Annotated in this window: 50 protein-coding genes and 1 riboswitch (1 of these 51 running past the window's edge); of the genes, 10 read left to right on the top strand and 40 right to left on the bottom strand. The window is 45.2% G+C overall.

The features are described from left to right. Positions 1-2,172: the 5' portion of a preprotein translocase subunit SecA gene (gene secA, locus JJQ88_RS16925; protein ID WP_210367219.1), read on the bottom strand. The gene continues 339 nt to the left of window position 1, outside the view; only the first 2,172 of its 2,511 coding nucleotides appear in the window; it begins with the start codon at positions 2,170-2,172; its stop codon lies off the left edge, out of view. Between the two features lie 555 nt (positions 2,173-2,727). Between secA and JJQ88_RS16920 the strand changes: the two genes are divergently transcribed. From JJQ88_RS16920 to JJQ88_RS16895, 6 genes are all read left to right on the top strand, one after another. Next, positions 2,728-4,116: a cytochrome c3 family protein gene (locus tag JJQ88_RS16920; RefSeq protein WP_210367218.1), complete on the top strand. Its 1,389-nt coding sequence runs from the start codon at positions 2,728-2,730 to the stop codon at positions 4,114-4,116. Between the two features lie 33 nt (positions 4,117-4,149). Then, positions 4,150-5,325 (top strand): NapC/NirT family cytochrome c, encoded by a 1,176-nt coding sequence (locus JJQ88_RS16915; RefSeq protein ID WP_246861244.1) that lies wholly within the window; start codon positions 4,150-4,152, stop codon positions 5,323-5,325. A gap of 10 nt (positions 5,326-5,335) precedes the next feature. After that, a complete protein-coding gene (locus tag JJQ88_RS16910; protein WP_210367216.1) occupies positions 5,336-6,022 on the top strand; it encodes a tetratricopeptide repeat protein in 687 nt (228 codons plus the stop codon). A 25-nt stretch (positions 6,023-6,047) separates the two neighbouring features. Next, positions 6,048-7,016, top strand: a complete 969-nt coding sequence (locus JJQ88_RS16905; protein WP_210367215.1) for an NHL repeat-containing protein — start codon at positions 6,048-6,050, stop codon at positions 7,014-7,016. Between the two features lie 94 nt (positions 7,017-7,110). After that, on the top strand, positions 7,111-8,835 hold the full coding sequence (locus tag JJQ88_RS16900) for a cytochrome c3 family protein (protein WP_210367214.1): 1,725 nt from the start codon (positions 7,111-7,113) through the stop codon (positions 8,833-8,835). A gap of 232 nt (positions 8,836-9,067) precedes the next feature. Then, entirely contained in the window at positions 9,068-10,792 is a 1,725-nt protein-coding gene (locus tag JJQ88_RS16895) for an Ig-like domain-containing domain (RefSeq protein ID WP_210367213.1), read from the top strand. A 43-nt stretch (positions 10,793-10,835) separates the two neighbouring features. On the opposite strand, the gene JJQ88_RS16890 is transcribed toward JJQ88_RS16895, so the two are convergent. From JJQ88_RS16890 to JJQ88_RS16855, 8 genes are all read right to left on the bottom strand, one after another. Then, a complete protein-coding gene (locus tag JJQ88_RS16890) occupies positions 10,836-11,681 on the bottom strand; it encodes a DUF1028 domain-containing protein (RefSeq protein ID WP_210367212.1) in 846 nt (281 codons plus the stop codon). A 106-nt stretch (positions 11,682-11,787) separates the two neighbouring features. Continuing rightward, a complete protein-coding gene (gene hpf, locus JJQ88_RS16885; RefSeq protein WP_210367211.1) occupies positions 11,788-12,333 on the bottom strand; it encodes a ribosome hibernation-promoting factor, HPF/YfiA family in 546 nt (181 codons plus the stop codon). 174 nt (positions 12,334-12,507) lie between these two features. After that, positions 12,508-12,885, bottom strand: a complete 378-nt coding sequence (locus JJQ88_RS16880; protein WP_246861243.1) for a DUF8042 domain-containing protein — start codon at positions 12,883-12,885, stop codon at positions 12,508-12,510. Positions 12,886-12,894: 9 nt separating this feature from the next. Further along, on the bottom strand, positions 12,895-13,239 hold the full coding sequence (gene fliT / locus JJQ88_RS16875) for a flagellar protein FliT (protein ID WP_210367209.1): 345 nt from the start codon (positions 13,237-13,239) through the stop codon (positions 12,895-12,897). Then, the gene (gene fliS / locus JJQ88_RS16870; RefSeq protein ID WP_210367208.1) at positions 13,239-13,640 is read right to left on the bottom strand and encodes a flagellar export chaperone FliS; all 402 of its coding nucleotides are present in this window, start codon (positions 13,638-13,640) and stop codon (positions 13,239-13,241) included. Before fliS ends, fliT begins: the two co-directional genes overlap by 1 nt. Positions 13,641-13,672: 32 nt before the next feature. After that, on the bottom strand, positions 13,673-15,238 hold the full coding sequence (locus tag JJQ88_RS16865; RefSeq protein WP_210367207.1) for a flagellar hook-associated protein 2: 1,566 nt from the start codon (positions 15,236-15,238) through the stop codon (positions 13,673-13,675). 18 nt (positions 15,239-15,256) lie between these two features. After that, positions 15,257-15,628 (bottom strand): flagellar protein FlaG, encoded by a 372-nt coding sequence (gene flaG / locus JJQ88_RS16860; RefSeq protein ID WP_210367206.1) that lies wholly within the window; start codon positions 15,626-15,628, stop codon positions 15,257-15,259. Between the two features lie 116 nt (positions 15,629-15,744). Continuing rightward, positions 15,745-20,829, bottom strand: a complete 5,085-nt coding sequence (locus JJQ88_RS16855; protein ID WP_210367205.1) for an OmpL47-type beta-barrel domain-containing protein — start codon at positions 20,827-20,829, stop codon at positions 15,745-15,747. 75 nt (positions 20,830-20,904) lie between these two features. After that, positions 20,905-20,994: riboswitch (cyclic di-GMP riboswitch) on the bottom strand. Positions 20,995-21,137: 143 nt separating this feature from the next. Here JJQ88_RS16855 and JJQ88_RS16850 point away from each other — a divergent pair. Both JJQ88_RS16850 and JJQ88_RS21915 read left to right on the top strand, forming a co-directional pair. After that, a complete protein-coding gene (locus JJQ88_RS16850) occupies positions 21,138-21,461 on the top strand; it encodes a hypothetical protein (protein ID WP_210367204.1) in 324 nt (107 codons plus the stop codon). After that, on the top strand, positions 21,394-21,546 hold the full coding sequence (locus tag JJQ88_RS21915) for a hypothetical protein (protein WP_210367203.1): 153 nt from the start codon (positions 21,394-21,396) through the stop codon (positions 21,544-21,546). Before JJQ88_RS16850 ends, JJQ88_RS21915 begins: the two co-directional genes overlap by 68 nt. A 550-nt stretch (positions 21,547-22,096) precedes the next feature. Here the strand turns inward: JJQ88_RS21915 and JJQ88_RS21320 are convergent. The 16 genes from JJQ88_RS21320 to JJQ88_RS16765 form a co-directional block, all read right to left on the bottom strand. Then, positions 22,097-22,195: a flagellin gene (locus tag JJQ88_RS21320; RefSeq protein WP_481748311.1), complete on the bottom strand. Its 99-nt coding sequence runs from the start codon at positions 22,193-22,195 to the stop codon at positions 22,097-22,099. A gap of 360 nt (positions 22,196-22,555) precedes the next feature. After that, complete coding sequence (locus tag JJQ88_RS16835) at positions 22,556-23,293, bottom strand: flagellin N-terminal helical domain-containing protein (RefSeq protein ID WP_210367201.1); 738 nt, start codon at positions 23,291-23,293, stop codon at positions 22,556-22,558. A gap of 151 nt (positions 23,294-23,444) precedes the next feature. Then, complete coding sequence (gene csrA, locus JJQ88_RS16830) at positions 23,445-23,660, bottom strand: carbon storage regulator CsrA (RefSeq protein WP_210367200.1); 216 nt, start codon at positions 23,658-23,660, stop codon at positions 23,445-23,447. 6 nt (positions 23,661-23,666) lie between these two features. Then, positions 23,667-24,107, bottom strand: coding sequence for a flagellar assembly protein FliW (gene fliW, locus JJQ88_RS16825; RefSeq protein WP_210367199.1), 441 nt, complete (start codon positions 24,105-24,107; stop codon positions 23,667-23,669). A gap of 13 nt (positions 24,108-24,120) precedes the next feature. Next, the gene (locus JJQ88_RS16820; RefSeq protein WP_210367198.1) at positions 24,121-24,711 is read right to left on the bottom strand and encodes a DUF6470 family protein; all 591 of its coding nucleotides are present in this window, start codon (positions 24,709-24,711) and stop codon (positions 24,121-24,123) included. 46 nt (positions 24,712-24,757) lie between these two features. Beyond that, positions 24,758-25,651, bottom strand: a complete 894-nt coding sequence (flgL, locus tag JJQ88_RS16815) for a flagellar hook-associated protein FlgL (RefSeq protein WP_210367197.1) — start codon at positions 25,649-25,651, stop codon at positions 24,758-24,760. A gap of 10 nt (positions 25,652-25,661) precedes the next feature. Then, entirely contained in the window at positions 25,662-27,209 is a 1,548-nt protein-coding gene (gene flgK / locus JJQ88_RS16810; RefSeq protein WP_210367196.1) for a flagellar hook-associated protein FlgK, read from the bottom strand. An 18-nt stretch (positions 27,210-27,227) separates the two neighbouring features. Further along, entirely contained in the window at positions 27,228-27,710 is a 483-nt protein-coding gene (locus tag JJQ88_RS16805; RefSeq protein ID WP_210367195.1) for a flagellar protein FlgN, read from the bottom strand. A gap of 223 nt (positions 27,711-27,933) precedes the next feature. After that, entirely contained in the window at positions 27,934-28,203 is a 270-nt protein-coding gene (flgM, locus tag JJQ88_RS16800) for a flagellar biosynthesis anti-sigma factor FlgM (protein ID WP_210367194.1), read from the bottom strand. Between the two features lie 80 nt (positions 28,204-28,283). Further along, on the bottom strand, positions 28,284-28,688 hold the full coding sequence (locus JJQ88_RS16795; protein ID WP_210367193.1) for a TIGR03826 family flagellar region protein: 405 nt from the start codon (positions 28,686-28,688) through the stop codon (positions 28,284-28,286). Positions 28,689-28,722: 34 nt separating this feature from the next. After that, complete coding sequence (locus JJQ88_RS16790; protein WP_349237154.1) at positions 28,723-29,406, bottom strand: ComF family protein; 684 nt, start codon at positions 29,404-29,406, stop codon at positions 28,723-28,725. Positions 29,407-29,429: 23 nt separating this feature from the next. Next, positions 29,430-30,782 (bottom strand): ATP-dependent helicase ComFA, encoded by a 1,353-nt coding sequence (locus JJQ88_RS16785; RefSeq protein ID WP_210367230.1) that lies wholly within the window; start codon positions 30,780-30,782, stop codon positions 29,430-29,432. A gap of 351 nt (positions 30,783-31,133) precedes the next feature. Further along, positions 31,134-31,973, bottom strand: coding sequence for a DegV family protein (locus JJQ88_RS16780; RefSeq protein WP_210367191.1), 840 nt, complete (start codon positions 31,971-31,973; stop codon positions 31,134-31,136). A 624-nt stretch (positions 31,974-32,597) separates the two neighbouring features. Beyond that, positions 32,598-32,771, bottom strand: coding sequence for a sporulation histidine kinase inhibitor Sda (gene sda / locus JJQ88_RS16775; RefSeq protein ID WP_246861241.1), 174 nt, complete (start codon positions 32,769-32,771; stop codon positions 32,598-32,600). A gap of 162 nt (positions 32,772-32,933) precedes the next feature. Continuing rightward, positions 32,934-33,617, bottom strand: a complete 684-nt coding sequence (locus JJQ88_RS16770; protein WP_210367189.1) for a response regulator — start codon at positions 33,615-33,617, stop codon at positions 32,934-32,936. Positions 33,618-33,692: 75 nt separating this feature from the next. Beyond that, positions 33,693-34,832 (bottom strand): sensor histidine kinase, encoded by a 1,140-nt coding sequence (locus JJQ88_RS16765; RefSeq protein ID WP_210367188.1) that lies wholly within the window; start codon positions 34,830-34,832, stop codon positions 33,693-33,695. A gap of 385 nt (positions 34,833-35,217) precedes the next feature. On the opposite strand from JJQ88_RS16765, the gene JJQ88_RS16760 reads away from it, so the two are divergent. Then, a complete protein-coding gene (locus JJQ88_RS16760) occupies positions 35,218-35,853 on the top strand; it encodes a YigZ family protein (protein WP_210367187.1) in 636 nt (211 codons plus the stop codon). A 97-nt stretch (positions 35,854-35,950) separates the two neighbouring features. After that, positions 35,951-37,009: an LCP family protein gene (locus JJQ88_RS16755; RefSeq protein WP_210367186.1), complete on the top strand. Its 1,059-nt coding sequence runs from the start codon at positions 35,951-35,953 to the stop codon at positions 37,007-37,009. 18 nt (positions 37,010-37,027) lie between these two features. Here the strand turns inward: JJQ88_RS16755 and JJQ88_RS16750 are convergent, their stop codons facing one another. The 15 genes from JJQ88_RS16750 to JJQ88_RS16680 all read right to left on the bottom strand — a co-directional run bounded on the left by JJQ88_RS16750 (position 37,028) and on the right by JJQ88_RS16680 (position 57,413). Next, complete coding sequence (locus JJQ88_RS16750) at positions 37,028-37,702, bottom strand: hypothetical protein (protein ID WP_210367185.1); 675 nt, start codon at positions 37,700-37,702, stop codon at positions 37,028-37,030. Further along, positions 37,695-39,197, bottom strand: coding sequence for an O-antigen ligase family protein (locus JJQ88_RS16745; RefSeq protein WP_210367184.1), 1,503 nt, complete (start codon positions 39,195-39,197; stop codon positions 37,695-37,697). Before JJQ88_RS16745 ends, JJQ88_RS16750 begins: the two co-directional genes overlap by 8 nt. A gap of 84 nt (positions 39,198-39,281) precedes the next feature. Further along, on the bottom strand, positions 39,282-39,992 hold the full coding sequence (locus tag JJQ88_RS16740; protein WP_210367183.1) for an N-acetyltransferase: 711 nt from the start codon (positions 39,990-39,992) through the stop codon (positions 39,282-39,284). Positions 39,993-40,010: 18 nt separating this feature from the next. Then, positions 40,011-41,120 (bottom strand): DegT/DnrJ/EryC1/StrS family aminotransferase, encoded by a 1,110-nt coding sequence (locus JJQ88_RS16735; RefSeq protein ID WP_210367182.1) that lies wholly within the window; start codon positions 41,118-41,120, stop codon positions 40,011-40,013. Positions 41,121-41,141: 21 nt separating this feature from the next. Next, positions 41,142-42,281 carry a glycosyltransferase family 4 protein gene (locus JJQ88_RS16730; protein WP_210367181.1) on the bottom strand — a complete coding sequence of 380 codons (1,140 nt, stop codon included), beginning with the start codon at positions 42,279-42,281 and terminating at the stop codon, positions 41,142-41,144. Between the two features lie 7 nt (positions 42,282-42,288). Beyond that, positions 42,289-43,521, bottom strand: coding sequence for a glycosyltransferase family 4 protein (locus tag JJQ88_RS16725; protein WP_210367180.1), 1,233 nt, complete (start codon positions 43,519-43,521; stop codon positions 42,289-42,291). Positions 43,522-43,524: 3 nt separating this feature from the next. Further along, positions 43,525-44,586: a non-hydrolyzing UDP-N-acetylglucosamine 2-epimerase gene (gene wecB / locus JJQ88_RS16720; protein ID WP_210367179.1), complete on the bottom strand. Its 1,062-nt coding sequence runs from the start codon at positions 44,584-44,586 to the stop codon at positions 43,525-43,527. A 78-nt stretch (positions 44,587-44,664) separates the two neighbouring features. Then, positions 44,665-45,999 carry a nucleotide sugar dehydrogenase gene (locus JJQ88_RS16715; protein ID WP_210367178.1) on the bottom strand — a complete coding sequence of 445 codons (1,335 nt, stop codon included), beginning with the start codon at positions 45,997-45,999 and terminating at the stop codon, positions 44,665-44,667. 19 nt (positions 46,000-46,018) lie between these two features. Next, on the bottom strand, positions 46,019-47,035 hold the full coding sequence (locus JJQ88_RS16710) for a Gfo/Idh/MocA family protein (RefSeq protein WP_210367177.1): 1,017 nt from the start codon (positions 47,033-47,035) through the stop codon (positions 46,019-46,021). Between the two features lie 57 nt (positions 47,036-47,092). Further along, complete coding sequence (locus JJQ88_RS16705; protein ID WP_210367176.1) at positions 47,093-48,433, bottom strand: flippase; 1,341 nt, start codon at positions 48,431-48,433, stop codon at positions 47,093-47,095. Beyond that, positions 48,430-49,668, bottom strand: a complete 1,239-nt coding sequence (locus JJQ88_RS16700) for a glycosyltransferase (RefSeq protein ID WP_210367175.1) — start codon at positions 49,666-49,668, stop codon at positions 48,430-48,432. Before JJQ88_RS16700 ends, JJQ88_RS16705 begins: the two co-directional genes overlap by 4 nt. Before the next feature lie 68 nt (positions 49,669-49,736). Next, entirely contained in the window at positions 49,737-50,795 is a 1,059-nt protein-coding gene (locus tag JJQ88_RS16695) for a glycosyltransferase family 4 protein (protein ID WP_210367174.1), read from the bottom strand. 290 nt (positions 50,796-51,085) lie between these two features. Continuing rightward, positions 51,086-52,597: an N-acetylmuramoyl-L-alanine amidase gene (locus JJQ88_RS16690; protein WP_210367173.1), complete on the bottom strand. Its 1,512-nt coding sequence runs from the start codon at positions 52,595-52,597 to the stop codon at positions 51,086-51,088. A gap of 178 nt (positions 52,598-52,775) precedes the next feature. Beyond that, the gene (locus tag JJQ88_RS16685; RefSeq protein WP_210367172.1) at positions 52,776-54,977 is read right to left on the bottom strand and encodes a N,N-dimethylformamidase beta subunit family domain-containing protein; all 2,202 of its coding nucleotides are present in this window, start codon (positions 54,975-54,977) and stop codon (positions 52,776-52,778) included. 249 nt (positions 54,978-55,226) lie between these two features. Next, positions 55,227-57,413, bottom strand: a complete 2,187-nt coding sequence (locus JJQ88_RS16680) for a SpoIID/LytB domain-containing protein (protein ID WP_210367171.1) — start codon at positions 57,411-57,413, stop codon at positions 55,227-55,229. Between the last annotated feature and the right edge of the window lie 258 nt (positions 57,414-57,671).

Below are 57,671 nucleotides of genomic sequence, written 5' to 3'. Positions count from 1 at the left end.
CATCCACTTCGAGTCGACGGAACGAAGCACAATGACTTTTTCAAATTCGCGCATTTGCTCTTCTGTCAGCTGAGCTTCTTTCTCATCATATCGTTCTTTCACTTTCGCCATGATGAGATCGACGATTTCATCCTGCTCCTTGCCCCGGATGTCTTCAATTGTAACATCCCCTTCATGGAGCAGGTTGCCGTTCACGTAGTCGATGACGCCATCAAGCTTCCATTCCTCCATTTCCTCGCCTGCTGGTGTATGGGCTGCGACATTGCGCTCCAATGAGGACTTGATCATATTCTCTACAATGTCACGAAGATTTTCTCCTTCAAGCACTTCGTCACGCTGCTTGTAGATGATTTCGCGCTGCTGGCGAAGGACATCATCGTATTGCAGCAATTGCTTACGGGCATCGAAGTTATTGCCTTCCACACGTTTTTGCGCGGATTCCACGGCTTTCGAAACCATCTTGCTCTGGATTGGCTGGGTGTCATCCATGCCAAGACGCTCCATCATCGATTTCATATTATCTGAACCGAAGCGACGCATCAGTTCGTCTTCCATTGACAGATAGAACTGGGTGACACCAGGGTCTCCCTGACGCCCGGAACGTCCGCGCAGCTGGTTATCAATCCGTCGGCTTTCGTGGCGTTCAGTACCGATGACCGCAAGGCCGCCTAGTTCCTTGACGCCCTCGCCAAGCTTGATGTCCGTACCACGGCCGGCCATGTTCGTCGCGATCGTGACCGCGCCTTTTTGGCCTGCCTCGGCAATGATTTCCGCTTCACGCTCATGGTTCTTCGCATTCAGGATATTGTGCCTGATGCCTTTTTTCGTCAGGAACTGTGAAATCAATTCGGATGTTTCAATCGCGACCGTACCGACAAGCACTGGCTGTCCAGCTTCATTGCGGGCAGCGATATCCTCGGCAACAGCCCTGAACTTCCCTTCCATGCTCGCATAAATCAAATCAGGGCGGTCATCACGGGCAATCGGCCGGTTTGTCGGAATGACGACAACATTCATGTTATAAATGTTGCGGAATTCCTCTTCCTCTGTCTTTGCTGTACCCGTCATACCGGAAAGCTTCTCATACATACGGAAGTAGTTCTGGAATGTGATCGTCGCTAGCGTCATGCTTTCATTCTGAATATCAAGGCCTTCCTTCGCCTCGATTGCCTGGTGCAGACCCTCGCTGTAGCGGCGGCCCTTCATCAGACGTCCAGTGAATTGGTCAACAATGACAATCTCGCCGTCCTGGACGACGTAGTCGACATCGCGGTGCATGCTCGCATGCGCCTTCAATGCCTGGTTGATATGGTGAAGCAGGGTCACATGGCTGATGTCAAAAAGGTTCTCGATGCCGAAGGCTTTTTCCGACTTGGTGATTCCTTCCTCCGTCAGCTGGACTCCCTTCGTTTTTTCATCATAAGTATAATCCTCATCCTTATTCAATGTGCGGACGAAGGCATTGGCATGCATATATAACGATGCCGATTTTTGCGCTGAACCGGAAATGATCAACGGCGTGCGCGCTTCATCGATCAGGATGGAGTCAACCTCGTCAATGACGCAGAAATGAAGCTTGCGCTGTACCTTCTGGTGCGTGTACAGCACCATATTGTCACGCAAATAGTCAAAGCCGAATTCATTGTTCGTACCATATGTGATATCAGCACGATAAGCTTCCTGCTTCTCTTCCTTCGACATGCTGTTCAGGTTCAAACCGACAGTCAGGCCAAGGAACTCATACAGCTGCCCCATCTCGGTAGCGTCACGGCCAGCGAGGTATTCGTTGACTGTGATGACGTGAACCCCTTTGCCGGTGATCGCGTTCAAGTAAACAGGCATCGTCGCTGTCAGCGTTTTACCTTCACCCGTTTTCATCTCGGAGATGTTCCCTTCGTGAAGGGCGATGCCCCCCATCAGCTGCACTTTATATGGATAAAGGCCAAGGACACGTTTCGCGCCTTCACGGACAACCGCAAACGCTTCAACAAGCAGGTCATCGGTAGATTCCCCTTTTTGGTAACGCTCCTTGAATTCCTCTGTCTTTGCCCGCAGCTGTTCATCAGAAAGCTTTTCCATTTCGCCTGCAAGCGCATCGATTTGATCCGCCATCCTTGTCAGCCGTTTGATATCGCGTTTATTCTGGTCGAAAATTTTTGCTAAAATCCCCATACAGACGCTCCTTTTATCTATTGAATCTCGTCAAGTTGATTGCGTGTTTTTTTACTCCAAAGAAAAAAGATTCGCTACTTACACACCGAATCCTCTTCTGAAAAATTCGATTGATATACCTTCTATCTTACCACTTACACCCAGCAGTGACAACTAAGGCTGCATTGGCGCAGGTACGTCCCAACCCCCTTCCAGCCGCGAAAAAAATCGAATTTTGCCTTCTTGCATACCTCATACCAATATTTGCTGAAATCATGTTCTGATAATATCGCAAAAATGAGACCCAACCGCTGTTAGTCCGTTTTTAACATTATAAGATTAATTACATATTTATTCACTCTTTCATTATTCTAATTCTTACTATTTCAACAGTAAAAACTCTATTAAATCAGCAAAATCTCCAGATTATCGTCAGTTTTGTGAATAATTTATTAAATATAAAAATCTGGAATTTTATTCACAAAATGTACATTGGAAATGGATTAGGAATGTTAGATACTTTGTAATAGGGAAGATTACTCAAAACAAATTTAAAGCCTATCCAGGCAAAGGAGGATGAGCACGGTGGGCTTCTGGAAAAAGAAAAAGAAAAAAATCCAGACAGAGGAAATCGAGGAGACAGAGAAAAAGCCCGGTTGGTTCCGAAGGCTCTGGAGAAAATTCAGGAATATAGATTGGAAGAACCCGGTTAACCGCTGGCGGGCATTATTCATTGGCTTGTTTGCCAGCATTGCGATCGCAGGTACAGCGTATGGAGCCATCTCTGCGACGAACAATCCCCAATTTTGCTCCTTCTGCCATGAAATGGGCCCTGAATTCGTTACATTCAAGGAGAGTGCCCACAGCGAGATCCAATGCGTTGAATGCCACGTCGATCCTGGAATTGTCAATGAAGTTGTCCATAAAATGGAATCCATGAAGGAAGTTTATTACCACATCGTCGGCCCGCCAGACCCAATTGTCCAGACGGTTGCCGTGCCAAACAACAACTGTCTGCAATGCCACTCAGAAAACCGGCTTGTGACCGCCACCGGAGACTTGATCGTCAACCATGATGGCCATATCAAGGAAGACATCCCATGTATCACCTGCCACAGCGGCGTTGCCCATGCCAAAGTCGTCGAGCGCGGCTTGAACACCCAGAAAAACCTGGATTACTGGACAAAAGAAAACGCTGATAAACTCGTGAAAGCCGATTATATGAGGCCGAACATGGGAACATGCATCGACTGCCATGACAAAGTCAACAACGGCGAGCGGCCATGGACGGATATCCAATACAGCCTGCCGGAGAACAACCACGGCAAAAAGGAAGAAAATGATCAAGAAGCGGCCAAGGATGGCCACGCGGAAGCTTCGACCCTTGAAACAGCCAGCCTGACCGCCGAAGAACAGAAAGCGCATGACAATAAACTCAGCCAGGACATTATCCTCCAGGCAATTGGCAAGCAGAAAAAAGATGTCAAGATTTCCATGGATTGCTTTACTTGCCATAAGGAAGTCAGTGTTCCGAAAAACCATGACCTGAACCAATGGAACCAAAAGCACGGCGATTTCGCGGTAAAAGATTTGAACGAGTGCCTCGACTGCCATAATGATGCGAAGTGGATCAGGAAGGTCGAAAAACAAGACATCGTTACCTTGATTGAAGCTGGAGCAACGAAACCAAAGTATGTGCCGAACATCACCGTCGTCAAGGAAGACTCGCGCGAAAGCAACTTCTGCCGCACTTGCCACGGCGAGCGCCCGCCAGGACATATGGACAGTGATGCATGGCTGACTGCACACGCACCGAAAGCCAAGACAAACGAACAAAAAGCAGAATGCTATGTGTGCCACGACCGCACAAAACCTGAAGAAGGAGCCAAGATCACGGCACCGACGGACGTTTACTGTGAGTACTGCCACCGCACCGGCTTTAAAGACGAGAAGAAGAAAAAATAACAGCAGCGAAACACAGAAAAGGAGGGGAGCATGTTGGAACAGGAACATAGTGAAAAAGAGCAGGCCCCTCCTCGTTTTTATGAAAAAAATTGGAGCAAGGTCGCAGCCCTGACCCTGCTTTTCATCGTCATATTCTTTTCGGTTGGTTTTATCGGGCTCGAAGGGACATCGAGTTCTAAATTTTGCGCATCCTGCCATGAGATGAAGCCGGAGTACTATACGTGGAAGGCCTCTTCCCATAGCGAAGTCGATTGTGTCAGCTGCCACGTTGACCCCGGGCTCGAGAATCTTGCGAAAGCAAAGGCGAACGGAGCGAAACAAGCTTTCAAGAGCGTTACCAAAACGTACACCGCGCCGATCCAGATGCCAAAGAATATTCCAGACAGCGCATGTGAAACATGCCACAACATGAACAAGAGAGAAGCCACCCCAACTGGGGACCTGATCATTCCGCATACCAAACATAAAGAACAAAATATAACATGCACCGAATGCCATAGCGGTGTTGCACACGGAAAGATCGCGGAACGAAAGGTAACCTTCCAATCTGATTACAGCAAGTGGGATGAGGATCTGGGTCAGTCGATGATGAAGGACCCGACATTCATCCGCCCGAAAATGGAAACATGCATGGACTGCCATGCAGCGCGGAATGTTTCCACCGCCTGCGAAACATGCCACACCACCAAGATGTATCCCGACAGTCATAAAAAACCCGGCTTCAAAGACAGCACACACGGGACACAAGCAGCGAAGAATATGAAAGAATGCAATGATTGCCATAAATATATGTCCAAGGATGAAATCACCCTTTTCAACGATCGGCCTGCCCACTCCAAATACATCCAGGGTGAAAAAGTAGCCGGCAAAAAAGTGGATGTCAAAGATTACGCCAAGGAAAATACTTTTTGCGAGGCTTGCCATATGCAGCGGCCGCCAAGCCATGATAAGCAATTCATCGCAACCCATGGCGCCACGGCCAAGAAGAGTTCGGAAAGCTGCCTAGCCTGCCATGACTACCAAAAGACAGGAATTAACAAAACCAATAATGTGACATGCAGCAGCTGCCACCCAAGCAGCCATAATGGCAAACAGTGGAGATTGACACATCCTATTCGGGTCAATGAAGGGGCAAAGTTAACACAAACCTGTTATTCATGCCATTTTAAACCAAAGTGTTCCTCATGCCACAAAGAAACAATCGATTAGGAGGGTTTATATGAAGACGCAGGAACAGCTACACACACCAGAACCTGAAATTGACAAAAAAGCGCAGAAGAACGATCGGTTCAACTGGTGGCAGTCTACCCTGCTGCTGGTACTGACATTGGCCATTTGCCTTTCAGCAGGTTATTACATTAGCGATAAGTATCTTTGGGAGAAGACCGATGCCGGCCAGATAGAAGAACAATTGAAATACAATAAAAGCCAGGTCGACCATAGCCCTAACGATCCAAAGCTGCGAGTCGACCTTGGGTACAGCTACTTCTTGAAAAAGGATTATGATGAAGCGATCAAGCAGTTCGAAACAGCAAAAACGCTGGATAAGAATTATTTCGATGCCTATTTGAACCTAAGCATCGTTTACGACAGGCAAGATCGACTGAATGACTCACTTAAAAATGCCATTAAAGCGGCCGAGATCTCCCCAAGGGATTATAAAGGTCATTTAATGAAAGGAATCTCGTATAGAAAACTTAAGATGTATAAGGAATCAAATGAAGCTTTGGCTGAAGCGGATAAACTGAAACCGGGAAATACAGATATCATCTTCGAAATCGGGATGCTTGCAGAGGATCAGGGTAAGAAAGATGAAGCGCAAACCATTTACAAAGAAGCACTGGCATATGACCCCCTCTACAAACCCGCTTTAGAAGCATTAGACCGGCTCGGATCGAAAAACTAACGCTACTTAGAAAGGAGCAAATCCTGTGAAAAAGAAAACCGTTTATATATGGATGGTTGCAATCGCCGGTTTAACAACGATACTATTTGCCGTTATTTATTTCCTTAACCTCGGCCAGAAAGTGACCAGGGTGACGGATGTTGCAAAAGGGGATCAGCCATCCTTCAGTTATTTCATCCAAGGTGATTTTGATTCTCCCCTTGATAAGCCAATGGATGTTTCCAAAATTGGCGAATTCATTTATGTAACCGATACGAACCATAAGCAAGTCCAGGTATTCGATCTTTCCGGTACTTCTCTTTTCAAATTCGGAGAAGAAGGGGAAGGAAAAGGCCAGTTCAAATTCCCATACGGAATCACAGGGGACAAAGATGGAAATGTCTATGTGGCGGACTTATTCAACGGGAAAATATCAATTTTCAATGAAAAAGGAAAGTTTTTAAGATACTTTGAGGAAAAAGGCAGTCCCTCCCCTACGATCAAAGGGCCAGCTGGACTGAGGATTGTTGATGACAAACTATATTTGACCGATATAAAAGGTTCCAAAATCATGATTTTCAGCCTTGACGGCAAAAAAGAACTTGAAATTTCCACTGCTTCAGGCAAAGATGACCCGTTCAATGCTCCGAACGCCGTTGCCGTTGACCAGGATAAAAACCTTTATGTAGCCGATTCAGGGAACCAGCGTGTTGTAGTTCTGGACAATAAAGGGAAATTCAAACGGATCATAAATGGCTCCAAAGACGGTAAAGGGGAGTCCAAATTCATCAATCCACGCGGCCTTGCAGTCGATTCCAAGGGCATCCTTTTCATGGTCGATAACATGACACACTTTGTATATGGATTCGATGAAAAGGGAGAAAATATTTTCCAATTTGGCGGCATGGGTAGCGAAAATGAACAATTCTACCTCCCTAACGGATTGTTCCTTGATGAAAAGAGACAGCTTTACGTCACTGATACATTCAATCAGCGCGTAGCGATTTACTATTAAACTCATTTCCTTGAAGGAGGTGGTGCCTGGAATAAGCATAGAAGATTTTCGAGATTCAAAGAGTATTTAACAAGCAATAAGGGAGGTTTGCAAAATGAGTAAGTTTAAACTGAGCTTCTCACTGATCCTGGCATTTTTGATAGTGGGAATCTTCAGCACGGCTGCCCTCGCGAAAGATCCATTTGGCCTTAAGGCAGTCCGTGTAGCTGGAACAGATACTGTTCAAGTTGATTTTAACGGGATCACAGGAGAAGACACAGAAGGGTCCATCTTTACGGTTACGCTGAAGGAGGCTGAGTCTGGAGTCCTTGTAGAGACAAAGGATGCCGCATTGGATGTCGCATTAAAAGGGACTTACACCACTCCTGTCCTGACCCAGGGGAAGCCATACACAGTTGAATTGGCCCGTAAGGATGTTCCGGGTACTGTTTCCGGAGCGACAATCGTTGTAACCGATTCTGCCAACAAAGTGGCCAGTGACATAGTGGTTGACACGTTAACAAACTTTGTCAACGCGAACGAAACTGGCTTCAACGTCACAAAGAAAAATGTAGCTGGCCATAAAACACACGGCAGCTACCAAAACAACACGAACTCTTGCGCCAGCTGCCACCAGACACATACAGGCGAAGACCACTACCTGCTGTTCAAAGACGGCACTTATAGCACTTGTGCTGCCTGCCATGACGGCACAATGGGAGCTAAGGGCGTATTCGGCGATCCTACCAACGCTGGTACATTCGGCGGAACCCATGAAGGCAACATGTCCATCCACTTGTCAGACGGATCTGTATCCGTCAAAGCAGCGCCTGGCGGAAATCATGTGGATACCGGAAAATGGGCAGAGGAATTCACTTGTTCAAGCTGCCACAATCCACACGGATCTGACAGCGCACGTTTATTGAAACTTGACCCTGCCGGCTGGGTGAAAACTGAAAATAAAATCACAGACGGCAGAACGAATGGCGGAATGAAATTTTCAAACAAAAGCATCTATGATAAAGCGGCCGTTCCAGCAACAAATGTCGGTGATTACATCCTTGTAAGGCAGACAGTCGATGCCGCGGCGATCGCAGCCAACACGTTCTTCACGAAAGCGGCCGTTCCAGACGGTTCCACCGTCATTTCCACCTACAAATGGGACTATAAAGCGAAGAAATACATCACAGACTCTTCCATTTGGGTGCGTTCTGATGGCGGAAGGCCTGCTGTCATGACAGAACTTAAAGCAGCTGATGTTGCCCAGGCTCCATCCACAAACTTTGTCTTTGTCTGGAAGGACGGATTTGCGTATAGCAAACCTGGGGACGGTACTGCGGCCAGCATTGACAGTGCCACCTTCCTGATTGGTGCCAGCATCGAAAAGGTTACAACCAACCGTGACTATTTTGATAACACAGTTCCTACGTATATAAAAGACAATGGTGTCCAGATGAGCAAGTTCTGTGCTTCCTGCCACACAGACTATCTGTCTGCAACGTATGCGAATCAAACAGGCGTATTCACGACAGCACACCGCCACCAGACAGATACTGACAAGCTTACTTGCGTACGCTGCCACTATGCTCACGGAACAGACGCAACGATCATGAAGGACTCACTTGACCGTGGAGTAACTGAATTGACTGCGCCTGGAGGCAAATTTGAGGGCGACACAGCAGGCGCTCTTGGCTATCTGAAAGATCCAAACCCATCCTCTGCATTGAAGCGTTACACAGGTATGTCCGTATGCTTCGGATGCCATGATGGTTCCATCGCAAGCGATGAAAACACATGGAGCAATTACAGTCCTGCCCAGCCGGGTGTTCCTGCTCCTTAATAGGAAAAAAACTATCAAATAGTGGGGCTATTTGATAGTCAAAAAGAAAAACATCATTTTTCAAGGCAGCAAGATTCCATTTGCTGCCTTTTCTTTATATTCTTTCATTCTAATAAAAAAGTGTCAAAAAATATATATTTTCTTGAGTGTTTTCCTTATTTAATCCCAATTATAATGACTATATACGGACCTTTTAAAAAAACAGGAAAAGAGTTGACCGCAGGTGAACAGAATGGTTTTGAAATCATATTTTACATATTGCCTTGTTTTCTTTCTCTTTGCCGGATCGGTCATGCTTCCTTTTCCTAATCAAAAAGCTTTTTCAGAATTAACAGAAGGAGAAGCCCCTGCTGATTCGGAAGCAGCGACTCCCCCTTCAGATAGTCCTTCAACTACGGCACCTGAGGAACCTGCAAATGAGCTTTCGCCTGAAGAACCCCCCGTCACCCAAGAACCATCTGCAGGGGAAAGTGTTCCGGAGGAATCTACGCCCGAAGTGCCAGCCGAGGAGACTACAGAGCCTGACACCGGTTCCGGCACCTCTACGCTCACAATGACCGCAGCAAGTACGGCAAGACCTTTTGTCACGGATATTCAGATTGTTTCAAAGGATGACGCAATCTCTTACCCGGGTGCTGACATGACTCAGGTGCCCATAGACGCAAAAATACGGGTGACGATTCGAGACGATACGGATTTAGCTGACCATCCTCTTCCCTTTATCTTGAATGACAATGATCGTGAAAAAGTGGATATAAATGTTCAAAGAGTAATAAAGGAAAATGGCGACTACCTTTTTACCATTACTCCTTCCGCAGGATCTTTCAGTTACAGCGGAACCTATTATTTATATGTAGATCCTGCCCTGACTGATATAGACGGCAACAGGGTATTTCCGGCTTTTATTAAATTCACGACCCAGAGTAACCCGCATCGCGATGCATTCTATCGAACAGATCCGCACGGATTTTATATGACCAATACGAATATGTGCGCGAATTGCCATAGCACCCATATCGAGAACAAGCCAACCATCGGGGACAACAAATACCCGGTTAAGGAAAACACGGAAAACTACTGTATGGCATGCCATGACGGGACAATGGGAATTCCGATGCCCGACAAGTTAAAGAATACGAATAGCCACGATGAATACACAGATGGATCATCAGCACCTAAGGAGGTTCAGCATGCGCTGGTTTCATCCTGCACAAATTGCCATAACCCGCATCTTTCCTGGACGGCCGGGAATCCCAATTTGCTGAAGGATCATTTTGTCTATGACCATGACCAGTCAGCAAATCCTGCGGCAGCAGGGGTAGGGATACAGGATAGCGAAACCGTTCTTTGTGAAAACTGCCATGACGCCGAAACACCAATGAAAAAGAGAGCCTCAACCAACAAGGTATTCCATTACCGAAAGGATTTATGGACAGCAGCATCTTTGCAATCCGATACACCGCTATGCTTGAAATGCCATAATGCTGAGAATGAATCGAAAAACCCTAAGCTGGTGGATATCGAAAAGTACTATCAGGATATCAGCTCAGGCCACTACATTGCAACGACACTGCCGGACGGAACGGAGATGCAAGGCCAAATGCCGTGCTCGGATTGCCATGAGACACACGGGTCAATGGTATTGAAGCAGCTAAGGGAAAGCCTCGGCAATGCACCGGTAGCTGATGGAGATAAGTTCAAAGTGATTGGGGCTGACTGGACCGCAGCGGATGAACGGACATTTTGCTTGAAGTGCCATAATGGCCAAATGGACCTTTATAAAAAAACCCCTTCACTCCCTGAGACAAACGCATTGAACGAAGTGATTGAAGGACATACGGAAACCAGCACAGCAGCGTGTTCTTCTTGCCACAGCAATGAACCAGAAAGCTCGGGATTCCTGAAACAATCGATAAGCGGCGCCCATGCTCCAAAAAAACTGAAACCAGCCCAATGAGAAAAGCGCAGCCTCTCCTTAAAAAGAAGAGAGGCTGCGCTTTTTAAATGTGTTTTTTCATGAACGCCAAAACATCCAGATCAATCTTCCCTCTTTCCTGCTCCCGCTCTTCGAAGTTTTCTGTGTGGATAAAGGATGTGAGGGCTTTGAACAGCTCTTCTTCATTGGCAGGGCCTGACTTCAAGTAATCCAATCGCTTCAGCTGCTTAACAACTTCGTCTTTCACTTCTCCTTCTATTGCTGCCACATTCTCCGGCTTCGATTTGGAGAAATAGAGCTGATGCAGCCCATAAATGCGGATCAGTTCTTTGATTGGTTCAGGGTGATCGTCGACACGCAGGTCGATGTAGCGGTCGTTGTAGCCCCCGTAGCCACCCTTCTCCTTAACGATAAGCAGCGCGGCAGACTGCTGGCCCCTGCTGTCACCGCCTGCTTCCTGGCCGGCATCGAGAGCAGCCAGCAGCCTCTCCGCCAGGGAGCCTTTCTTCACTTCAAATATTCCCGCTATCGCCTGCACGGTTTTTTCATCAACCAAAATATTTCCTTGGGCAGCGAAATGTTTGCCTGTCACACCACCGGCCCAATCGTAGCAGTATGTACCGGTGAAGGTGGCGGCATTCCCCTCTGCATCGATCAGGCCGACCTGGCGCATCTCCTTGTCCGGATCATCCCTCGTGATCAGCTCCATCGCTTCGCTTGCGGACTTCCCTTGTGCCATCCATTCGAGCGCTTGCGGGCCGTAGGCCGTGTTTGCGTACGATTGGGTAGCAACTGCCCCGACACCTGCTTTTGCGAACGGCACGAGCGCTCCAACGCCAAGGAACTTGGATTGTACCGCAATCCCCCATTCCTTTTCCTTCGGATCATAGCCAACAATTGAAAATGTCATCACGATCGCCTCCTGTGAAGATAGTTCGACACCTGGTTGCCAATCCCTTTTACTCAGGGCAAATTAAAAACCCGCAGCGATTCAGCTGCGGGCGGAAGTTTCAAAATCATTGAGTTTCAATCAAACCATAACGGCCGTCGTTACGTTTGTAGACAACGTTTGTACGGTTTGTTTCTGCGTTTGTGAAGACATAGAAGCTGTGGCCAAGCATGTTCATTTGCAGGATGGCCTCCTCGCTGTCCATTGGCTTCAAATCGAAGCTCTTCGTGCGGACAACTTCCAGATCTTCCTCTTCTTCAGTTTGGCCGACTTCAGTGAAAATTGGCGCGAAATCCTTGAGGCTTTCCTTCTCACGGAATTTGCGGTTCACTTTTGTCTTATGCTTGCGGATTTGACGTTCCAATTTATCAGTGATCAAATCGATCGCAGCATACATATCGTCATGAACTTCCTCGGCGCGGAGCACAAGGTCCTTCATCGGAATGGTAATTTCAACTTTTGCTTTTTTATCTTGATATACTTTTAAATTCACATTCACATTTGCATTTGGGGATTCGGTGAAATAACGTTCGAGCTTGGCAATCTTCTTCTCGACATACTCTCTGATTGCCGGAGTTACCTCAATGTTTTCTCCACGAATGTTGTAGTTCATAGTGAACTCCTCCTTTGGGAAATAGCTATGTATTACTAATTCTATTTTACCCCAAAGAACTCCTGCAAAAACAGTAATAAGATTTGACGAATTTTTGACTATTTTTAATGTCGTGATAGTGGTAATTTTGTTGGAAATAATCGGAATATGAAAAAACCGCCCGGAATCAGGCGGTCACACATGGATATAGGGGTTCAGCTCTTTCCCGACCATTTGCTTCCAAGCAGAAAAAGCGGGATATAGCTGCTCAAGGATGATTTCCTGCTTTGCGGACGGGTCGCCGAATTTGCCATCGAGTTTCTCAGCTTCATGGACAACGGCTTCGAATAGAGCCAGGGTTTTTAGCAGTGGTGCATTTTCTTTGTAAAACTCAGCTAAAAGGAAATTCGTCTGGATGATCTGCGAAAAGGCAGTGAAGATATCATCCAGCAGCCTGTCCCCTTCTGTGTAGGCAAGGTTTTCAAAACTCTTCGCGATATATTCGAAGCCTTCTTCGACTGTCTCCAGCAAATCACTGTATCGCTTGGCCAAAAGGTATTTTTCCTCTTCCAACCCATTCACCTATTTTCTTTTATCATAAAACATGCCGTCCGTGGAAAGGTTTTGATAAGGATGAACATATTTTGTGTTCGACTCTTTTTTTACCTGCAAATTTTTGATGTCTTTTTGGATTGAAAGTTTTTCGGCCTGCAGTAGCTGGGCCAGCCTTGCATCAAGTTGGATCAGTTCTTTCCCGAATTCCGCTTCTTCAGGTGTATAAGGAGGAACGATTTCTTTCATGAGCGCTTCCCGCTGATCCAAAAGCTCGTCGATGCGGACGATTTTTCCGTCGCGTTCCACATCTGTTTTTCCGAGCAGCTGGATCAACTCAACCGTCAGCTGATAAAATTGTTTGACCGCGCTCACTACGCCATGCCGCCCTGGCTGTATTGCTTCTGGCGGTTCACCTGGATGACCTGCTTCCATGTGTCGCGGAACTCGGTGACAAGCGCTTCGACTTCCTCCAAAATCGCTGTGTCATTCTTGATGTTCGCGTCGATCAGCCGGCGGTTCATATAGTCGTACAGCGACATCATGTTCTGTGAAATCTCGAGATCCATGTTCAACGTCACCATCAACTCCTGGATAATGCTTTGCGCTTTCTGGATATTCGTGTTTTTCATTTCGATATTCTTATTCTCGATTCCATGCTTTGCCATGTGAATGAATTTCAGACAACCGTTATAAAGCATCAAAGTCAGTTCGCCCGGTGTGGCGGTATTGACCGAATTTTGCTGGTATGAACGGTATGGATTATTTAATGCCATGTTTTACTCTCCTTTTCATGAAAGGGAATTTTTTAATAGCTGAACTGCTGCATCAGGTATGCGGACTGGCTGTTCGCCCGCTGGATCGCCTTTTCCATCGCGGTGAACTGGCGCCAGTAGCGGTCTTCTACTTTTATCATACGATCCTCAAAACGGTTGATCTGCTTGTCAATCGAGGTAAGGTCCCTTCCAAGTGTGAATTGCGCATTTGTTCGAAGCGCACTCCCGGCACGGCCTTCAATGGTAGTAATCGTATCCTTGATTGAAGCCCTTAGCTTTCGCGCGAGCCCCTGTTCTTCTTTGACCGTGCTTTCATGTGTGAATAGCTTATAAATTGCGTTTGGGTCATTCTTGATTGCTTCACGGAGCTTTTTCTCATCAATGATGAGCTTCCCTCCGTCCCTGTAATTCTTTGAAGTGGTGATCCCGACTTCTGCAAGCTGGTCATAGCTATCATTGATTTCATCAGAGCCGTTCCCGACTCGGCTATACAGATCCATCCTCATTTTATTTAAGGAGCCTGCCAGAATAGAATCGTTTCGGAGCATGCCGCTTTTTGCCTTCTCATCCCACATTTCAGCCTGCTTATCAGTCATTGCTTCCCTTTCTTCGTCAGAAAGCGGCTGATATTTCCGGTAACGTTCTTCAGTTATCTTCGAATTGATCCCTGCGATTGTCTCGTTGTATTTATCCACAAAGTCTTTTACGGATTTAAAAATCGCCTCTTCATCAGTTGCCGAGTTGACCGTAACTGCAGCAGTTCCTGTTGTTTGCTTTAATGTATATTCAAATCCGTTGATGACAAAGGTATTGGTTGGACGTTCTGTCTGAAGGCCATTGATGATAAAGGACGCATTGACTCCGGCCTTTCCTCTCGGCTGTTCCCCTTGAGGAACGGTTGCATCTGCTGCCAGCTGGTTATCAGCATCCATTTTCAGTGCACTTGTCAGGAGATCTCCCTGAAGCCTGATTTCCGCTCCGCCTGCAATGTCTCCAGTATTCTTGGCAGAAATGGAAAACTTGCCTGTTGCAGAATCGAAAAATGCAACAACCCCAGCTTCAGAACTATTGATTTTATTAACGACATCATTTAGGGAATCTTTCGCGGGATCAAAGGAAATAGCCACCTCCGCCCCCAATGCGCCGCTTTTTCCTATGGACTGGATGTTAATTTCTGTTCCAGTGAAACCCTGTGCCAGGAAGTTTCTTTGACTATCCAGAGTCAAGCTTGGATCGAAGGTTTCGCCAGCTTTGACGATGCTGCCATCACTTGTCATATACGCAGCTTCTGCAAGGCCCTTCACCTGGATACTCGATGTTAAATTCGATGTTGCATTTATATTCCGGACAGAAACTGCGCTCTCATTTGATGATGTAACGGTCTTTTTGGAGAAAGTCGACTGGCGGAAGATGCCATCAAACACAAATTTATCAAGGTCTGCGAGCAATTTATTCATCGCCCGGTAATCATCGCGCTGCCATTCAACCAATTGCTTTTTCTGGTGGAGTTTGTTCAATGGCATTCTTTCGGCTTTCATTAATTCACTGACCATCATATCTATATCCATTCCGCTTGCCAGTCCGCCTATTCTAACCATGTTTGCTTCACCTGCTTCTTAAATTTTTTTATCAACGACCAAACCAAGAAATTCGGTCATTGCCGCGTAAAAATCGAGCATTTTCTTAGGTGGGATTTCCCTCACGACCTCCTTGGTCTTTTCATCAACAAGCGTTACATAATATTCCTGCAGTTTTTCGTGATATTCGAACTTCAATGCCGTATGGCTTTGCTGAAGGAATCTATTCAGACTTTCAATTGTGCTTTGCAGCTTTTCTTTCGGAACCCTTTCCATTCCCTCCTGAACCGGAATGGCGGTCGAGTCTTTTTCCATTCCCCCCGCCGCACCGCTGTCAATGGTGTCAATTTTCGTCTTAATCGTTTCAAAGATGACTGTACTTGGTGTATCTGAAGAGAGACGGTTTATCATGCTATTGCCTCCTCTAGAGCGCATATTATATTGATTATATCGGCTGGATATTGTTGACTCTTTAACCTTTTAAGAAAATAAAAGCAGAAAAAGGCTCCTCAAAAGGAGCCTTCCGCTTATTTTACATCTACATTTGCTGATCCTTTTACTAAATATCCGTTATCAAGATAAGCCTGTAGTTCCATTTTTTCCTTCCCTGGTTTCCAGTCAAAATCTTCACGTTCGAATTTAAAGTGGCCTTTTTCAGCCTGTTTCTTCAAGCCGTTGTTGGACAGGACTGGAGCAACCTCATTCAAATTGACGCTTGAAATCTCAAAGGAAGTGCCTGCGAATTCTTCCGGCAGGATGGCCTTGACGGTAAAAATGCCTTTATTTCCTTTGATCACTTTAGGCAGGACCTCGAGGCTGGCTGGGATATAGACGACAAATCCTTTTTCGAATGTTGACGTCCAGCCGGCATGGTCTGTCACTGTTATCTTTATCGTATAAATGCCTGGCTGATCAAGTTCAATCGTTTCGCCATTTTTATACTTCAGCCCATTTATATCTGCTTCCTCAACGGCAACTCCTGAGTGCTCGTCTTCAGTAGTATAAGAAACGATAAATTCTGAACCAAGTTCGTATTCTTCATTTATATCCGTTTGAATCGAAGGCGCTGTTTTATCCACCTTTACCTGGATGTTTTTTAGTGCTTCGATATTTCCTGCTGCATCGGCGCTGTAGTAAGAAACTTCATTCGTTCCTTCTTCGGAAACGATAAAGCTTGTACCCTCTTTGAATTCAGAACCATTCACAGAATAGAAGGTTTTTTCGACGCCGCTCAGGTTGTCTTCTGTTGAAAGAACAATCTCCACGTTCTCCTTGTACCATTGATCAGATGCACTATCAGCAGTCACGGGCGCCTGGAGGTCAACTTTCACTGTTTGCGACTTGGCTGCCTCGATGTTGCCAGCCTTATCTATACTGTAATAGGCGACTTGATAGATACCATCTTTCTCAAGCATCAATTCTGTACCTTCAACGAAATGGATGCCATCCAATGAATAGTACGTTGCCGAAACACCGCTGAAATCATCAGCCGCAATGAGTTCTACTTTCACATGATCCCGATACCACCTTTCCCCAATATCTGCATAGGTAACGGGTGACTCATTGTCCATTTTTACAGTCTGCGTTTTAAGCAATTCCTTATTTCCAGCATTGTCGACACTGTAATAAGCAATTTCATAGCTTCCCTTTTGCTCAATCGTAAAAGCAGTTCCTTCGGTAAAATCAGATCCATTGACAGAGTAATACGTTGAAGCTGGGCCGCTAAGATTATCTGTCACTGCAAATTCCACCTCAAACCGATCCTGGTACCATTTATCTTCAATATTCGGAACAGACACAGGTGCCTGGGTGTCAATTTTCACTGTTTCAGAGTGTGCTTCTTCCACATTGTCGGCATAATCGATACTGTAATACGAAACCTGGTGGAATCCGTCACCCGAAACGGCGAACGCAGATCCTTCCGTGAACTCAGAGCCATCTACTGAATAGAAGGTTTTTGCTACTCCGCTTAGTTTGTCTGCTGAGGCTAGCTTTACAGATACGGTTTCATTTGCCCACTTATCTACTAGGTCAGCTGTTGTTTGCGGCATTGTCTTGTCAATCTTCACTTCGGCCGTTTGGACTTCCTCTTCATTGCCGACTTTATCAATTGAATAGAAGAAAACTTCATGAACGCCTTCATTCTCGATTGTGATCGTTGTACCTTCTGTGAAGTTTTTACCATCCAATGAAAAATACGTCGCTGCCACCCCTGTTTCATTGTCGGTCGCAGACAACTTCACCGTTGTCGTTTTATTCGTCCAATCCGGTTTTGCATCAGACGTTGTCACCGGCGCTTCTTCATCGATGATCAATTTGGCCAGCACTGTTTCTGAAGGAGCTGATTCCCCGAAGGAGTTGCTGTATGATGTCACATAATAAAGATGGTTCGCGTACGTCAGATTGTAAAGCGTATAAGATAAGTTGTTCACTTTCTCAGCCACAAGGACCGGTTCGCCATCAATGATTTCGTAAATGTTATACCCATTCGCATATGTCACGAAATCCCATGAGATTCTTGCGCTTGTTTCGCTGAGAAGCTTCAAAGCCGCTTTCGGCGCTTCCATTTCAGGATAGATGATTGTTTCAATATATTTATTAGATGCTGGCGACTCCCCGAATCGGTCGCTGTAAGCTACAACTTCAAATGAATGTTCTTCCTCTGTCAGGTTGTACACCTTATAGGACAATGCCGTTCCCTTATAAAGCAATTCGCGGTTCTCGCCATTCACTTTATAGACCTGGTAGCCATTTGCCCAGGTTACCTTGGGCCAAGACAAGGTGATATTGTTGGCATTAAATACTGCTCCTGATAATACTGCCGGCTGCATTTCAGGCCATGTCAGCCGCAACTCAAGTTTAGCTGATTCTGGAGACTCACCAAAGCGGTCGCTGAAGGAATGAACCTCATAGGAGTAGTCCCCTTCCGGCATGTTGGTGAAAGTCGAAGATGTAGATTTCACCGTCCTCACCAGCTCTTTTTTTCCATCAGTAATCTGATAAATATTATAAGAGTTGGCATAGACAGAGGCATTCCATCTCAGGGCGATATCATTTCCGTTTGCAATGCTGTACGTAATATTTGCTGGTGACTGCATGATTGGGAAAACAAGCTCGAACTCTACTAAACTTGAATCAGCTGATTCACCAAAACGATCGCTTACTGAAGTTACTTGCAGGGTATAATCCCCTTCCGGCATATTCACTAACGTAGTTGATGTGCTGGTAACAGTTCTTAATAACTCTCTTTCTTTGTCCACGATTTGATAAACATTGTATGACTTTGCCAAAGAAGATGAATTCCACTTTAACACGATGTCATTGCCATTTGCGATGCTGTACGTAAGGTTTTCCGGCTTTTGCATTTCAGGGAATACAACCGAAACTTCAACCTTCCCGCCTTGGGCTGATTCTCCGAAACGGCTGCTGACGGAACGGATGATGTATTGATGTTCACCTTCTGATACATTCGCAAAAGTCTTTTTTGGAGATGAGGAAGACGAACCTGAACCGATCAGCAGTTCCTCATTATCTATTAACTCATAAACATTATAACTAGTGGCATAAGGAACTGAGTCCCATGCCAGTGCTACATCATTTCCATTCAGGAGTGCTGCTGTTACGTTTTCCGGCTTCTCCATTACGGGATGAACAAGTGATAGCTTAATAGCTGCACCCTCAGGTGACTGGCTTGAGAAGTAGGAGTAGGAATGAATCACGAATTCATATTCACCTGCCGGCTGGTTAGCCAGCGTAGCATATGTTCCTTTTGCAGTCGTCTTAAGGACCTTTTCGCCATCGATAATCTGGTAGACCTTATAACTTGCTGCGTACGCAACTGAGTCCCATTCAAGCTTTATGTCATTGCCATTGAGAACCGAGTATTTCAGGTTTCCAGGAGCCTGCATGATATAGCCATCAAGCGTGACTTTCACCCGGCTGCCTGCTGCTGATTCGCCAAACCTAGAAGAATAGGAATACACTTCATATTCATATTCTCCCGCTTCCATATTGCTGTAGGAAATGCTCGTGCCAGTTACCGTCCTCTTAAGGACCTTTTGGCCATCAAGTATTTGATAAACATTATAATTCGTTGCGTATTCAGCCTTGCCCCAGCTTAAGGAGAAGCTTGTCGGGCTGCTCGCGGAATATTCAACATTGCCTGGCGCCGTCATTTTTGGATGAACGATGTCGACGCTGATTTTCAATCCGTCTTTAGATTCACCAATCCGTGGATTCGATGAAAAGATCTCAAAATCATATGTCCCTTCAGCAAGGTTTGAGTATGTTTTACTTGTGCCTGTCAGTGTATCCTTCAACACACGCTGGCCATCGACGATCTGATAAATCTTATAATCACTCGCATTTTCGGCAGCATTCCAGGAAAGGTTCAAGTCGTTTCCATTTGAAACTTTATGACTGCCGTTTTCTGGAGCTGCAAGTTCATAGCTGTCCACAGTGACAGTCAGTTTAGAGCCGTTTTCAGACTCACCGAAGCGGTCACTGTGAGAATGTATTTCATATTGGTATTCTCCGGCAGGCTGCTTTGAAAAAGTGACTGAAGTTCCTGTCACAGTATTTTTCAGAACCTTTTCACCATCAATAATCTGATAGATCTTATAGCTGTTTGCATAATCAACACGCCCCCAGCTTAGGACAATATCATTAAAATTAATGACTCTTGCAGAAGCATCAGGAACCGGCATAACGACCTGGCTGACAGTCAAAGAAGTTCGGCTTCCCTCGGCAGATTCCCCAAAACGGTCACTGAATGAATGGACAATATATTCATAGTCGCCCTCTGGCTGGTTCGTGAATTTAACACTTGTTCCAGTGGCGGTTTCCTTAAGGACCTTTTCTCCATTCACCATTTGATAGATTTTATATCCATTTGCCAGATATGAAGACTTCCATTTCAATGTGACATCCGTACCGTTAGTGATTGTAAATGACAGATCCTCCGGTTTCTCCATAACAGGCTGGATCACTTCTGCAGTGAGCGGTCCCGATGCTGCAGATTCGCCAAAGAACTTATTGGATGCAGAAACCACATATGTATAGCTGCCAGCTTCAGTATTTGTTTTCGTATAACTATTTGAAGTTGTCTTTGTAATGAGTTTTTTCTGTCCGTCCTCCAGCAATTCATAAATGAAGTACTCTTGAGCATATTGCGAAGCTGTCCAGTTGAGGATTAAGTCGTTTCCATTTTGAATCTTATACGTCAGGTTCGCTGGGGCTGCCATCGAAGGATAGACAATGTCAACAGTAATAGGTGCAGAAGGACCAGATTCAGCATCACCGTTCAAGGTTGAAACAGTATATCTGTAGTTACCTTCAGGCAGGTCATTCAGGCTGTAGCTCGCTGTCCTGGAAGTACCGACAAGCGTCATCTGTCCTTCCTGGATTTCATAAACGTTGTAACCTGTCGCTCCATAAACAGCGTCCCAGCTAAGCCTTACATCCTCTGGAGATGGTTTTGAATACACTAGATTGCTAGGCGGCAGCATGCTTCCAGCATCATTGGCCAATGCTGTTCCTATAGGCAGGATCAATTGCGCAAACAAAACCATGACGACGACTAAAGTCTGGATTTTGAATAATTTCCCTATCATCTTTCTCTCCTTTTCTGAAAAAAGGGCAAACAAAAAGACCTTACCAAGGCCCATAGTAAAAAAGTCTATGTATCCTGTGGTAACCGGCTGCCAACTGTATAGAACATACAGGTCAGGCCCTTGGCTTTGCGTCTCATAGTTTCCTATGATTTGCCTTTTTCACTTTTATTTACCTCTTATATTAATACAAAAGTCCCTATTAAGTAATAGGTCTAATTAACTATAAACTAATCCTTATCCAAGTTTTTTGCAATGGATATGCTAAAATAAATGAGAATAAACGTTCCTGTAATGAGGAGTGGTTTAAAATGGACCAATTAGAAGATATCTTAAAAATTCTTCCTCTTCATCAGCTTGGATTAATTAATGGGAAGCTACTTGGAGATGGGAACTTAACGATCGAAAAGAACAAAAGCCCTCGTTTACGTTTTCAGCATAGATATGCAGATAAAGACTGGTGTTATTATTGCTTCGACAGTCTAAAAGATTTTATTCCTTTAGCGCCGCCCAAATATAAAAAAGACAGGGATCCCAGAGTTATCGCAGGATTCTCTGAATCGGTGTATGTTCAGTCAAAAACATCACCTGTTTTTTACTTATTTGAAAGAAAAGTGGTATTGCGGTCGGATTAAAGTACTTCCGCCGGATTTACTCTATTCATCCTTGACTCCTGAATCGTTAGCATGGTGGATCAAGATGACGGCCATCTTCTCCTAAAAGAAAACACAGTTAAGAAAGTAGTGCTCTCAACAGATAATTTTTCTACATCTGAAAACAGGTTGTTAATTGGATTAATCAAGGAAAAATTCAAATTACAGTTCTCACTTGATGGCCAAAATCGATTATGCCTATATGACAAACGGCAAATCATGTATTTTTTCCACCTTATAAAAGATTACATACACCCATCAATGATGAGAAAGCAGTTACCCTCTTATTCAGATCAAGATGTAAGATTTCCGCAGAAAAAACGGACAACGGTCTATCTTCCCTTTAAACTTCTGAAACCTTCACAGGAAATAAGAGAGCTGTTACAATCTATTGCACCAGATAGGTTTATTAAAGAATGGTTTGAACAGTATCAACTGATAAATTAATCATTTGGAATGGCAGTTCGGACATCAAGTAACCCTCACTATGAAGAGCTAATAAAAATCTCTTACATTCAAAAGGAAACCGGGATCACAATGAGCGAAATAGTGTCTATTTCAAATATCCAAGCAAGAAAAAGAGGCTTGCCCAGTGGACAAACCTCTTAAGGTGAAAATTAACGAAGAAGTTGAAGAACTCCTTGTGGCTGTTGGTTGGCTTGAGCCAACATCGCTTGTGCTGCTTGAGAAAGAATAGAGTTTTTAGTTTGTTCCATCATTTCTTTCGCCATCGTGCGAACATTTGCTTTCACAAATGACCAGACTATATCTTCACCCTCCAGCATCTGGTAGGGGTCGGGCACTTCGGATTCGCAATGCTGATGGTCATTGCTTCACCTATGGATTTCATCATCATAGCTTTTGCCTTAGATGGTCTATCCTAGTCGTTGAACCTTCTCCACTCTTTCGAGCCAGGAGCTTGGCTGCTGATTGCCCAATCTTTTCTTTTTTCAAACCCTCACGCCTGCCGTTTCCAGCTACGTTGTGGCAAGAAAAGCTTTAAGGGGTTTCCAGCAATTCACCCGATTATAATCACTAGCCGTTACCAGCCAGGACGACTGTGCTTGTCACTGCTCTTAAGCAGCTAAAGCATAATCTACGTCACGAACACGTGATTCTGCAGCAGTTAGGTTTTCAGAAGATGTGTTCAAGTTATTGATAGTATGCTCTAAACGGTTCTGAGCTGCTCCTAGGTAGCTGCGACCAGATGATACAGCCGCAATTTGTGTATCAAGAGCATCCATAGCTGCATTCGCTGCTGTATTATCAGCAAGTGTTAATCCCGCAACTGCTGTATGCAAACCGGTTAAATCAATACCACCTGTACTAAGGTCTAAGTCCATTGTTTGCGATGAATTCGCTCCTACCTGAAGCTTAAGGACTCCAGATGCGCCTGCAGACGCATCAAGTAAGTTCATAGTGTTAAACTGAGTTGTGTCTTTAATTCTTTCTATCTCTGCAGAAAGTTGGTTAAACTCGTCTTGCAGAGCTGTTCTATCTTCAGTTACGTTAGTATCAGAAGAAGCCTGTACTGCTAATTCTCTTTGACGTTGTAGAATTGAATGTACTTCATTTAAAGCACCTTCAGCAGTTTGAATTAATGAAATTCCATCTTGTGAGTTCTTTGAAGCCATATCCAATCCACGGATTTGTCCACGCATTTTTTCAGAAATTGCTAGACCTGCAGCGTCATCTCCTGCACGGTTGATACGAAGACCTGAAGATAATTTCTCCATTGATTTACCTTGAGCACCGTTAGCAGTATTCAACTGACGATAAGTGTTAAGAGCCGCGATATTGTGATTGATTCTCATTGCTTGATTTCCTCCTTGAATGTGTTGTTCACGTCCTTGTGAACAATGGTTTTATTTGTTTGAGTGATAAGGTCGGCCGCCCTTATTTTCTCTTACAATAGATTTATCGTCTTGTAGAGGAATTGTTTAATAGTGTTCTATAATTTTTTTGCTATTTTTTCATGAATTGGATCAAGGATGAAATATCCTTGGAGGCTTGTTCGTTTTCGCTTTGGATTTGGTCGAGGATTTCTTTCCTGAATACGTCAATATTCTTGGGAGCTTTGATCCCGATTTTGACCTGGTCGTTTTTGGCTGAGATGATGGTGATTTCGATGTCGTCCCCGATTTTGATGCTTTCACCGTTTTTTCTTGTAAGCACTAGCATTCCTGGTCACCCCTTCGTTTCTGCTTTTTCAAAGATTGGGTGTTTTGTATTATAGTTGTCATCATGCAGGATGACTTGTTTTGCTTTGTTGTTTTTGGAGTTGATAATGATTGGCGCCTGGAGGTTGGCGGTTGTTTTCTCGAATGGGTCCTGGACAGTGAGGATGGAATAGACTAGGACATCCTTTTCCGACTCCAGCGACAGCTCTTCGACAACTGAATCCTCCAGTTTGAAATCATAGGCCGTGAAAAAGTGGAATGGGTTCGTCACGATAAATGCAAGCCCCTCTGTTGCCAGGGATTGCAGCACATAAAAGAAATCATCCTCCGATAACGGCAGCAGGACAAATTTCTTTTCCTCCGCAAAGCCAGGAATCCCTTTTTCAAAAGTCAATATTTCCGCTGGATTGATGTCTATTTCCCCATGATACTTTGTTGCAATGTTCATGCTTCAATCTCCTTTAAATAGATTGTTCATACTTCATTCCGACATGTTTCAGATTCTCAAAATCTATTTTCAGTGACGGATACTGCTTCATGCTGATTTCAGCTTTGCCTGGTGTGTAGTGAATGATCGGTTTGTTGATCCTGCTCTCGATGATCGGCTTATTCACCTTCCAATCAAGATCGACCCTTCCAGGATCATAGTCGATTTTCACGCTGCCTGCCGACGGGATCCAGCCAATATTGAATTCGAGCATCGGTGGCTCGCTGTTGCGTTTCGCTTGTTCGGCGATTGCGTTTCCGCCATTCTCGATCATCATCAACTCATCGCCATCCTGGGATACACGCGCGAGCCCTGCAAGCCAGTCCTCATATCCCTGCTGCGCGGCCTCCTCAATCCTGCGGGAGATGGACTTCAAATCCATATCTTCCCTTGCCTTCGTCTGATCAATCGTCAGCTTTGAAGGCGTCCGGTTAATCTGAAGCTCTGCAGGAGGCTGTTCGATTGCCAATTCTGCCTTGGGCTGCTCCATCTCAAGCATTGGTTGTATGGTGTTGATTTCAGTCTGTGCAAAAGTGGATTGCAGTCTGATCTGCGGGAGCTGCAATTCCAATCCCTCCTTAGCAAAAAAAGCTATTCCCGATGAGAATAGCTTATCTTAAAAAGTCCAATAATGTCGGCTGGATGATCCGGGCGCCGACTCCTAGCGCGGCTCGGTGGACGCTTTCCTGCGTCTTCAAGTCAGTGATCACGCGCTCGATATCTGCGTCTTCATTGTCAGACAGGATCCGGCTGGCCATCACTTCCTGCTGGCTGATGCGGTCATCGACCATTTCAAGACGGTTGTACCGTGCACCAAGTTCAGAACGCTCTGCCGCCAGATTATCCATCACGCCATCTAGACTCGAGAGCAGCCCATCTAAATCGGCTGGTTTATCATCTTCTAACGCCTTCTGGATTCCCTGGACCACATCAAATAGTTCCTGATTAAAAAGCTTAGCCGGATTGACATTGGCCTGCAGGGAAACACCGCGGGAAATTTCAACTTTATAGGTGTTGATAGCCGGGTCATTGACATTTGCTTCAACAACAGGTTTGCCATCCACCATTTTTACCGGCGGATGGTCCGTATCCGTTCCGTGGAAAATATACCGACCTGAAACCTGGGTATTCGCGACCTGCACCAAATCGTTCTTGATTTGCTCGATTTCCCTGGCAACTGCTTCCCGGTCACTTGGACTCAGGGAGCCATTTTTCCCCTGGATCACCAGCTCACGGACACGCTGCAGCCCTTTGTTTGCCTGGTCGATGCCAGCTTCCGAGTTTTCCATCCACAAATATAGCTCAGAAAGGTTGCGCTTGTACTGCTCCACCTCTGTGAGGTTTGAGCGGTAGAACATCCCTTTCATCGCTACCACCGGGTCATCGGATGGCCTGGCGATTTTTTTGCCTGTTGCCAGCTGGTCCTGGTATTTCCCCATTTTCCGGTAGCTTTCGCTCAGGTTCCTCAATGAATTGGAGGACAGCATTGATTGAGTTACGCGCATTTTATCTCACCTATCTTCCCACGGTTCCCATACCGTTGATGATTTTATCGAGCATTTCGTCCTGGAGTGTGATCATCCTGGCCGATGCATTGTAAGCATGCTGGAACTGGATCATATTTGTCATTTCTTCGTCCAATGAAACAGCACTGACCGATTTTCGGCGGTTATCTACTGCCTCCCTGAGCGACCCGCTGTTTTGCGAAAGCCTAACAGCTTCCTGTGAAAGGACGGCCATGCCGCCAATCACACCTTCATAATAATTGCGGAAATTGGCCAGTTCATTATTCCCGGCGTAATCAAACTTATCATTGATCACATTCGCAAGCTTTAATATATTCGTAGAATCTCCGATGGTTGCTTTAGCCGGATCCGTTCCGTCCGCTGTTGCGATGTTATCCAGGCTATCCTGGATCGCCTTGGCAAGTCCTATCCTGCTGGCGAAGCCCTTTCTTTGGATAGTGGCATTTTCCATGTCAGCAAAAAACGGATTGCCTGCCTTCGTTTGATTCTTGATATCATTCGGGCTCATCCCGTCCTGGTGGACCTCATTGAATTTGGTCGCAAACGTATACGCCAAATCATCAAGCTTCATGAGCATCTCGGAATAGGTGCCAGCAACTTTCCCAGTCTGCTCGTAACCATATGCATCGACTAACGCCTTAAGCTTCCCGGAGGATTTCAGCTCGGTAAAATCAAACTTCGTATTGCCAATCGCGACTGTTTTTACCGACTCATCCACTCCATCGAATTTTATCGAGATCTCATTGTGGCTGTCGCCGCTGACCAGGATTCCGAGTTCCTTGCCGCTGTCGCTTACCATCTTGATGACAGCCTGTCCATCGGCCATCTTAAGTGAGTTGCCGCCTGATCCAGTGTAATCGACCTTGATGTTCACAAGCGAAGAAAGCTCGTCAATCAAACGGTCTCTCTCATCGTAAAGATCATTCGGCAGGTAGCCATGCGGCTCGACGTCTGCAATCTGGCCATTGATCTTGCTGATCTGGTACGTGATCGAATTGATATCCTTTTCGGTCACAGAGATTTCATTCTTCAGATCGCGCTGGATGGAAGAAAGTGAATTGTGCAGGTAATTGAAAGTATCTGCGACCGCAATCCCGCGCTGGCGTACGACCGAACGCGCGCCGGAGTTTGTCGGGTTGACCGCCAAGTCCTGCAGTGACTGCCAGAACTGATCCATAGTCTTCGCCAGACCGGAATCGGAAGGCTCGTTCAAGACCTCCTCCAGCTTGGTAAATGCTTCGGCTCTTGTTTCCCAATAGCCGAGTTTGTTGGTCTCCCCGCGGTACTGGACGTCCAGGAAGCTTTCCCTGATCCTCTGGATCGAGCCAGCCTTGACCCCGGTTCCAACCTGGCCGGGAATCTGCGGCCTATTCATCCCGACGTTCGGGTACGGTTCTGTCTGTTCAAAATTGATCCGCTGGCGTGTGTAGCCTGGTGTGTTGGCATTCGCGATATTATGTCCGGTTGTATGCAAAGCGCCCTGCTGCGTGAACATCCCGCGGCGCGCTGTTTCTAATCCCATAAAGGTTGAACGCATGTTTCGTTCCTCCAATTATTATGCTTTTGAATTGAACAAACCCGGCGACTGCTCAGGCTTTACCTTCTTGCCCGCGGGCGGTCCGTAATTGATTTCTTTTTGCTGAGGGACAACGAGGCTCCTCGAAAAGTTGATGAACTGCATCGACTGATGGATCAGCTGCTGGTTCAGGCCGTTGCGAGCCTTGATTTCCTCAATGACCGCCAGCAATTCTTCCCTTGCCTGTAAAAGCTGCGCTTTGGCTGCGGCATCTGCGGCATCGGCAAGCTTCGCAAGGGACGGATTGTCGATGGCAGGCAGGATTGCCTTCGCTGCAGCAAGCCGTTCCTCTTCAAGCTTGCTGATCGCTGCCAAATGCGCCTGCTCATCCTTCAAAAGCTTGTCAAGGGCAGCCATGTCGCCCTTCTTGATCATCTCTGTTTTCCTGGCCGATAAATCATATAGGCTCTTATGGAGTTTCAGTTGCTTTTTCATGATCTGTAATAGAGTATCAATCGTCACCGGCTGCCCTCCTCTTTTAAATCGAATTCGCCTTGGCCAGCCCTGGCCGGCTAAAAGCGCCGCATCCCGCGGCAACGCCGGTAATAGCACTTCCTGTCCGCCGGATATGTCCGGCCGCTGAAGCCACTTTTTGACTTCATTCTGCGGACCGAATGGACTCGATGGGCTGGGCGCTAGAGCCGGGTCGTTAAGAAAAGCCCGTCAGCGAGACGGGCATCTCCTGTTATTTTTTTTGATAAAAATCCACTATGCTCTTAGCGATTTCTTTGGAATCGAGCTTATACGTCCCGTTTTGTACCTGGACCTTCAAATCCTCCACTTTTTGCTGGCGCTGGACGGAAACCTGGGAAAGCTGCTGCATTTCCTTTGCAGTCGAAGAAATTTCGACTTTGTCCGCCTTCTTGCCTGGTGTATGGGAAGCTGCTTCCAGCTTGTTCATCTGGCGTTTGTATGGATTGATCCCCGACGGGCCCATGTTATGATTGATTTTCATCGTCGAAACCTCGCTTTCATAACGATTTTCTTATTCGTTTTATCGGCAAAAACAAACACTTCTTTAATAAATCTTTTCACCTAATCTCTGTGGGTGAAAAAAGTCACGGTTCGGTTCGCTATTTCTTTCTTCCGTGTCTCTTCATGCTCGTGCGCTTTTAAATCCGCTTTGATTTCCCCTGCACATTTGCTGCATAGCTTTCCTTGGCGGATGATGCTCCCGCATTTATCACAAGGATAGCCAAGGTTAGGGAATTGGGCGATTTGCAGCTTGCCCGTTTTGATGAACTTTAAAATCAACTCTTCCGATACGCCCGTTCCTTCTTCGACCTGAAGGATGGACGCTGTCCGGTTTTCCCTTTTCTTAATGAATTTGGACACTGTATCGTAGGCATCCTGTTCCGCTTTCCAGCATTTCTCGCATGTGTCGCGGAATTTGTTTTTCACGAAGATCTCTCCACATTGAGGACAATTTGTCAGTTCCACTGTCCTTCCTCCTCCAATTTTATCTCAATCGGCGTTAGCGCGCCAAAGTTAACGAATACACTTTCACTGCCCCATGCTCCTTCAGGATTTTGGCCGCATGGCGCAACGTTGATCCTGTAGTATATATATCGTCAACAAGGAGAATTGTTTTACTCTCGACGGCCTTTTCCATGTTAAAAATTTGCGAAAGATGAATCCGTTCCTGCCGTGATTTCTTCGACTGTTTCTCAGAGTGGACCCTCGACATAGCCCGGAAAGGTTCAAAGCCTGCTTCCCTGATGATTCCCTCCGCCTGGTTGAAGCCCCGCTCGTAAAGCCGTTCCTCGCTCAGCGGAATCGGTACAAGATCATCGTATTGGAAGGCTTGCAGGGCCTTCCTGATATCCTCCGCAAAAATCCTGGCAAGTACATAGTCCCCGCGGAATTTATATTTTGCGATCACTTCTTTTATAAAATCGTCATAACGATACAAGGCGATATTTTTATCAAGTGTTCCTGTCCACGCTTTATCGTCTTCCCACCTCTTGCAATCGACGCACATATCACCGGAACGAAATCCATCTTCCAAAAACGCGAACGGCCGGCCGCATTTCACACAGGTTTCCCCGGTAATCAGAGGGAATCTCGCCAGGCAGTCCTCGCATACGTTTGCCGGTTCCGCTTTCCCGAACAGGCTCCCCCAGGAAATGTCCGGTTCCAGTTCCTCATGGCATAACAAGCAGTATCCACCCTTCCAGAGGCTCATTGGTCAACTAGCCCCTTCCTGACGCCTTCCCTATTCATCATCGTGATTTGCTTCCGGGCGCTCATCATCGCTTCCGTTTTTCCATAATGAAAAAACACAACCTCCCCGGTCGGGAAATCAGGGCTGCGGCCAGCGCGGCCGGCGATTTGGACAAGGGCGCTTTCGGTAAAGATTCCGTCGTCCGCGCCAATTACAGCGACATCGAGATCCGGGAAGGTGACTCCTCTTTCAAGGATGGTCGTCGTCAGTAAAACGGGAATCTCCTTGTTGCGCATCTTCATGACCTTTTCCTTGCGCTCCGGGTCTTCCGCATGGACGGATTCAATCCGGGGATCCAGCTTGCGGAGGATGGGGAGGATTTTTTCCATCGAGGAAATTTTCGGGGCAAAAACGAGGGCTTGCTTGTTGCGATCGAGCCTCGTTCCAATCCATTTGAGGATGTTCGCAGGCAGTTTGCCTTTTGAAAGCTTTTTCTCCCAGTTCCCGGCCCATGCAAAGCGGGGAACGGGCAGCGGATGGCGGTGGAACCGGGCGGGAATCGTCACATGCGCCCGTTTGCCCTGGCGGCATTCCCTCTGCCACTTTGCGCTCGGGGTCGCGGTCAGGTAAATAAGCGCCGAGCCCGGCTTCCTTGCTTGCTGGACAGCATATTGGAGGCTTTCATCAATCGAATAGGGAAAGGCATCGACTTCGTCGACAACCACCATATCAAAGGCCTGGTAAAAGCGCAGCAGCTGATGTGTTGTCGCCACGGTGAGCTGCGCATATTCATGGCGCTCTTCGCTTCCTCCATACAGGGAAGCGATCGGCGTTTCCGGAAAGACCTTTTTAAAACGTGGCGCCAATTCAAGTACGACATCCGTTCTTGGCGTGGCAACACAGACCCGCTTGCCCGCTGATAGTGCCTGCTCGATTCCTGCGAACAGCACTTCCGTCTTTCCTGCTCCGCACACAGCCCACACCAGGAGCTCAGCTGACGAGTCGACCGCATCGACGACACGCTCCGAAGCCGCCCTTTGCCCTTGCGATAACCGGCCATCCCATTTGAGCGGGTTTTCATGCAGCGGGAAAGCCGCTGCCGGGCCAGTCCAGCTGGCCAGCGGCGTACAGCCGCTGACTCTCCCCATCATCAAGCACTTGCGACAATAAAAATCCGCCTCTCCACAACGTGAACAAGGAAACTCGGCGAACCAGGCCGGGTCAGTCGTCCCGCACCTCTCGCATTTCAGCTTCTTGCCTTCGAATGAAAGGCCTTTCCGATAAGTTAAATAGCCGTTTTCATGATGCCGCTGGATTTCCTCTGCCTCGAATGGAAGTTCATCCATCAATAGCTGCTTGCCGGTTAGCATTTTTTGCAGTTCAGGGTTGTGAATAAATAGCGGGTGTTGGGGATGAGATTGAGTCAATTCGGATATTTTTCTTTGCAGGTTCAAAAAAATCACAGCCTTTGTGGATTTTTATGTGGATAACACGAAATGAATGTTGATAATGTGGGTTACTTTGTTGATAAAATAAATGAAAGGAGATTGAAAGCGGTTTTTTCTGTGGATAGATGTTAATAAAGGGGTAGAACATTGTGGGTTATGTTGATAAATGAGGAGATTGCGTGGATAACTTCGTTTCAATCAATCGTTTGATGAAGAAAAAACACCACTCCCGCTGACAGGAAATGGTGTCGGTTTCTCGCTGCATCTGCAAACTTACTTCTTGTACCAGCCCATGCCCATTGAACCTTCGCCTAGATGAGTGCCAATGACTGCTCCGAAATAGCTAATGTAAAATTCCACGTTCGGAAACTGTGCTTCCAGTTCGCTTTTCCACTCAAGCGCTTCTTCCTCGCGATTGGCGTGGATGATGGCCGCCCGATACTCGCCGCCTTTTGAAGCGTCTTCATCCAAAAGTTCAACGATCCGGTTCATCGCTTTTTTCCGGGTCCTTACCTTTTCGAACGGAACGATTAGTTTGTCTACAAAATGAAGCAGCGGCTTCACCTGCAAAAGACTCCCGATAATCGCCTGCGCGCTCGACAGCCTTCCCCCGCGCTGGAGATGGCTGAGATCATCAACCATGAAATACGCCCTGACCGATTGCTTCATCTCATTCAGCCGGGAGATGATTACCTCAGGGGCCTGGCCCTGCTTTGCCATCTCGGCCGCTTCGAGGGCGTAAAATCCCTGGACCATGCAGCTGATTTCGGAATCAAACGGATAGGTTTCAATGCCTTCAACCATCTCGTCGGCTGTCACAGCGCCCTGATAGGTTCCGCTGATGCCGCTTGATAAGTGGATGCTGATGACCGCATCGCATTCTTCAGCCAATTTTTCATAAAGCTTCACGAACTCGCCAATCGCCGGTTGGGAGGTTGTCGGCAGCTCCTTGTGCTTTACTTCCTCATAAAATGCTTCAGCCGTCATATCTATTTCTTCCCGGTAAGATTCGTCGCCAAAAATCACATTTAACGGAATCATGTGGATGTCCCACTTCTCTCGCAATTCCTCCGGGATGTACGCTGTACTATCCGTTACAACTGCTGTCCTCATAAAAAAATTACCATCCTTATTTTTTTCTCTTCTATAGGTATGTACAAGTCCATTTTATATGAATTCTCATTCATTTGCATTATTTTGTACCGTTCCTCTTGAAATTGGCAAATTTGTGGAAGTCCAGGCCTTGGGAATCGATTTTTTGCCGAAAGGGTGCATGAATTCTTTTTCCCTCTCTTTCCAATCCAGTTAAATACGACAAGATTTATACCCCCGGGATGCCTATTCCCAAAATCAGCCCCTATTCGAGCATCGGATTTTCCCAAGTCCATTCCTATAAAAGTAAAAATCTTTTAAATTCGGATGATGGTATCCACTCCAGGCACCTCGCATTCCCCTGGCCTGTTCAGGGGCCTTCCCGGCGCCTTATGCCTCCGTGGCCCATCTCTGCCTCGTACTCCGGCGCTGTGCACTGACGGGCTTCCGTGAACCCGCACACGAAGAAAATGCGTTAGCCTTGCCTTCCCTACCGATCTTACAGCACCTTTTTAAACATAGCCGAAAAAAATGCCTGACAGAGGCGAAGCCGCTGGTTTTACAAAAGCGCAAAGTGGATGCTTGAACCGGATGCTAAAGGCCAAATAAAAAATCGCTGGCATTGGATTGCACAGCGATCGATCATCAGGAAGCCGAATTGCCCGTAGGTTCCGCAAGTCCTCTATTTTCTAATTCTTCCTCTAGCATTGTGATGAAGGTGACATCTAGTTTCAGCAGAGCGGCCTTGCGGTATGCTTCTATTAATTTTTCGTCTGTTAGTTCCCACAAAGAAGAAATAGCGACCACCCCTTCATTCATTATTGTTTTCTATTATATCGGATATTTCTCTTTTTTTGTAAATGATTGGGCAAATTTTTGTCGCTTTTTTCCATCATTAATACCCATAATTCGACAAAAAGCACATTCGGCGTTTCGACCAAATGTGCTTTTCTGAAGAATACATATTCATTTTAATAGATATTACCTTACTTCTACCCAGCCGTTTTTAATCGCGACAACGACTGCCTGGGTGCGGTCGTTGACATTCATCTTCTGCAGGATGTTGCTGACATGATTCTTGACCGTCTTTTCGCTGATGAATAACGCTTCGCCAATACCGCGGTTGCTTTTTCCATCTGCCAATAGCTGAAGGACTTCGCATTCCCTGCGTGTGAGCAGGTGAAGCGGGCGGCGGATTTCGACTTGGGATATGTATCGGTCTGAACCACCTTCATCTGCAGATAGACGCCGGTATTCTTTTACGAGATTGTGCGTGACACGCGGGTGAAGATAGGATCCCCCATCTGCCACGACCTTCACAGCTTCCACTAGTGCATCTGCGTCCATCTCTTTTAATAGATAGCCTGTCGCTCCAGTTTTCAGTGCATGGGTTACATAGTTTTCATCATCATGGATCGATAAAATGATTACCTTTGACTCGGGAAATTTCTCGATCAACTGGGCAGTAGCCTCGACACCATTTGTATTCGGCATGTTGATGTCCATGATGACAACGTCAGGCTGGTTTTGCTCCACCAGATCGATTGCTTCGCTGCCATCGTCACCTTCTGCAACTACCTCAAACGATGGTTCAAAGTCCAGGATTCTTTTAACCCCTTCCCTGAAAAGTTGATGGTCGTCAATAATGACAATCTTGGTTGTCATACTTTCGCCTCCCTTACGGCCTCTATCTCTATTTTTAAGATATTTCGCGGCTCAATGGCCGCTAATTAATCATGCCTATAAATTCATCGGCACCTGGATAATCACCAATGTGCCAGTTCCAACCTTTGAATGGATCGCAAGCTCGCCTTCGAGCAGCTCGACCCTTTCCCTGATCCCGATGATTCCGAAAGAGTCGTCTTTTTTTTCATTGACATCGAAGCCTCTGCCATCATCCTTGATCACGGCCATCACCAAATCCTGCTTAATCTCAAGCTTAACCTGGATAAGGGAAGCCCGCGCATGCTTCAAAGCGTTCTGGACAGATTCCTGGATCACACGGAACAAGGCGACTTCATATTTAGCAGGAAGCCTTTGGTCATTGCCAACATTGACAAATTGGATCCGTGTGGTCTTATGATACTCTTCGATTGTCTGCAAATACTTTTTGAGGGTAGGTACTAAACCTAAGTCATCAAGGGCCATTGGCCGTAAATCATAAATGATTCTCCGGACTTCATAAAGCGCCGAACGAACCATCTTTTTCATATTGCGGATTTCGCTGATTGCTTCGGCTGCGCTTCTTTCTTTATAAATCTTCTCTACTAAATCGGAGCGCATCATGACGTTGGCCATCATTTGCGCTGGTCCATCATGGATTTCCCGCGATAGTCTTTTTCGTTCCTCTTCCTGGGCTTCGATGATTTTCAGGCCGAAATCCTGTCTCTGCTGTGCTGTCTCCAGGGCCTCGCCCATTTGCCTGATATCGCTCATCATGTAATTCATGACGACGGAGATCTGGGATACAAGGTGGTCTGCCCGCTCAATCGTTTCGTTCAGCCCAATCAGCCTGCGTTCAAGGTCGTCCCGCTTTTCCCTGAGCTGCTTTTCCATCTGGCGGTTCATTGTCAGATCCATTTGCAGCTTGTGGGCCACTTCGTAGGATTCGCGGACTTCTTCTTCGGTGTAATCTTTGAAATGCTTGCTTACCTCTGAAAGCCGTTTTCTTGCGGCCCTTACCTGGATATCCAGCTTGTCGCCCTCGTTGATGATGTACGCGACCTTCAATTTGATATCCTGTAATTCACTTGTGATCGACTCATAATCCGCCCTGCACTGTTCGCCGATCCGGAAGATCTCATCTTTGCTGTTTCCGACGGTATCGATCATTTTTTCGAGAATCTGGTCAAGAGCCTTCGTCTCAAATTTAATCGCCATTCTTAACTCCCCCAGGGGCGTCACAAAATATTTTAGCGTGAAATTCAAAATGTTACTAATTATTCCCTAAGCAAATCCTGCCATTTAAGCAAAAATCGTTAAATAGGCACAGGATTGATTTTTCCAGCTAAGTCTAATATCCTATTATTCAGGGAATCATAAACTAAAAATTCACTTTTATAACAATAATTTCTCATGTCAGACCACTACCTATTATAACATCCAAAACTATTATCTGTATTAAAGTTATATTACAATCATGAAACGCAGATTGTACCCGGGGTGCCGACATCTTATAATAAATTGTAGCATTTTATAACGGAGTCCATGTGTATAAAGATACAAATCCAGTTGGGAAATTTCCAGGGGGAGAGAGGCGAAGCAATTGCTGCCAAGCTACTATACAGTAAAGGAATATGGCGAACACGAAATTGAAATCCAGCGATCCCGCTTCATCGCATATATCGACCGGGCAGAAACCGAGGAGCAGGCGCAGGAATTCATCCAATCTATTAAAAAGAAGAACTGGAACGCGACGCATAATTGCTCCGCCTACCTGATCGGCGAAAATGACCAGATCCAAAAAGCGAACGACGATGGCGAACCGAGCGGCACAGCCGGCGTCCCGATTCTTGAGGTGTTGAAAAAGAAGCATCTCAAAGACACTGTTGTCGTCATCACCCGTTACTTCGGCGGCATCAAGCTGGGCGCAGGCGGGCTGATCCGCGCCTATGGGAAAGCAACATCAGAAGGACTGGCCGCAACCGGGATTGTCGAACGGAAACTGATGCGCATCATGCATACGACAGTCGATTACACCTGGCTCGGGAAACTCGAGAACGAGCTGCGTTCGTCTGCCTATCAACTGAAGGAGATTCATTACCTCGATAAGGTCGAGCTTGAAACCTATGTCGAAGAATCGCAAACAGAAGCCTTCACAGAATGGATGGTCGAGCTGACGAGCGGGCAGGGGGGAATTCGCTCTGGGGAAGTTGTGTATATGGAAAATGAGGTTATGTAATATTTGTCTTTTTAAAATATTTATTAAAAAAACACATCCCATATATTATAATTAAATATTGCAGGGCTTATTGATATTAATTAAAAGGATGTCATTTATGATTCAACATAATCAATCTCCTACGAACCGGAGCGACAAGGCATATAAGAAAAAGAAACGCAGGCGTCGGAATCTTTTGATTTTTTTGATTGTCTTATTTCTTTCAGCCATTAGCTTTTCAGGATATTTATTGTTCCAGACATACGCAGTAGCAAAGGATTCTTATCAGGAACTTAAAGGCAGGGAGGAAAAATCGAAACTTCGGGAAGAACCTGTTTATATATCCAGCGATCCCTTTTCCGTACTTTTGCTTGGCATTGAAAATTATACAGATGAAAATGACCACGGCAGATCGGACACGATCATGCTAGCAACCTTCAATCCTGACAAACAGACAATGAAGCTTGTCAGCATTCCCAGGGACACTCTCGTGTCAATTCCTGAATACAAAGAAGATAAAATCAACCACGCCTACTCGATAGGCGGCAAAGAGATGGTAATAGAAACAGTTGAAGGTTTTTTGGATATTCCAATAGACTATTATGTAACAGTGAACTTCAAAGGTTTTACGAACATTGTTGATACACTGGGCGGAGTCACAGTCGACGTTCCATTTGATTTCAATGATATCAACCGAAACTGGGACCGTTTTTATTTTTATGAAGGGACCCAGAAGCTCAGCGGCGAAGAAGCGCTCGTTTATGCCAGGATGAGAAAGCAGGATCCGCGGGGCGATTTCGGCCGAAATGAGCGCCAGCGGCAAATTGTCACAGGCGTCATCGATCAGCTTTCGTCACCAAAAACACTGTTGAAAATTGACGACATCGCGTCTGAAATCGGCAACAATATCGAAACAAACATGCGGGTAAAAGAAGCACTTGCTTTCCGTAAAAAGTATCCAGACTTTAACTCATCCGCAATTGAACAACTCGAGTTAAAAGGGTATGACAACTACATCAATAGTGTCTATTATTTTAGCGTCGATCCCGAAAACCTGAACGAACTTACAACAGAATTAAAGAGCCATCTGGAATTGGAAACTGAAATTCAAACAGACGCCAACTCTCCAACGGAAGACGGTTCCCAGACTGAATATGAATATGAAGGAAATGAATAAAGCTGCCCAAAAGGCAGCTTATTTTTTCTCTTCCCTGAATAATTCAGGAAGGCCAAGGATAAAGACACTCAAAATCAATCCAACTAAAAGTCCTAGGACAACACTTTGCTTTGGCGAAGGACCGCTGTTTTCGGAAACAGATACATCCTCAGCTATCATTGAATTCCGCAAATTCGTTTTATCTTTATTACGTTCATAAATTCTTGTTATCTTGGTTATATCCTCCGATTCTGAATCCTCGTTAATGATATCTTCAATGTTATTGTCTATGGTAGCAACTTCACGATTATACCTGTTGGTTTGCTCTTTCATGATTCCCTTAGTTACTTGCTTTAATGTCTGTTCAACCTGATCCCTATTCTTGCCTGAGATGCTTAATTCAAGTGTTTTTTCAGGTACAACAGCATTCACGTTCAACCTGGACTTTACCTGGTCTACATCCATGTCAAGTTCGTATTCTTTGTTGATTCGCTTTAAAAATTCACTTGAAGAAATACGGGCTTTCATCATGATCGGGTCATTTAGGGTCTCTTTATCAAAATTCCCTAATATGATCTTTGAATTTGCTGTGTAGGTTGAAGGAACTTGCGAAGCAAAAAAGTACCCGGCAGCAGCCGTTAAGATCGGGATCAGCAATAAAAGGATTGCAAGTTTTTTAAATCGTTTCCGTAGTCTTTTCAACAATTCATTCATTGGTCGATAGCTCCTTCTGTTCTTCCTTATTTTTCAGTCTGAAGTTTATATAGCCTATTGCAAACGCAATAAGAATCCAGGAATAATTCAATGTCATGAACGAACTCGGGCTCATGCTTGCAAGAAAGAAAGCTGCAAGGCTTGTCCCTAACGCCTGCGTGATCATTCTGTCTTTCCAGTTCCAGGACTGGCGGTGCAATCTGTATAAGCTGACCATCAGCCATAGATACAGGAACAGATACCCAATGAAGATAAAAATGCCATAATGGACAAAGATTTCCGCCCACCAGTTATGGATGTTGACAATGCCTGCTGTAGGAAGCTCTGCGTAATGCTTCATATAGTATTCAATATTACCTGCGCCAATCCCCAATCCTATCGAACCGGCAATGAAAATCAGGGCATTCTTCAACAAATTGATCCTGATATCGGTTGATGCTTCCTCGTTGTAGGATGGCCTGAAAGTACTGCTTACTTGTTGCCAGATCTGGTTGAAGGCGGCCAAAATCTCGCTCGAGAACAAGATGATTCCTGGAATAAATACTGCGAATCCGGCCAAGATCACAATCCTTTTTTCTCTTTTCCCTGTATATAACAAGAACCAGAATACCAGGCCTACAAACAGGGCCAGTAAGTTCGCTCGTGATTCACTGGTATAGATTTGAAAAATCGTGGATAACATCAGGATACCGGCAACAAGGCGAATGAGAATGGTCTTCAGCTGCCACTTTCCAGGTTCAAAACGGAGAAAAACAGCAAACGCAAAAAAGAAGCTTAGCGCCAGATAACTTGCATAGTCGTTTTCATTCGCAAAAACAGCGGTAGGGCGATGTTTCACGTATGCTCCCATATAATACAGCCGGGATACAGGCAGCTGCTGGTGGGTAAGATAATTCCAGAAACCTATCATTAACATGAATATCATGACAAAAATCCATAGATATAGCAAGCTTGTATATTCTTTCCTTTTATTGAAAAGAAACACGAACAGGAAGATAAAGAAGATTCCGGACACAAGAAAGAAGATATCCTTTACTCCTTCCACCAGTGATTGAACCCATAGCAGAGAAATCAAGGCGAAAATGATCCAGGAGAACAAAAAAACAAGCACAGGCTTCACTGGTTCCCTTCCGAATATGGAAAGGTTTTTGCTCCTTGCCCAATTTAGCAGGAATAGAGCCAATGCAACCGGCAATAGGACACGATACGGGAATAAAGATATGGGGCCTATTTTGAGGGATAATAAGCCAGGGCCAATGAAGGAAGAGGCAATGAACGCATAAAGGATCAGATTCTTCAAGCCTAGCCTTTTCAATAATGACTTTGTAAAAAGAACCAGAATGAAAGCTATGAACAGGAGTATTGCGGCACTTCCGAAGATGGCCATGGAGCTTGTAGAAGACAAAGCGCGGACAACCACCCAGCCCGAAAGGATCGAAATTAAAAGGGCCGCTATAAGTTGCTGAATAACCTTATGTATATATAAATTCTGCATCCTAGTCACCTTTTAACCTTTTAGTAATTTTCCGTTTACATTGTATGGGAGGCTGATGGAAAACACCAACCTCCCACTATACTGTTATTGATTCCTAAGCAGTTGATTTTCAGGCACTTTCCGAATTGCTTTAGCGGGTGTCCCTACGACAAGTTCTTCTTTTTTCACATCTTTGGTAACGATGCTTCCGGCTCCTACCGCGCCATCCTCCTCAATCACAATCCCTGGAAGAGTGGTAGTGTTGGCACCAATCCGGCCGCCATCCTTGATGGTAATTCCTTTGAACTTATCATATCTTTCTGCTGAGCGTGCCATATAATTATCATTTGTTGTTACGACACCAGGAGCCACAAATACATAGTCACCAAGCTCGGAATAAGCAGTGATGTAGCAGTTGGTCTCCAGCTTGCACTTTGTACCGACTTTACAATCATTTTCCACTGCGACACCGCGGCCGACAATTGTTTTCTCTCCGATTGTCACCCGTTCGCGGATGGTTGCAAGGTCAGCGACAAAGACGTCATCTGCCAAATCAGCATTCGCATAGATGATAGAAGAAGTACCGATTGTGCAGCCAGAGCCGATTTTTGCCGGAGGGAGTTTCTTCACATCAGGAAGGATGGAATTCTTTGCCCTGCTCGGCTGCTTTCCAATGACAGCATTATCCTGGATCAGCACGTTATCTCCTATGCTTGTGCCATCATAAATGATGACATTATGGCCTATAGAGACATTTTCGCCAAATGTGACATTGTCCCCGATCACAACATTGTTTCCCTTATTTGGAGTATTCATCTAAACGCTCCCTATCACTTATTTTGAATAAAATTCAGCAATCTTGCTAACGACATATTCCTGCTGCTCAAGCTTCAATTCCGGGAACATTGGCAAGGATAAAGCCTCTGAACATGCCTTTTCTGTTTCCGGCAGGTCTCCTTCTTTATAACCCAGTTCAGCAAATACAGGCTGAAGGTGCAATGGTTTTGGATAATAAATCATTGTGCTGACGCCATTCTCCTTCAGGAATTCCTGAAGCTCGTCCCTTCTTTGTACACGGATTGTATATTGGTGGAAAACGTGATAGTTGTGTTCCTCTATATACGGAGTCACAACGTCTTTAACTTGTTCATTCAAAAGTTTTGTATAGTTTTCCGCTCTTTCCCTGCGCAATTCGCTCCAATCATTCAGGTGAGGGAATTTCACATTGAGAATAGCTGCTTGAAGCTCATCAAGGCGGCTATTATAACCAAGGACATGGTGATAGTACTTCGGCTTGCTTCCGTGGACACGGATGACGCGCATCTTTTCAGCGATTTCATCGTCCTTTGTAACAATCATCCCAGCATCGCCGTATGCTCCCAGGTTTTTTGTCGGGAAGAAGCTATAGCATGCAGTAGTGCCCAACTGGCCAACTTTTTTGCCTTTATATAAGGAACCAATTGCCTGTGCCGCATCTTCCACGATTGCCAGACCATGTTTCTCGGCAATCTCAACAATCGCATCCATATCAGCCATCTGGCCATATAGGTGTACTGGAACAATTGCCTTTGTTTTCTCTGTGATCGCCTGTTCAATTTTCTTCGGATCGATGTTGAATGTTTTTGGGTCGATGTCAACAAAAACTGGTGTTGCTCCTGCCCTGGCAACTGCTCCTGCAGTAGCAAAGAATGTGAAGGCAGGAACGATGACTTCATCCCCACTGCCTACTCCGCAAGCCTGTAACGAAATATGCAAGGCATCGCTGCCGTTTGCAACCCCTACTCCATGGCTCACGCCGCTGTACTCAGCTACATCGCTTTCCAGCTTCTTGACATTGGCTCCCAAGATGAAATGGGATTTCGACATGACGTCATCAAGCGCCTCCATGATTTCACCTTTCAGTGATTGATACTGTTCTGATAAATCAAGCATTGTTACTTTCATGATTGATTCCTCTCTTTTCATTTAATTTTGAGCTTCAGCATCTAAGTTCCCTTCAAGCTGCCGATAGGCTTTGACGAGCTTTTTGCTTTCTTCTTCCCAATTATAAATCGTTTCGACAGCACGGCGTCCATTTTTGCCCATTTCTGCGGCTATCTCTGGATGTTCGAGAATCCACTTCATTGCATCAGCAATTTGGGTGACATTCAACGGATCGACACAGATTCCACAATTGTTTTCCTCGACGATTTCCTTCCAAATCGGAAAATCCGAGGCGATAACAGGTACTCCTGCCGACATATATTCAAACATCTTGATCGGCAAGGAGACAATGAAACGCGGTTCGGGATGCAGGAGAACAAGTCCCATGTCCGCTTCCGTCAGTGCCTCTTTTACCCCGGTACGGTCAAGGAACCCTTTAAAATCCGTATACTTGAAACCAGTCATGTTCCTGACTTCCTCTTCAAGGGAAGCTGGCGCGAACGAGCCAGCGAGCACGAATGTACAAGGTACCTCTTCGTTCAGCTTTTCAACAGCTTTGACCATTTCCCTGATTCCTCTAAGAACATAAATCCCGCCGATATAAAGAGCCGTGTTCCCTGTTTTAGATACTCTGTCATTATAATTCGCTGACAGCTCATCTAAAAGAGGATAATTGTGAATTGTTATTGTATTTTCATTATACGTCTTAAAGCGTTCAGCAATGGTTGGGGTCGCTGTCGAGATAATATCGAATTTTTTCGATGCATAGCGTTCATAATTCCGGACCAGTACCGAAATGAATTTCCTTAATGGCTTGGGAATCCACTGTTTTGATAACACCTGCTCCGGTACATCCTCATGTACATCGTAAACAACCTTTTTCCCTCTGGCTTTCAGCTTAAGGCCCACCGGCATCAACTCCGGATCGTGGAAATGATAAAGGTCTGCATCGATTTCCAGGGCTTTTTCGTATACCTTCTTTGTTGTTTTTCGCATTCTGGCCAACTGCCCGTTTGCATCTGAATGGATTCCGCGTATTTTCACTCCGCCTTTTTCGGAATCCTCCACATTCGGGACAACATAATACACCTCATGGCCGGCCATTTGCAAGGACTGACATTCCTTTATGAAAATCCTTGTGTCATTTGCTGAGTGGACCGATGTTAAATGGCATACCTTCATGTTTTCACTACCTTACTGATTGATCGTCCCTGATATTTTCCAACAGGTCATCGACAATGGTTTTCCAGGAGTAATAGTTTTCGACAAATGTCCTTCCCGATTGAGCATAACCTTTATAGTCCACTTCATCCAGGGCCGCGCATTCGATGATTTTCCTGGCAATATCATCGGGATTTTCGGGTTCGGCAATGATTCCGCAATGGTTGTCCCCAATCAGTTCCGCACTTTCCCCGGCACCGCAATATAAAACTGGGACTCCACTTGCCAGCGCTGGAAAAATCTTGGACGGCCTAGCGCCCTTGAATAGCTCGATATTCCTGAGTGATACGATCGAGAAATCTGTAATTGAAAAGATATTTGGCATTTCGGTGACTGGTACAGCATCATGGAAAACAAGGTTGGCAAGCTGCAGTTCTTCTTTCAACTTCATCAATGCTTCCTTTTCAGGCCCATCTCCGATAATCAAGAATCGAACATCCGGATTGATTCCCTCGACCACTTTAGCTGCCTTCAGCACAGCATCCAGCCCTTGGGCATAGCCAACCCTTCCGGCGAAGGTAAAAACCTTCTTGCCTTCAAAACCCAGCTGATCCAACCACAGCTTGTCTGGTTCCCGAGGGGCAAATGTCTCCGTGTTGACGCCGTTCGGAAGCAGGAAAACCTGCTTTTGCGACTTCCCTTTTCTTACCATATAATCAAGGATTCCTTCTGTCGCCGTTGCGATTTTCCAGGATTTTTTATACAGCCAGTTTTCAAGCCATTCCGCCATTTTGATGAATGCCTTATTCTTCAAGATGCCAAGTTCGACTGCGGATTCCGGCCAAATATCCGCTACGTTGAAAACGAATTTCGCTCTTTTGAATTTTGATGCAAAATAGCCTGTGATCCCCAGGAATAGCGGAGGGGAAGTACAGATGATGACATCAGTCTTATGAGACTTAAGCACTGAATAAAAGGCGCTGAAAGTAAAGGAAAAATAAGAGAGCAACCGTAACCAGAAGCTTCCCTTCGGACTTGGATAAATCCAGCTTCGATGAACCGGGATACCGTCAAAGTGTTCGAATTGATAGAACTTCCCTTTATATTCATCGGGAATGACTCCATCTGGATGATGGGGGAATGCGGTCAGCACTTCTACCTCATACCCCCGCTTGATCAGCTCTCTGCTGACTTCATATAGCCTGATCTGGGGTGCTCCCGTTTCGGGCGGGAAGTTTTCACTTAAGAAAGTAATTCTCATTTTTTAAACCTCTTTGTTGAAATGCTCGACTATTTTAGCTGAGGCTCGGCCATCGCCAAAATAGTTCTTATAGGATGGATCCACGTTTTTCTGGACAGCGTTCAGGATCTCTTCCACATTTGTTCCTGTCAGGATGTTCGCCTCATCCTCCAATGTCTCGACCCATTCCGTCTGTTCTCTTAGCGTTACGCAGGGAACCTCTAGGAAATAGGCTTCTTTTTGCATACCGCCAGAATCAGTGATGATTTTCTTTGCGTTGCTTTCAAGCGACAGTATATCAAGGTAACCGACAGGATCGATAACAAGCAAATCGGGAACTGAGTTCAAATCGACCCCCATAGTGCTTAAAACATTCCTTGTGCGAGGGTGGATCGGCCAAACCTTCTTCCCTTCGATGTTTGAAAATGCCTTGATGATATTCTGGATATTTTCCGGATCATCGGTGTTCTCAGCACGATGAACCGTGATTAAGTAATAACCATTCCGTTCCAGACCGTTCTTCTCGAGAATCGTAGATTTTTCTTCTGAAAGCTGACGGTTGTACAGGACCGCATCATTCATAACGTCTCCCACATTGAAAACATTGCGGGTCACATTTTCATTTTGAAGGTTTTGAACCGCTGTCTCGGTTGGACAGAATAAATAATCGGAGATATGGTCTGTCATGATCCGGTTGATTTCTTCCGGCATTCGCTTATTGAAGCTTCTTAATCCCGCTTCGATATGAATGACGGGAATGTGCAGCTTAGCTGCGGCCATCGCTCCTGCGACAGTCGAGTTTGTATCCCCATATACAAGCAGGTAATCAGGTTTCTCATCAAAAATGATTTTTTCGATTCCCTCCAGCATGGCAGCTGTCTGTTTTCCATGGGTGGATGATCCGACATTCAGATGATAGTCGGGTTTGGGAATATTCAATTCCTCAAAGAAAATATCGCTCATATTTTTATCATAATGCTGGCCTGTATGGACATAGATCTCGGTATGTAACTTTCTGAGTTCCCTTGATACAGGAGCAGCTTTGATGAATTGCGGCCTGGCTCCAATCACAGTTAGAAACTTCATAATAGAGAATCCCCTTTGCTTTTAGAGATATCAAAAGAAGTAGCATAGAAAAGGCTTCTATGCTACTTATCCAATTTTCTATAGCTTAACGTATTTTTTCGGTTTTTCATAATTTTTTAATGCATTCCGTGTATCAAATACCACTTTGTCTGATTTGCTGATCATCTCGTAGTCAAATGCAGTATGGTCAGTTGTAATGATAACAAGGTCTGCGTCTTCAAGCACTTGCTCGGTAAGCTCCACGGTTTCCATCACCATGCCGCAAGAACGGAAAGATTTGACATGTGGATCGCAGACAAACAATTCCGCACCTTCGTTATACAATGTTTCAATGATTGGAAGTGCCGGGGATTCCCTGACATCATCAATATCCTTCTTGTATGCAACACCAAGGACAGCGATCTTCGAGCCCCTTAACGCTTTCCCTTCGCCATTCAATGCGTACATTGCTTTATTGACAACAAACTCAGGCATGCTGTTGTTGATTTCGCCAGCAAGCTCAATCAAACGAGTATGGTAGTTATACTCTCTTGCTTTCCATGTTAAATAGAACGGATCGATAGGGATACAGTGTCCGCCAAGCCCTGGTCCTGGATAGAATGGCATAAAGCCGTATGGTTTGGTAGCCGCTGCATCGATGACTTCCCAGACATCAATCCCCATCTTATTGCAAAGGATCGCCATTTCATTCGCAAGGGCAATGTTGATGTGGCGGAACGTGTTTTCAAGAATCTTCTCCATTTCTGCAACGGCAGGGCTTGAGACCTGATGGACATCTCCTTCCAGGACGCTACTGTACAATTCGGACGCAATGGCCGTACAGGCAGGCGTGATTCCACCGACAACCTTTGGGGTATTTTTCGTATTATAATGCTTGTTGCCCGGATCTACACGTTCAGGTGAATAAGCAAGGAAAAAGTCCTCACCGCACTTCAGGCCGCTTCCCTCAAGGATCGGCTTAAGCACTTCCTCTGTTGTCCCAGGGTATGTAGTGCTTTCGAGGACAACCAGCATGCCTTTGTGCAGATATTTCGCGATTTCTTTCCCTGAGCTTTCTACATAAGAAGTGTCTGGCTGCTGATAAATATCAAGCGGTGTAGGCACACAGATCGCGACAGCGTCCACATCCTTGATCTTTGAATAATCGGTTGTCGCTGCAAGCTTTTTATCAGCCACTATTTCCTTCAGTTCTTCATCGACAACATCGCCGATATAGTTGATTCCCTGATTGACCATATCAGTTCTTTTTTCCTGCACATCAAAGCCAATGACCTTGTATCCTGCCTTTGCTTTTTCAACTGCCAGCGGCAGCCCGACATATCCGAGGCCGACCACTCCAATTGTAGCTTGCCTATTTGTGATTTTTTCCAGAAGTTCTTTTCCAACTGAACTTAATTGTACTTGTTCACTCATGTTAATCCCTCATTTATGATTAATTTATTTTAACAGGTTTATTGGAACTAGCTGATTCATAAAATGCCATCACGAGCTCGAGTGCCTTTCTTCCATCAAGACCAGTAACGATCGGTTCGCGGTCTTCCTTGATCGCTTCGACCATGTCCTCGATGATGCACTGGTGGCCCGGCTTGCCGATAGGGTCATTTTTCACCTTTTCGATAATATTATTCGTTGCTTCATCTGATTGGTCCTGGACATTCCAGTGTTCAACAAGGCTTGCTGTCTTGCCGCCGATTTTGATGGTGCCGGTCTCTCCAAAAACACTGATTGTTTCTTCAAGATTCGATGGGTAAATCGTAGTTGCTGCCTCTACTATACCCAGAGCTCCATTTTTGAAACGGATGACACCGGTTGAAACATCCTCCGATTCGATGTTCCGGAGCCTTGTGGCTTCCATGCTGTAAACCTCTTCAACATCACCCATCAGCCAGAGGATCAAGTCAAGGTTGTGGATCGCCTGGTTCATCAATACGCCGCCATCGAACTGTTTCGTTCCACGCCATGCAGCCTGTTGATAGTAAGCATCATTACGGTTCCATCTAACAGTAGCATTCGCATGGCTCAGCTTGCCCAGCTTCTGCTCGTCCATCACCTTTTTCAGTTCCATCATCACCGGACGGAAGCGGTTAGGGTGGACCACCGATAGTTTCACATTATTTTCTTTGCAAGCATTGATGATGGCATCCGTATCTTCGAGCGTCATCGCAATCGGCTTCTCAACAACTACATGCTTCTTGGCATTGGCAGCCTCTACGGCAATCGATGCGTGGAAACCGCTAGGGGTGCAGATATTGATGACATCAACAGCTTCTTTCTCTAAAAGCTCTGAAAGCTGGGTATACCCCTTTACATGATATTGATCGATGAATTCTTCCATTTTGGAAGGGTCTGTATCGCAAACAGCGACGAAATCCGCACCTTCCGTTTTAGTGATTGCCTCAGCATGCTTTTTAGCTATATGGCCGCAGCCAACAATCGCAAATTTAACCATTGAAAAAGTCTCCTTCACTAGAAATTTATTGTCATGAAAACACATCTATATGAAAACTTAACTCCCTTTAAGCTTTTTAAAAAATGGCTGTCTGGCAATCAGTCTTTTCACCAGCAAGATATCCTCTTTTTTAAAGAGCAGGAATTTAGCATAGGCCTCGCCGGAAACGCGCTTGAACAAGATTGCTTTGATCACAAAGCTTAGGCTATATGATATCGAAGTTGCGATTGCCGCTCCGGTAGCCCCATATTCAGGAATCAAGATAAGATTCAGGATGGTACTGAAAATCACATTGAAAATGGAAACATTCATGTTGATTTCCGGTTTCCCTCTGGCGGCTATATCGTTGGATAGCAATTTTTCCACGGCCAGCAATGAAATTCCAGGGAGAAGGATTTTTAAGAAAAATGGTGTTTGTTTATAGTCACTTCCCAAGACAGGAGCAAGGAAATCAATCGTGAAAAAGAGAAAAACAGCAAAAGCCAGCATAAACACCATGGTGAACCGGCTGACAATCGAAGTCAGATGGTTCCTCTCTTCCTCTGTCCCCATCGAAGCAATTCTTGGCATCAGTACCGCGGAAATAGATTGAGTGAATACGGACAGCTTCTCGCCAAGATTCAGAGCGGTGAAATAAAGCCCGACAGCCCCATTTCCGATAAAGAAGCCAAGCAGATAGATATTGATCCTGTAATTCAGGAATGTGACCAGATTGCTCATATAGGATTTGAACCCATATTTAAATGATTTTTTTAAATATGGTATGTTCAGTCTCATATTGGACCTTTTAAGATTGAATCTTTTGACGCTGAATACAAGGATGAAAATCAGAGTTAGCGCGTGCCCGCTGATAAAAGCGATCAAGGCGCCAACAAGGCCGTAATCGAATACAACAATCAAAGCCAATACAAGAAAAAGGTTAGTGAATTGCGTTACAACCAGGATCGTATTGAAAACCCTGAAATCCTGTATACCTTGGAAAATGGTTTGAAAGAACGTATTCAACAACATAAACGGAAGCGCAAGCAGAATCAAATAGACATATGAGTGATCATCAATACCCTTGAATAATTTATCACCGAAAAAGTAAATGGTGATGAAGCCGGCAATCACACCTATGACACTCAAGATGATTCCGATGATCAGATTATTGAAGAAGCTTTCACCTGCGTTAATCTCCTGGCGGCTCACATAATATACTGTCGATATATTGATGCCTAAATTCACGAACATCATCAAGATGGCCGGGAAGTTGGTGATCAGCGCATATTCACCCTGCAGCTCGCTTCCGAGCACCCTGGCGATGATGATGATCAGGAGCGTGCCAATCACAATGCTTGTCAGCTGTCTGACAAGCGTGATAAAGCTGTTTTTAATAAAGCTGTTTTCCTTTGTCATGATCCTGTTCCACCATTGCCTGCTAGTTTTTCTGCAAAAGCTGAATAATTTTTCTTAGCATTGTACAATTCATTCCAGGTTTGATAAGCAGCTTCACGCCGCTTCTCCCTGTCTTCGTGCGGGGATCTTGCAAATGAATCAAAAATCCCCGCAAGTTCCTTCACATCAAAATCCTTCGGTATCAAATGGCCGTTTCTGTCGTTCACCAGCTCCCGTGTTCCGCCTACATCCGTCGCTAAAGCAGGAATCCTGCAGCTGAATGCTTCCATGATGGCGACAGGAATCCCTTCACTTGAACTGACATTAACAAACATGTCCACAGCATTACTTGTGTAAAAATCCATTACCTCGGAATTCCCAAGGCTGCCCTTGAATTCGCACGAGACGTGATCAGGCAAAGCGGCTGCAAGCTGTTCGATTTCCGCTCTCGCCGGCCCGTCGCCAATATGGGTCCAGTGGATTTTTTCCTCGCAATGCTGAAGGCTATTTATTAGTAATTCAAGCCGTTTAACCGGCACAATATACGAACAGCTGACTATCCGGAAAGTTCCGTCCTTTGAACTTGGCGACTCACCATCAGGCTTAAGGGTTCCAAGCCGCCAGGTTTCAAGATGATCATGATTCCCGCTTGCCTGGCCAGAAAGATACTGCCGCCCGTTATCTGAAATCAGGAACAAATTGTCCAGTTTGCCAATCAGCTTTTGTTTGAATGGCAAATAAGGAGGTTTATGCCGATCTTCGTATATGTCCCCTCCGTGTCCCCGGGAATAGGCATGGATTGACGGATATTTTTCCTTCAACAAAGCGATTCCAGGTGCAAGGGAAAGCCAATAGGAATAAACAACAAAGTCAGCATCGTTTTCCGCTGACATTATATTGTTTTCTATATAGCTGCGCAGTTTCACAGCATTCGCCGTCCAGGAGGCAAGCTTTCCAAATCCCTTCGCACCAAACGCTTTAGCCTTGCCGCTTTCCGATAGGAACCACTTGAGACCCTGTCGGTCATGAATCCAGCTTAACTTATATGAAGCCGCTCTTTTTCCCTGGAAACCAGGAACAAGGTGAACTTCGGCATTTGCTGGCAATTCCCTTTGTTTGGAATGATCCAGACTGTTAACGGGAATGATATGTACTTTGCGAAATTTTTCACATAGAAAATCCAATTCCAGCTTCAGAAACTCTTCCCCTGGATAAAATGGATAACGATTCGTAATCAGAATCAGTTCCTGTTTCATCATCATCACTCAAATCAAAAGAAGTTTGAAAAACCGTTTGTAAGCTTAGCCACAAACGGTTTTCGTTTTTAATGTTTTCCAGTCACTTTCCTGTACATTTTAATGAAAGGTTTATGCCGGTCATTAACAAGTCCGATTAATTCAGCAATGACCTGGAAAAGGATAAGCAAACCGGAAACAATCAACAAAGATCCCCAAAGGGTAGATGTTTCAAAAAGAACAGCAGATACACTAAAGAGAATGCCAAGCGCATATATGACAAGTACCGTATTGCGATGTGACAGGCCAATAGCCAGAATCCGATGGTGCAAATGGCTTTTATCCGGCGCCGAAATCGGCTGCTTATTCACAACCCTCCGGATGATGGCGTATGTTGTATCGAATATCGGCACGCCTAATATGATGATCGGCACAATGAAGCTGAATAATGTGACGCTCTTGTATAATCCCAGCAGGGAAAGGATACCAATAGAATAGCCAAGAAATAACGCACCAGTATCTCCCATGAAAATCTTTGCAGGATGGAAATTATAAAAAAGGAAAGCAAGCGTGCTTCCGAGCAAAATCAACGCCAAGGTCAGGATCAATGACTTTCCCGCCGCGCCCGCCATAAAGGCGATAGTCGCTATGCCGATCGATGAGATACCCGCAGCAAGGCCATCCAGCCCATCAATCAAGTTAATGGCATTGGTAATGGCAACAATCCAAAAGATTGTGACGGGAATCGACCAAATTCCTAAATTAAATTTTTCCAAAAAAGGTATACTTATGAATTCAATTGTCAATCCTGTACTTACAACCACTCCAGCTGCCGCAATCTGGCCAAGCAGTTTCACTTTCGCAGACAACTCATATTTGTCATCCAGGATACCGAGTATAACAATCAGAATTGCGCCAATAGAAATGCCGGTAATCTTCTGTGTATAGAGTCCAGCTGCAAAAAAACCAGCGATCACACCAAGGAAAATGGCAAGACCGCCTAAACGCGGCATTACCTTCTCGTGGACTTTCCGGTGATTCGGTTTATCGGTAGCGTTGATTTTATGCGCTAATTTTATGACAAATGGCGTAGCAACCAGAACGGTAAAGAAGGAAACAAAAAATGCTACTATCAATTGTGCAGTCATACTGACTTCTCCTCTTTGTGATCCGTAATTTAAAAACCCTCAATAAGTGTATCATAGTCCGCCTATTATTCAATTTATTATCCATTAATTTTCCGTTACATTTATTTCAGAACCGGAAATGGGCTTAATGGTTATTTTTCCTGTACGCTTAACCTTAAAACCTCATCTCCCTCTATTTTTAACCTGCAGGGCAACAATGTCAATTATTTTTATTTTCCATATAACTTATATCAAGAACACATTGTAATAAAAGGAAAACCCTATTGGAATAAATCCAACAGGGATAAGGTTCACTTTTTATTGAAATAATTAATAATGCCTCTGTAAACAGCATCAGCAGCCTTTTGTCTGAAAACAGGATCTGCAAGCCTGTTGGCATCATCCTTATTTGATACGAATGCCACTTCCACAAGCACACTAGGGATTGTTGTTTCCCTTATGACTTTGAAGTCACCGTGTTTTACTCCCCTGTCATATGTGCCGAGCGTCCTGATCAGTTCTTTTTGGATTTCCTCGGCTAAGAGCAAGCTGTCTGCTGATTTGTAGGTGCTATTCCACCACGTTTCTGTTCCATGCGGGGAAGACGTGGTAAAGGAATTGATATGGATACTGACAAAGATGTCAGCACCGGATTGATTCGCCTGGGCCACCCTCTCACTTAGGGTAGGGTATGTATCCCCTGTCCGTGTCATCACAACTTTTGACATCGCATTTGTCAATCTGGATTGGACCCTCTTTGATATATCTAACGTTAAATCTTTTTCCTTCAGCTCCGTACCGTTGCCTGTCTTACCAATGGCTCCTGGGTCTGTTCCCCCATGGCCAGCGTCAATCATGATTTTTTTGCCAACAACAGAAACAGCCAGTGTTCTGAAGACGCCATCGGATACGGATGCCGGGCCACCATAAACAAAAAAGCTCTGGTAACCGTTATTGATGATCGAACTTCTTGTTTCTTTTGGAATCGAAGTGGAAGTAGTCAGCAGAATCGGCTCATTTCTTTTCGCTGCAAAAACAGATCCTGTCAGCGCATCGGCAAACGACATTCCAGTCGCGATGGATGACTGGGCACGGGTGCGGAAATATTTATCCGCAATATTCGCCGCAACCTCGAAACGATTCCTTCCATCTATCCGATATGGGTTGGGCACACTATTATAGACAGTTTTTGAGATGCTGCCTTCCCCGCCGACTATGATCGTCTGGCTGACTCCCCATTGGTTGATGATGCTTTTAGTGGAGCTTGGTACAGCATCTGTATTGGTCAGAAGAATAGGATAGCCATTCCTCGCAGCATATGGCGCAATCGCCAGCGCATCAGGGAAGTTCAAGCCGTATGCAAGCACGACCTTACTGCTGCGACCCATGTGCAACGCAATATTATTCGCGACTTCAAAACGGTTGGAACCTGAAATCCTCTGTGTTTTTAACCCCATTCCCCTTACTTGTGACAAAACCGTGTCCGAAATGCTGGCAGTTCCACCTACAGCAATGACAGATGTCGCATTCAGTCTATCAATCTCTGCTTTTGTAGCCGCAGTCAGCACTCCCGGCTGAGTCAAAAGGATAGGAGCATTATATTTATATGCCAATGGAGCTGCAGCCAAAGCATCGGCATACGCATTATAATTGGCCAAAATAACGGTGTTGGACGATGACCAACCCCTCTTAGAAACATTTACCGCAACCTCAAAACGATCCTGTCCGCCAATCCTGATTGTGTAACCCTCTGCAGATGCCGGTAGCACGGCTACAAAACAAAACGCGGCAGCAAACAGCAAGGTTACCAATATTTTCTTCATCCTTTTTGCCTCCTCTAGTTGAACTCTCTCTTATTTTATCGGATGATATAGGCAAATTTCTATGATTTTTCCAAGAAAAATACAAATTGGTTAAATAGGATTAAGATTCTGTGTTAAAAATTACAGAAAGTATACGAAAAGACCCTCGGCAAAAACCGTGGGTCCTGTACTCTAAATACTAGTTTTCAAGTTTAAGTCTATCTAAAGCATTGGTTGTCATTATTTCAATATTTTTGTTGTAACTGGCTTTATCAGTATGGCCGTATGGATCCAAGAACCAGTTCCAATAGAAAGAGCCTGCAGAAAATACTTTTCTCCCATCAGGATGGTTATACCAAATGACATCTGAATAGCCTTCTTTCCCATAAAGAACCACAGGGGATCGAGCAATATACTCTACATTTTCAGTGAACATAGATGCATCGACCTCTCCACCCACTACTCCATTTATTTTATCCCCGTCCTTCAACCCGGTCCCATTGTATATCCAATGGGAAGAATTAGAAACAATCATTGGCATGGTCTTTTCAGGGATTCCCCGATACATGGTCCCGAATAAGTTTTCTTCCGCCCTGTTAACGGGATTCATTCTAAATTGAGTGGTTACTTGAGAAGGATCAATTTTATTAAAAGGATCCTCAGCTGCACGGGCTTTATAAGAAACCATCGTGCGCCCACCATCCTCAAGCCGGATTTGCCAGTAACCAATATTGGCATTGAACAATGCAAGGTCCATGGATGGAAGGCTTTCAATATTGTCCCTCATTCGTTTGGTCCAATATTCATCATGGCCTGCAATGATCAGGTTTTTGGCTTGCGTAGTATTCAGAAGTCCATTATGGACATCGGAATCCGTCACATAGGTTAACCGATAGCCTTTTTTCTCCAGCCATCTGATCAAGTTATATTCATATGAGAAGAACTCTCCAGCGCCGAAATAATTTTTGTATGGCCTGTTGAACGACAACTTTACGGCAGCTTCTTTATTGCTGCTATTATAGCCATAAAGACTTTTCCCGCCCCAGTTGTTGTATGCATGGTAAGTGTTCGTCGCAATCAAAACTGTAAAGTCGGCTGATGGGCTTTGTTCCTTTACAACAAAAGGGATGAAGCTTGCCTTCTTATCTTTCCTCACCACTTTGGCCACATAAAACCCACTATCCCAGTGTAATGGTATTTTATAAGAGAGTGATGGATTCCACCTCGCGTCCAATGTTTCTGGATTTGGCTTATTTCTTTGAATTTGAGCAGGGAGACCTGTTTTCGTTCCCTTCAACAGTCCCCCCTTTCCGCCGTAATAACCCATTCGGTAGAACTCCAGGTGATACGGCTGGTCACTGTTTATATAGAAGGTAAGCGATTGTCCTGGAAAAACAGATGGAGAAGAGGTATAGCCTGAAAGTCCATATCCCGCCCAATTTTTCATTTCCCATTTTCCCGCTAGGTAAATGATGTTATTGTTGACAGAGCCCGTTCCTCCCAATATTAAAACGTTGTTTACCATGCGATCAATCAAGACATTTTGAGTTGCATCAGGCAGTCTTGTCGGCCACGTCAACAAAATGGACGCATTTTCTTTCGCAGCCATAACTGACCCAGTCAATGCATCCGCAAATGTAAGCCCATTCGCGATATAAACTTTTGTGCTTGACCTATTATATTTCTGGAAAATATTCTTGGCTACTTCAAAACGATCCTTTCCGCCAACCCGCTGGGGGGCAGGAAGCTGCGAAAAAACCTTGGCGCTGACACTTCCCTCCCCCCCGCTGACAAGCGTGTGGCCCACTTTCCGGCCAGTCAAAGCTTCCCTTGTTTCCTTAGGCAAGGTATCCTTATTGGTCAATAAGATCGGATAGCCGTTCCGGGCAGCATATGGTGCAATAGCCAGGGCATCCGGAAAATTCAATCCATAGGAAATGACCGCGCTATTGGATGGAGGCATTTTGATCGCAATGTTTTTTGCCACCTCGAATCGGTTTTTCCCGTTTATTCTAGTGATTTTTGATACTCCAGCCTGTTTGATTTGAACAATAAGGCTAGGATTCAAGCTTCCCTCTCCGCCGATCAAAATCACTTCTGCAGGTTTGAGTCGCTGTATCTCAGCCTTTGTTGCCTCAGTCAGAACACCGGGCTGTGTCAATAGGACAGGCGCATTCTTCCAATATGCATATGGTGTCGCTGCCAAAGCATCAGCAAACGCAAGATAGTTGGCCAAGATGACCGTTTCCGATCCATTAGGCCAGCCTTTTTCCGAAACCTTTACTGCTACTTCGAAGCGATCTTTGCCATCAAGGCGTTCAGCAGCTTCCGCTTGATCGATTGCTGCATAACCGAAAAACCAGAGGGAAAACAACAGCATCACTATTAACTTTTTAAACAACTCTAACTCCCCCGATTAAAAGAAACATTTTTCTATCGTCACTTTTTTGCTATCTCCATTGGTACTATTGGATCTGATAAATGCCTTCAGATCACACAACATCCTATTGGCTCTTCAGGGCGCCTGCTTCACCGCATAACTTTATCTTTCTTCAGGAAGTATTATGACAATTCCTAATTGCCTATAAATTTCAATCAGTTTAAAAAAGGACGAACCCATAAATGGAGGGATGCGTCCTTTCTTAGCATTCTAGTTGCCTAGACTGGTATTTGGGTAATAATGTTTCAAGATGTTAACATAACTAATTCCCTTGGAAGCCATATTCTTTGCCCCATACTGGCTCATGCCGACGCCATGGCCATAACCCTTTCCATTGATGTATAAGGTATCGGTATCTGCCTTATAGGTGACTGGGTCAAGCAAATGGCTTTTGAACACACTTGCACCGAACATCGAACGGAATTCTCCGATGCTCAAGGTTTTCTTGACATTTATTTTCTCTATTTCTTTGGCACTGTTCAACTTATAAGTATTCGTTGCCGGATACCTAATGAAGACATCAATATCCAAAGTTGCTTTGATGCTTCTATCACCGGTTGTTCTTTCAGGTGAAATAATGAAATTATTGATTGAGACAATTTTGATTTCGGTATTCGCGTAATTGATATCTTTTTTATATAGCCAGTTTTTAATGCTGGCTGTGACCTTCGAGTCAGCTTCTTTTATGGATCCCCACCAGTGTCCAGGGTTCTTTAGATTGGTGTTATATGGTTCCATATTGATCTGCGTCTTTTTCATCGGAATGGACCATTGAATTATAGGATCGTGATCATCTTGTTTGGCATTTAAATAAGGAACAAGTGCGGTTCCCCAGGCATTGGCATTCGATTCAATGTATCCGCCATTGCTTGAAGAGAATACAGCAGAAATCGGGTTTCCATTATATCTCAATACTTTTCCTGCTGTCTCATTGACTGCACGATTGGTCCGTTGCTGGTAATAATCGTTTATCCATGTTGCTCCGCCATATACTTGGAAGTACTGTGTATCATCGACCACTTTGCCGACCGAATTGATCGAGTAAGTCCGGGCTGCCACCGCCTGCGCCTTAAGCGCCTCTAATTCCCAGCTTGCTGGCATTTCATGCGGGACGACACCTTTCAAGTAGTCTTCGAAAGGAATGCCACGGTTGATTGGGCGAACATAGCTGTTTTCAAGGTAGAATTCCATTTTGCCAAGATATGGCTTGTTATTGAGTTTGATTTGGTTAGCCGTGCTGTACCTTGCTGGCACGAGCGCAAATTGGGAAGAACCAAAGTCCTTCAATTTCTGTGTGCCTTTATATAATACCAATCTATTATTTTCATTTTTCACCGAGTATGATGTACCCTCTGCCAGCCTCACTTCATTTGGAAGACTTGCTACGACAGCTTCACTGACAGAACCGGTTCCGCCAAGGATCGTAAAGCTAGAGATTTTCTTTTCATCAATAACAGTATCGATTGCTGCTGGAAGCCTGTCCGGCCTGGTCAACAACGATGGAGCGTTCTGCTTGGCGGCGAGAACCGAGCCAGTCAGCGCATCTGCAAAGGACAGACCTGTTGAAATAAAGGCTGTTTCAGCCGGAAGGTTCAATTCCCTGACGATATTAGCGGATACTTCGAACCGGTCAGCCCCGCCAATCCGCCGCGGCGACGGCAATTGACCAGCCACTGCGCTGCTGACACTGCCAGTGCCTCCAACAATCAAAGTGCTCTGTCTGCCTTGAAGGGCGGACTTTGTATAGCTCGGCAAGGAATCCTTAGCAGTCAGCAGAATAGGATAACCATTCCTCGCTGCATAAGGTGCAATGGAAAGTGCGTCAGCAAATACAAGTCCATTGGCAATTACAGCTTTCCCATTATTAGGGATTTGTGCAGCCAGCTTATTGGCGACCTCAAAACGATCACGGCCTGCAATCCTCCTGACTTCAGGAACAAATTTTTGGAGCTCAGAACCAACACTTGTGGAAACACTCCCCGTTCCGCCAACAATATAGACGGTTCTTGGGCTTAATTCCTTTAGTTTCTGTAATGTTTGGCTTTCTAAACGGTCAGGCAATGTTAATAGAATTGGAGCATTTTTATAGTAAGCAAACGGAGTGGCAGCTAAGGCATCCGCAAAAGCCTTATAGTTAACTAGAATTACAGTATCGGACTTTGTCCAACCACTTGAGGCAACATTGTTGGCAACAGCGAAGCGGTCCTTTCCTGACATTCTAATGTTTCCATTCGCAAGCTTATATTCACCAACGCTTGTCAAATTGATTGAACGCGTATTCCCAATATAATTGCTTAATTTGACGGAAATACTCGCAGCCTGGGCAAAAGAAGTAAACGGCAACAACGAGAAACAAATGGCTAAAATTAGAATGAAGGAAATCCTTTTATTGATCAATTTTTACCCTCCTAGATGTTAAACAAAAGAAATAATCGACAAATAACCCTCCTTTTTTTACGAAAATATTTCATATATAACAAATCTATCAAAAATTGTAAAATGAGTAAATGGGGATTTAGCATTTTTTTGGTTCCCTTGTACAAATCTTCTTATATATCATTTTTATAGCAAGAAAAAAAGAGGGTGTCCCAAAAGTATAAACTTTTGGGCACCCTCTTTATTTTTGAGACTGCTTGGAAAATAGTCCGTTGATTT

The organism is Bacillus sp. REN3 (genome assembly GCF_017912555.1).
Classification (GTDB): Bacteria; Bacillota; Bacilli; order Bacillales; family Cytobacillaceae; genus Mesobacillus.
Note: the sequence above shows the minus strand (reverse complement) of the source record. Positions and strands in the feature narration are given on the sequence as shown.

Bases quoted from the DNA above. Each gene is read 5' to 3' on its own strand.
- JJQ88_RS16715 (WP_210367178.1), bottom strand. From the start codon at position 45,999: ATGAGTGAACAAGTACAATTAAGTTCAGTTGGAAAAGAACTTCTGGAA.
- fliW (WP_210367199.1), bottom strand. From the start codon at position 24,107: ATGAACATTGCAACAAAGTATCATGGGGAAATAGACATCAATCCAGCG.
- JJQ88_RS16890 (WP_210367212.1), bottom strand. From the start codon at position 11,681: ATGACATTTTCAATTGTTGGCTATGATCCGAAGGAAAAGGAATGGGGG.
- JJQ88_RS16745 (WP_210367184.1), bottom strand. From the start codon at position 39,197: ATGCAGAATTTATATATACATAAGGTTATTCAGCAACTTATAGCGGCC.
- JJQ88_RS16895 (WP_210367213.1), top strand. From the start codon at position 9,068: ATGGTTTTGAAATCATATTTTACATATTGCCTTGTTTTCTTTCTCTTT.
- JJQ88_RS16755 (WP_210367186.1), top strand. From the start codon at position 35,951: ATGATTCAACATAATCAATCTCCTACGAACCGGAGCGACAAGGCATAT.
- flgM (WP_210367194.1), bottom strand. From the start codon at position 28,203: ATGAAAATCAATCATAACATGGGCCCGTCGGGGATCAATCCATACAAA.
- JJQ88_RS16850 (WP_210367204.1), top strand. From the start codon at position 21,138: ATGGACCAATTAGAAGATATCTTAAAAATTCTTCCTCTTCATCAGCTT.
- flaG (WP_210367206.1), bottom strand. From the start codon at position 15,628: ATGATAAACCGTCTCTCTTCAGATACACCAAGTACAGTCATCTTTGAA.
- flgK (WP_210367196.1), bottom strand. From the start codon at position 27,209: ATGCGTTCAACCTTTATGGGATTAGAAACAGCGCGCCGCGGGATGTTC.
- flgL (WP_210367197.1), bottom strand. From the start codon at position 25,651: ATGCGCGTAACTCAATCAATGCTGTCCTCCAATTCATTGAGGAACCTG.
- fliS (WP_210367208.1), bottom strand. From the start codon at position 13,640: ATGGCATTAAATAATCCATACCGTTCATACCAGCAAAATTCGGTCAAT.
- JJQ88_RS16705 (WP_210367176.1), bottom strand. From the start codon at position 48,433: ATGACAAAGGAAAACAGCTTTATTAAAAACAGCTTTATCACGCTTGTC.
- JJQ88_RS16835 (WP_210367201.1), bottom strand. From the start codon at position 23,293: ATGAGAATCAATCACAATATCGCGGCTCTTAACACTTATCGTCAGTTG.
- JJQ88_RS16765 (WP_210367188.1), bottom strand. From the start codon at position 34,832: ATGGCGATTAAATTTGAGACGAAGGCTCTTGACCAGATTCTCGAAAAA.
- JJQ88_RS16730 (WP_210367181.1), bottom strand. From the start codon at position 42,281: ATGAAGGTATGCCATTTAACATCGGTCCACTCAGCAAATGACACAAGG.
- JJQ88_RS16910 (WP_210367216.1), top strand. From the start codon at position 5,336: ATGAAGACGCAGGAACAGCTACACACACCAGAACCTGAAATTGACAAA.
- JJQ88_RS16740 (WP_210367183.1), bottom strand. From the start codon at position 39,992: ATGAATACTCCAAATAAGGGAAACAATGTTGTGATCGGGGACAATGTC.
- JJQ88_RS16690 (WP_210367173.1), bottom strand. From the start codon at position 52,597: ATGAAGAAAATATTGGTAACCTTGCTGTTTGCTGCCGCGTTTTGTTTT.
- JJQ88_RS16770 (WP_210367189.1), bottom strand. From the start codon at position 33,617: ATGACAACCAAGATTGTCATTATTGACGACCATCAACTTTTCAGGGAA.
- JJQ88_RS21320 (WP_481748311.1), bottom strand. From the start codon at position 22,195: ATGGAACAAACTAAAAACTCTATTCTTTCTCAAGCAGCACAAGCGATG.
- JJQ88_RS16920 (WP_210367218.1), top strand. From the start codon at position 2,728: ATGAGCACGGTGGGCTTCTGGAAAAAGAAAAAGAAAAAAATCCAGACA.
- csrA (WP_210367200.1), bottom strand. From the start codon at position 23,660: ATGCTAGTGCTTACAAGAAAAAACGGTGAAAGCATCAAAATCGGGGAC.
- JJQ88_RS16865 (WP_210367207.1), bottom strand. From the start codon at position 15,238: ATGGTTAGAATAGGCGGACTGGCAAGCGGAATGGATATAGATATGATG.
- JJQ88_RS21915 (WP_210367203.1), top strand. From the start codon at position 21,394: ATGTTCAGTCAAAAACATCACCTGTTTTTTACTTATTTGAAAGAAAAG.
- JJQ88_RS16780 (WP_210367191.1), bottom strand. From the start codon at position 31,973: ATGAGGACAGCAGTTGTAACGGATAGTACAGCGTACATCCCGGAGGAA.
- hpf (WP_210367211.1), bottom strand. From the start codon at position 12,333: ATGAACTACAACATTCGTGGAGAAAACATTGAGGTAACTCCGGCAATC.
- JJQ88_RS16750 (WP_210367185.1), bottom strand. From the start codon at position 37,702: ATGAATGAATTGTTGAAAAGACTACGGAAACGATTTAAAAAACTTGCA.
- JJQ88_RS16710 (WP_210367177.1), bottom strand. From the start codon at position 47,035: ATGGTTAAATTTGCGATTGTTGGCTGCGGCCATATAGCTAAAAAGCAT.
- JJQ88_RS16785 (WP_210367230.1), bottom strand. From the start codon at position 30,782: ATGCTAACCGGCAAGCAGCTATTGATGGATGAACTTCCATTCGAGGCA.
- sda (WP_246861241.1), bottom strand. From the start codon at position 32,771: ATGAATGAAGGGGTGGTCGCTATTTCTTCTTTGTGGGAACTAACAGAC.
- JJQ88_RS16855 (WP_210367205.1), bottom strand. From the start codon at position 20,829: ATGATAGGGAAATTATTCAAAATCCAGACTTTAGTCGTCGTCATGGTT.
- JJQ88_RS16725 (WP_210367180.1), bottom strand. From the start codon at position 43,521: ATGAGAATTACTTTCTTAAGTGAAAACTTCCCGCCCGAAACGGGAGCA.
- wecB (WP_210367179.1), bottom strand. From the start codon at position 44,586: ATGAAGTTTCTAACTGTGATTGGAGCCAGGCCGCAATTCATCAAAGCT.
- JJQ88_RS16735 (WP_210367182.1), bottom strand. From the start codon at position 41,120: ATGAAAGTAACAATGCTTGATTTATCAGAACAGTATCAATCACTGAAA.
- JJQ88_RS16900 (WP_210367214.1), top strand. From the start codon at position 7,111: ATGAGTAAGTTTAAACTGAGCTTCTCACTGATCCTGGCATTTTTGATA.
- JJQ88_RS16695 (WP_210367174.1), bottom strand. From the start codon at position 50,795: ATGACTGCACAATTGATAGTAGCATTTTTTGTTTCCTTCTTTACCGTT.
- JJQ88_RS16700 (WP_210367175.1), bottom strand. From the start codon at position 49,668: ATGAAACAGGAACTGATTCTGATTACGAATCGTTATCCATTTTATCCA.